The organism is Bartonella callosciuri, from assembly GCF_014203215.1.
GTDB classification, from domain to species: domain Bacteria; phylum Pseudomonadota; class Alphaproteobacteria; order Rhizobiales; family Rhizobiaceae; genus Bartonella; species Bartonella callosciuri.
Genome location: NZ_JACHIM010000001.1, coordinates 57,672 through 115,342, shown reverse-complemented (window position 1 = coordinate 115,342; position 57,671 = coordinate 57,672). Strand labels below are relative to the sequence as shown.

Below are 57,671 nucleotides of genomic sequence, written 5' to 3'. Positions count from 1 at the left end.
CAAATCCATTAATTTTAGCGCTTGCTAATCCAATACCAGAAATTATGCCAGAAGAAGTCTATTCTATACGACCAGATGCTATGATCTGCACAGGGCGCTCTGATTATCCTAATCAGGTCAATAATGTGCTTTGTTTTCCCTATATCTTCCGTGGTGCACTAGATGTCGGTGCTACCGCAATTAATGAAGAAATGAAAATGGCCGCAGTTCATGCGATTGCGGCCCTCGCCCGTGAAGAAACTTCAGATGTCGCAGCACGTGCATACCCCAAAAAACCACCCAGTTTTGGTCCAGAGTATCTTATTCCCTCCCCCTTCGATCCACGCTTAATATTACGCATTGCTCCTGCTGTTGCTAAAGCAGCAATGGAAACTGGTGTGGCAATACGGCCAATTAAAGATATGGAAGCCTATCATGATATCCTTAATCGATTTGTATTTCGTTCTGGATTAACAATGAAACCCGTTTTTGCGGCAGCAAAAACAGCAAAATGTAAACGCGTCATTTATGCCAATGGTGAAGATGAACGCGTACTTAGAGCAGCTCAAATTGTGCTTGAAGAACAAACTGCAATTCCTCTCCTCATTGGCCGTCCACACGTCGTAGAGGCAAGACTAAAGCGCTTTGGTCTAAGAATTCGCCCCGGAATAGATTTTGAACTTATAAATCCAGAAAATGATCCACGTTTTCATGATTATGTTAACTTATTTCTTCATTACACAGGAAGACGTGGTGTTTCACCAGAGGTTGCTAAAACAATCGTGAGAACCTCAACAACAGCGATTGCAGCCCTCGCAGTAATGCGTGGAGAAGCTGATGCAATGATTTGTGGCTTAGAAGGACGTTTTGAGCGTCATCTTGAGTTGATTGAACAAGTGATTGGACTTGATTCAAATGTTCGTCACTTTTCGGCTGTGAGTTTGCTTATTTCTTCACATCGTACTCTTTTTCTCACCGATACTTACGTCAATGAAGATCCTTCTGCAGAAGAAATAGCAGAAATGACATTATTGGCAGCGCAAGAAATTGAAGCATTTGGTATAACTCCCAAAGCGGCGCTATTATCACACTCAAATTTTGGCTCAAAGAATACAGAAAGTGCGCTTAAAATGCGCCGCGCAACCGAAATTCTTGCTGAATTATACCCAAATTTAGAAGCTGATGGGGAAATGCATGGTGATGCAGCACTTTCTAAAGTTTTTCGTGATAGTGTTTTACCTAATTCACGCCTCAAAGGTGAAGCTAATTTACTTGTGTTTCCAACCCTTGATGCAGCTAATATTACACTCAATCTCGTGAAAAATCTAACCAATGCGCTTCATGTCGGACCTATTTTAATCGGAGCCTCACGTCCTGTACATATCCTAACACCTTCAGTAACTTCACGAGGTGTTGTTAATATGACAGCTCTTGCAGTCCTTGCTGCAAATAGGAAAAGATTTGATAATGTAAAGAAATAAACAAATGAACTCAAAATAAAATTTTAAAGTTTTTTCAAGACTTTTAAATACAATATTTCCCTATACTATAAAGATATTTACCCTATAGAAAAGACAGCTATCTTCTAGATTAAGTCTTTCTTTTAAATAAAAAAAAGGCTAGAAGAATAATGTTAAAGTATATTCTGAATTTATCAACTCTATAATAAGGAAGTATGCATTGCCCTCTACGTTTGATAAAGTTGCTGATATTATAGCAGAAATCAGTGAAATTGACCGCAATATAATTACTCCGGAAAGCCATACCATTGATGACTTAGGAATCGATAGCCTTGATTTTCTTGATATTGTTTTCGCTATTGATAAAGCTTTTGGTATTAAAGTTCCACTTGAGCAATGGACTCAAGAAGTTAACGAAGGTACAGTTGCAACTGAAGAATACTTTGTTCTTAAAAACCTTTGTGCAAAAATTGATGAACTCGTTGCTTTAAAACAGCCTAAATAATTATTTCGTCATGTATGATCAATCTGTATTCATCACTGGTATAGGACTCATAAGCTCTTTAGGTGAAGGAATTGATGACCATTGGGATATCCTGAATGATCCCACAGTTACACCAAACCTTGATTGTACAACTTTTTCACCCTACACTGTCCATAAACTAAAGGAAGTTGATTGGAATTTACAAATCCCCAAAAGAAGTGATCAACGACAAATGGGAACATGGCAACGTCTTGGTACCTATGCAGCTGGCCTTGCTCTTGATGATGCAGGCATGAAAAATAATGAACAATTAACATCGACAATGGATATGATCGTTGCAGCAGGTGGAGGAGAACGTGATATTACCGTTGATACACAAATTCTCTCACAAGCGCGTACAGCAACTGATCATACTACCATGTTAAACTTTGTCCTTTCGACTGAACTGCGTCCCACTTTGTTTTTGGCACAGCTCTCAAATCTTTTAGCTGGAAATATTTCAATTGTTCACAAAGTAACTGGATCTTCTCGTACGTTTATGGGAGAAGAAGGCAGTGGGCTTTCTGCACTTCAAATTGCTGCAGCACGTATTCGATCAGGACAGAGTACACATGCATTGGTGGGAAGTTCCTATAATGCACAAGGCTATGATATGTTATTGGCCCATGAACTTGGAGGTCTTTTAACACGAAGTGGGTGGACACCAGTGTGGGATCGTAAAAGTTATCCTGGCGGCGGTATTATAACGGGCTCTGTTGGTATCTTTCTTGTCCTTGAAAGTGAATCACACGCAAAAAAACGCCGTGCGAATGCTTATGCTGAAATTAGCCAAATCATCACGGATCAAACAGACAGAACAAAAATTCCTCTTGAAGAATCAATTGCGACAATGTTGAAAAAAATGAAGGTTGAATCTTCTTTAGTCATTTCCGCTGCTTCAGGCTTTCATGAGATAACAAAAGCAGAACAAAAAGCTCTTGAGGGTGCTGATGTATTTTACCGTGGTATTACAACATTATTTGGTTACATGCGGGAAGCACAATTTCCTTTAGCACTTGCGCTTGCTGCACTTGCTGTAAAAAAAAGACGTAGTTTTCCAGCACTAAGTGCTCATGAAAAATCCTTTTCTAAAGAAATACGTGAAGCGTTTGTGACGGCCATTGGTCTAAAAAGAGCAGAAGGTATAGTTCGCCTAACTGCTGTTTGAGGAGAGTTTCTATAGTGAGATATAATGATCATTTTGGGCGTCCGCTTGTCGCGATAACTGGAACAGGGATTGTAACATCACTGGGACAAGGCAAAAACGAAAATTGGCAAAAATTAACAAGTGGTGTTAGCGGCATCCATAAAATAACACGCTTTCCCATTGAGGGATTAAAGACATGTATTGCTGGAACAGTTGATTTTCTTAAAGAAAGTACGCTTGGTGTTTTAGCTCTCTCTGAAAAACTCGCTGATCTTGCCGCCGAGGAAGCTTTAGAACAAGCAGCTCTTGATAAAACGAACTTTAATGGCCCTTTATTTTTGGCAGCTCCTCCTGTTGAGCTTGAGTGGACAGCGCGTTTTACTCTTGATCAAGAGGAAGCATTCATTGATGAGCCTTCCTATGCGCACCTTCTTAAAGTTTGCAGCCATACTCCCCACGAAGCACTCTTTGAAACCACGCAATTTGGTATAATTGCAGAAAAACTTCAAAAAAAATTTGGAACAAAGGGACTTCCTGTTACCCTTTCAACCGCTTGCGCATCTGGTGCAACAGCGATTCAATTAGGTGTTGAAGCTATTCGTCGGGGAGAGACAAATCGTGCGCTTACGATCGCTACAGATGGTTCAGTTTCAGCCGAATCCCTTATTCGCTTTTCGTTATTATCTGCTCTTTCAACCCATAATGATCCAGCAGAAAAAGCAGCAAAACCCTTTAGCCGTGACCGAGATGGTTTTGTTATGGCAGAAGGATCAGGTGCTCTTGTTCTCGAATCTCTCAAAAGCGCGTTAGATCGTAATGCAACGATTTTAGGAATTTTAGCTGGTTGTGGAGAGACAGCGGATGATTTTCACCGTACGCGTTCAAAACCCGATGCATCGCCAGCAATTGAATCAGTTCGCAAAGCCTTAAATGATGCAAAAATAACGATCAATGACATTGACTATATTAATGCACATGGGACCTCAACACCCGAAAATGAAAAAATGGAATATCTCGCCTTGTCAACAGTCTTCGGTAATATTTTAAAACATATTCCAGTTTCTTCTAATAAATCAATGATTGGCCACACATTAACGGCTGCAGGCGCCATAGAGGCTATTTTTTCGCTTTTAACTATTCAATCAGGGATACTTCCTCCCACAATAAATTATGATGATCCGGATCCTGCTATCCCTTTAGACGTTGTTCCTAACCATAGCCGCAAAGCCTGTGTTAATGCGGTTTTATCAAACTCATTTGGATTTGGCGGTCAAAATACCAGCCTTGTTATTACAGCATATAAAGGATAATCCTTTCAATATTGATAAAACTCGGTCATACTTAACCTAATAGTCATAAACATTTAAGGGGGATGATAATGCGTGCACTGCAATTATTAAATGAGCGCCAGCTTGAAATCACCAATATAGCCCCGCCACTACTCCCTAACCCCGATGAAGTAACAGTGTGTATCAAAGCCGTTGCTCTTAATCATATTGATGTATGGGGCTGGCGTGGCATGGCCTTTGCTAAAAGAAAAATGCCACTTATAATCGGCGCAGAAGCTTCCGGTGAAGTTATTCGATTGGGGACTGATGTTAAAAATTTACAACTTGGACAGATCGTTTCAATTTATGGTGCACACACCTGCGGAGTATGCCAAGCTTGCTGTAAAGGGCGAGATAATCTTTGTAGTCAGGTAAAAGGTGTATACGGTTTTCATCTTGATGGCTTTGCCTGTGAGCTTGTTAATTTGCCAGCACGTCTATTGCTTCCAGCTCCTCCAGAATGTGATGAACTGCAAGCAGCTGTTGCTCCAATTACTTTTGGCACTGTAGAACATATGCTTTTTGATAATGCAAAACTACAAGAAGGTGAAACAATTCTCATACAAGCAGGTGGTTCGGGTATTGGCTCAGCAGCCATTCAGCTCTCAAAACAGAAGGGATGTACAGTTATTACGACCGTAGGTTCAGATGAAAAAGTTGCAAAAGCACAATCCCTTGGTGCAGATCACGTTATAAATTATCGTAAAGAGCGTTTTGAAGGCGTCGTGCGTAAATTAACAAAAAAACAAGGTGTTGATGTTGTTTTTGAGCACGTAGGAGCTGATACATGGAACGGTTCTCTATTGTGTATGAAACGAGGAGCACGCTTGGTAACCTGTGGTTCTACATCTGGTGTTTCAGCATCACTAAATCTTATGCAGTTATTCCAGCAACAACTTAAGATATTCGGTTCTTTTGGCTGTCGTATAGAAAATATGCAAAACGCCATGCAGAAAATGGCACAGGGAATTGTACATCCTGTCATTGATACAATTGTTGGGTTTGATGAAATTGATACAGCTTTAAAACGAATGGAAAGTCGTGATATTTTTGGTAAAATTATTCTTAAAATCGATTAAATTATGATAAAGTTTTATATTAAAAGTTTTATGTATCATATTAAAATAATAGCAAAAAAATCATTTTATTTTTTATGGGGACATCTGCTCATTGGTTTGCTATCTATTTTAAAATATTTTCCTGCCAATCTTGGATTTTCTTTCTTTTCTTGGTTGGCAAAAACATTTGGTCCCCTTGTACACCGTCATCAAATCGCACTTGCTAACCTTAGAGCTGCGTATCCAGAAAAAACAGAAGAAGAACTCCATGCAATTGCCATAGAAATGTGGGAGAATATAGGAAAATTCCTAGCTGAGTATATTTTCCTTGATAAAATTTTTGATTTTGATCCTCATGCAGAGAAACCAGGTCTTATTGAAGTTAAAGGTGCTGAAATATTTGAGCGATTAAAAAATGAAAAAAAACCGCATATTTTTTTCACAGCTCATACCGGGAATTTTGAACTTCTCCCTATATGTGCACAACGTTTTGGTCTTAATATTACAGTGTTATTTAGACCACCCAATAATCCCTATATTGCAAAACGAGTCCTTAAAGCTCGGCAAACCTCTATGGGACATCTCGTTCCATCTAAGGCCGGTGCAGCTTGGGCATTAGCAGCCAGGTTAGCAGAAGGTAAAAATGTTGGCATGCTTATTGATCAAAAGTTTCGTCGAGGTGTTTTGGGAACATTTTTTAATAGACCCCTTAAAACCAATCCCTTAATTATAAAACTTGCGCGACAATATGATTGTGATATTTATCCAGCACGTTGTATTCGCCTCCCTGGAGGACGCCATCATTTAGAATTATATGAACCTGTAAAGCTTCCACTTAATGAAAAAAACGAAATCGATGTAACTGCTTCTATACAAAAATTAAATGATATTGTTGAGAGTTGGGTCCGTGAATATCCGGGACAATGGGCGTGGTTACACAGACGATGGGATAGCTAACTTATCCTCAAATATTTATAAAAGAGGTATAAATGATCGCGTCAAAAGATATTAATGATCTTCTCGCAATTGTTGCAGCATTACGAAACGGTGATAGCGGATGTGTCTGAAATATAAAACAAACATTTGAATCCCTCATACCCTATATTTTTGAAGAAACTTATGAAATTGTCGATACCATTGAACGAAAAAAACGAATGGATCTTTGTGACGAACTCGGAGATCTTCTTTTACAAGTCGCCTATCATGCTACGATAGCGCAAGAAGAAGGCAGCTTTACTTTTGAAGACGTTGTTTACGCAGTTACCGCAAAAATGATTCGTCGCCATCCTCATGTTTTTGGAAATACAGATCAAAAAAAACGTGGTTTTATTGAAGAGGAATGGGAACGTATAAAAAAATAGAACAGGCTAAACAAAAAAAATGTGCGAAGAAGCAGAATTATTAAGTGATTCTGTCACGAGCATTCTTACAAAAGTAAAACAGATTCAGCCAGCAGACCAAGAAGCACTCGCATTACAAAAAGCAGCAGCCAAATTGGGGTTTGATTGGTATGAAAGTCATAAAATTTTTGCAAAAATAGAAGAAGAACTCAATAAGCTTAAAGAAGCAATCAAAGACAACGAAACTTCAGATATAGAAGCAGAGTTTGGCGATCTTTATTTTATCCTACTTTATCTTGCACGCCATCTGAATCTTGATGCACAAAAAGCACTAAAAAAAACCAATACAAAATTTTGAAGTCGTTTTGCCTATATCGAAGAAAGCCTATCCATTCAATCTAAAACACTAGCTGATGCAGCCTTGAATGAAATAGAAGATCTTTGGAATAAGGCTAAAAATAAAAAGGAATAAAAATATCAAGTTCCACCAACCTAAAAATTGAGAGAATCCTCGTCTCAGTAAATACCGGCCCCTCCTAGAAAACTTAATTGGTTTTATAGCTTTCATTTAACTGATTTTGCGAGGCAGGACGAAGCTCTACCGATTCACCGCACCCACATGCTGAAACTTGATTAGGATTTTTAAATACAAAACCGGACCGAAGCGTTGTCTCTTCATAGTCCAGCTGCGTTCCTAATAAAAATAATACTGCATCATGTGCTACAAAAACACGAGCGCCATTCACTTCAACAACATCTGCATCCAATCCCTCTTCCTTTACAAGAGTAATTGTATACTCCATCCCCGCACAGCCGCCTTTCTTAATACCAATAAGAATACCACACGCATCTTTTTCATCCATAATCGCTTTAACACGACTTACTGCAGCTTCCGTCAAATTCATTACTGAAAAACGACTCATCGTTTACTCTTTTCTTGCTCAAAAAATACTTTGAAAGTATTTTATCTAGGCCATTTTATTTATCTGGTATATCAGAAACAAAACAACAAGGCATAAAATGTACTGATTTTTTATCATGGGAATAAAAAACGTATCTGATATTTGGACTGGTGATTGTGCAATCTGAGATTTTTATCCTTACTATCTTCCTAACTTATGAAAAATATATCATTTTTATAAAAATCAAAAATGCAGAAAAAGTTCTTCCATATGACAGCATTTACTACTATTTTTTTAAAAAAAAAGCATTTTAGGGAAGTTTCCCGATGGAACAAACAAAAATCTTAAAAAGGTATCATTTTTTTCTCGCGCCTATTAAACACCAGAAAAAAATGAAAACATTGATAAGCATAAAAATCTTATTTCATGCCTTCACAATTCCCATAAAATAATTGAATAAATATGCATTATAAATAACAGCTATAAAATTAAAAAATTTAATTATTTATTTCAATGAACAAAGAAATATTGACATGCAAAATTTCGTTTTTACGAACGCAAGCACTCTTTTAAAATGCAAGAGCAATTTAGATTTTATTCTGTTTATTTTTCTCTTGCCTTTAAAGAAACAGTCCTTTAGTCATCTTACACAGTTCGGAGCGTAGCGCAGCCTGGTAGCGCACTTGACTGGGGGTCAAGGGGTCGTGGGTTCGAATCCCGCCGCTCCGACCATCTTTTATAAAAAATAGCCCCTTAAACACAATGTAGCTTGTCGTTGGGTTTTGTACAATTTGACTTCAGGTTTTGTAGCAATTTATTTTCTTCAAAGAGTTTTCAAAGACCTTTTAAAGCCTTTTTTCATCTTTAACGTCAAATTCCGACTTTTACGATTTTTTACTCTTTTTTGCAATTTTAGATATCAAAATCCAATTTTACAAACAACGCATTTAATGATAAAATAGTCATAAAAACAAAGGACTACTACCATTCCTTCCTAATCCCACCTCTTCCTATTTATTACAAAACCTTATGTCAACCTACATCCTCTTACACATGTATGAAATTCTTAAAATCTATTCCATTTCCTTTAATGTACAGCGGCTACGATAGAAACACTAGCCCAAATTAGGAATAGAGACAGTTTTTATTGGAGTACTCTTCCTTTCTCCATAGAAAATATAAAAAACGCGAGACATTAGTCTCGCGTCACTTCACTATTTAAAAGAATTGATAATTATTCAGTTTTTTCAGAGTCTAAACTTGCTTTACGCAATTATGATTGGCATCACTTTTTATTGTAGATGATGATGCCTGCACAGCTATTTTTCGTGGTTTTAATTCAGCTGGCATTTCTCTTTCAAGCTGAATATGCAGAAGACCATCGCCAAGTTCTGCTCCAGTAACCTTAACATGATCAGCCAAATGAAAACGCCGTTCAAAAGCACGCGAAGCGATACCTCGATAAAGGAACTCTCGTTCTGCATCATCATTTTCAGGCTTCCTCTCACCCTTAATGATTAGCTGATTGCAATGCGTTTCGATATCGATCTCATCTTGAGAAAAGCCTGCAACAGCCATAGAAATTCTATAAGAATCTTCAGTTAAACGCTCAATGTTATAGGGTGGATAAGAAGAAACATCGTCGGGTTGTGTTCTAGAATCAAACCAGTTAAAAAGCTGATCAAAACCTACTGTTGAACGATAAAATGGTGAAAAATCTACTTGACGCATAATATTGCCCTCCTTTAGAGCGACTATAGTTAATTGACTCACAAAGTTCCCAATTGGCAAACTTAATCTGTGAACCAGCAGTCCCATCATGGCGACTACATTATTTATCTGGTAATCATTTTCTCCTATTTCAACTTTTTTATGCTTGAATTCATAAAAATACATAAAAAATAATATAATCGTTTCTTAACCCTTTTTTATCATTACATAAATATCAGTCCTCTCGTTATCTCATTTTGCACTAAGTTACAAAAATACCCTGTAAAGGATGTCAATTGGAAACACCTCTTTATTTCACAGATTGCGGTTTTACTTCTCAAAATATCTCTAATAGCTATTTTAAAACAGCCATGGATCGTGAAATTCGTTTTGTGATAACATATCCTGAAAGAAAAAAATCCCAGGGAACAATTGTTATCCTCGAAAGTTCTGAAAATGCTTTAGAAGAATATTTTTTACCAATGAACGAAATTTCCAAACGCGGTTTTCATACAGCAATATTTGACTGGTTCGGTCGAGAGAAATCACCATTAAAGACAAAAAAACAGAACAGATACAATTATTTTGATATTAATAATGATATCAATGACTTAAATGAATTTCTTAAAAAAGTTGTATACCCTAATTGTCCAAGACCTTACTATATACTAGCCTATGGCATAGGTGGTTTGATAGCACTTAGCGGACTGGAGGTCATTAATCATCAGTTTAAGAAAATGCTCTGCGTTTCTCCTCTTTTGGCTCCTTTTGGCAATAAAACGAATAGCTTTCAACATAAATTAACACAACTTCTTTCTGATATAGGTCTTGGATTCTTACCAGCTAAAGGTGGAAAAAAACTCAAAAAAACAAAACAAAAAAATATGCAATTGGGGCGTGCTAATAAAGCACCATGCCCCTCTGTCACTGCTCCAACATCTCGATGGATGGCATCAGTGCTTAATACAATTGATTCTATGAAAAAGAATATACTTCATGGACATTTACAAATTCCAACACTTTTTATTCTCGCCAATCAAAACAATATCATGAACAACATTGAAGCACGACAATTATGCCAATACACACATCTTACAAATAGTATCACTATTACAGGTGCTGAACTTGATACAATCATGCATGATGAAGGTTACAAAAAACAATTTTGGGCTGTGTTTGATGCATTTATTTCCAGCAACATGTCCGAAAATAATATTTTTAAAAAAGCATAGAAAAACAAATAAAACAACAATTGAAGCTATTAAGCAACACTATAACTCTTTTACTTATACTAGATATTATCTAGAGAAAACTCCTCTAGAGTAACTTAAGTATGTAAGAAAATTGAGGAGCAGATATGACGAAGGAAAGAAAAATTTTCTGAGAATTTAGAATTTCAACACCTTCTGATAGCGATTCAGAAACCAAATGCCACAACTTCAAAACCTATACTTCTCTTTAACCTTATACAGTTCAAATAGTTTTCATGATAAAAAACATTAGAATAAAAACTTTGAAGCGAAGAACTTTCCTATTTGTTAGCTGAATACAGTCATTTTTCAACGAAGTATCAAGAGCCCCTTGAAGAATCCTTTTTGTAAAAGAAACAGAGAAAACCATCAAATGCCAACTCTATAATCTTTGCACTAATAATAGGCGCCGCCCCATACTTTCTTTGCTTTTGCATAATTATGTAGAACTGTTTTATTGCTTTCCTATGTAGGGCTTACCTCATTTCAAAACAAAAACACACGCATAACCCATTATTGTATAGAGACTCTTATACAAAATGAAAAATTCTTTTACAAAACTTCGTTCACACTATAAAAATTCAAGAAGACCTCTCTTCAATCCTAGAAATTGATCAATTATTTGCAACAAAAGCAAAATGAAATATTCTATAAAGCTAATCTCAATTTGCAAATAACAATGTGATCGGCATACAAATCTTAATACAATACGCTATAGTTTTCCAAATAAAATAATAAATTATATTCCTAGTATATTATCGAAAAGCTTTGTTTTCATGTTATATCATAAAAAATAATAATTCTTATTCATTGAAAAAAACCAAATACTTTAAAAAATAAGCGTATTACGTTTACAACTTACATCCATAAAATCATACGGCAAACAGACAGCTATAAAAGCCCACCTTGCCGCGTATTATCGTCGAAAACAAAATAAACATAACACTTTTCTGATTTTCCATATAGACAATCTCTAAATTGACTATCTTCATGTATCCTTTAATAGAATTCTAACCAAAATAAAGGAAATTAAAAAGAAACAGAAACTGCAAGTAAGGGTACTTAAAATATTCATATACACCACTCCCCTCTTTCAATGTCACATACATTTCAAATTTAACCAACTTACAACCAATCTCTGATATTATTAACCTTTATATTTAAAAAAATATGCAATAATTAACCATTTTGCCATTCATTACAATTATGAGCATTTTATCATATTTCTTATAAATACTCTATATTGTATAATTGATATGGCAAAACTCTAACGAATGGAACCATTGGAACACAGTCATGAAACGAATCCTGCTCGTAGAAGATGATAACGATATGCGTCGCTTTTTAGTAAAAGCTTTAGAACGTGCAGGCTACGAAGTCGCCGATTTCGATAACGGTACTAGCGCATATGAACGTTTACAAGAAGAGCCATTTTCTCTTCTACTTACCGATATTGTGATGCCAGAAATGGATGGAATCGAACTGGCACGACGTGCTACTGAAATTGATCCTGATTTACGAGTTATGTTTATTACAGGCTTTGCAGCAGTTGCACTCAATTCAAATAGCGATGCTCCTCCTGACGCAAAGGTACTTTCTAAACCGTTTCACTTGCGTGAGCTTGTTAATGAGGTTGAAAAAATACTTATAGCTGCTTAAAAGGATATTTTTTCAAATTATTCATATCTATTAAATAGAAAATTAAATTAGGCATTGACGTTTGTCATTCTATATGGTGTATGCAACATCATTGAATGGGTGTGTAGCTCAGCGGGAGAGCACTACGTTGACATCGTAGGGGTCACAGGTTCAATCCCTGTCACACCCACCATTTAACTTTCTATCACGAATAATTTATTGATTTTATATATCTTTTAAAGGTACAAGATACGTAGATGAAAATTAGAGAATAGAACTTTTCAACATGGACTTTATAAAGTGCATCTTTTTTTTGCAAGCTTTCTCTAATAATTTCTTGAATTCTGCTAAGTCCTGTTATCAAGAACACTTCAAAATTCTAGCACATGTACCAACAGTTCTACGACTCAATAAATCAAAAGTCTCATTGTAAAAGTCTTACTACAAGCATTGGCTTCTTTTTCCAAGAGCATCTATTATCTTCTGATCTAATCTATATTATACTATGATTGTTTTTCTTATTCTTGCTGGTACAAGCCTTTTTACCCAAATAGTTACACAAAAACCACAATATAACCTCTTTATAAAAATCGGTTAAAAGAATAAAAAAATTACTATAAAAGTCAGATTTTTTCATCTACGGGAAAAACAAAAATAAGCTCGTTAAAGAAATTTTGGAAACTTATTTCGTGAGGACTGTAATGCAGCAGAAATTAAAAAAATCAGTACATGAATTGAGAAAGTTAGAAACAATACGTACGGGCTAATGCCAGTCCTAGGGTTTTGCAAATGAAATCACTTTTAGCCTAGATCGAAGATAAATGGCATCACTCTATACTAAAACAGCCTATAGAAAACAGCTAGCAATAGAAGCAATCAAAAAGGTTCGGGTAGGCCTAAAAATAAGTTAAAAAAATCAATGAACAGAAAATTCCCGGACTTTTATATAACGCATTGATTCTCCTTAAATATGGTGATCCCGACAGGATTCGAACCTGTGACCCACGGCTTAGAAGGCCGTTGCTCTATCCAACTGAGCTACGGGACCAACTGATTATTTTTTAATCTCAAGCGGCATCCTCAAACTCAATGGGTCCAAGGTTGCAGCCTATCACTGCGAAAATTATCAGAATAAGAAACTGCACGCCGAATCGGCTTATGTGTGCTTTCTACACGACAAAGAATAGCGTTCCTGCGTGCAAAAGCGATTGCTTCTTCTTTCCGATTAAACTGGATTTTTATCTGACTATTTATATCAGATGTTGCCGTATATCTCATAAGAGGCTCAAGCATTTTTGCCTGTAACGGCTCATATTGCAAAATCCAAAAACCGGTATTCCTCCTACCTGACTGCATAGCTGTCTTCGCAGGACTATAAATACGCGCGATCATGATTACTTTCCTTCAGACTACACAACACTTGAATGATAATTTGTCACCACACGTACCCAATTGGGCTATTCTCTTACATCCTATCAAATCTGGTCGGAGCGATAGGATTCGAACCTACGACCCCCTGATCCCAAATCAGGTGCGCTACCAGGCTGCGCTACGCTCCGCCCTTTACATCTATTTGATGCACATTTCCTAAGATTTTCACAACAGAAGTGCAAGAGAAAAACACATTTTTTTTAAATTTTGTTATATTTCTTTACAAGAAAAAACTTTTCTAATTTTTTATGTTAAATAGCACATTCATTGACAGAAATAAAAAAAAAACGATTCCTATAAAAACTTCACCCCACATTAATAAACAATGAGTCTCTCTCTCAACCACCACAATTTTCATATTACCTTGAGAAAACTTTTATGAGTCCAAAAAACATTCCATGGATATCATTTTAGTAGAAAAAATAACCTAAGCATATTCTAAAATCATATAAAACTCTAAACTTCCTCGCTTTACTCAATAAAAATTCAGCTGATAAAGTTTAAATCACGCACTATAGAAAATAAATGAGGATATAATACCTTTTTGATCCTCGTAATCATTCTTATTTTAAAAAATTTTACGCTCTCCTACAATCCCAAAACACAAACTAAAAATGAGTATTTCGCACACAAACCATAAAAGTTCTGTCACAGCAAGAAGAGAGCCTTTCCTCCTTATTGGAATCACTTTAAAATACACGAAGAGTTTGAGCCAGCTATGAAAAGAGCACAATATCATAAATTAAAAAGTCTAAAGCCGTTCAAAATAGTTTATTAAACACCTTAAAAAGAGAAAATTCTGGCATATTCCAAAAAGGATAAATGAAAATACCCTGTTCTGTTTACTGTTAACAAATGTAGCTAAAAGTAGAAAGATTCATAACTATATTGGCGTGCTTGGTTTTTCTTGAAAGCACTCCTGTTAATGTCCAAATGGTGTTGCCATTCTCTTAGAACACTAAAACGATAATAAAACACAAATACCCCTATTGAACAATTTAAATCAGATTAAGAACTTGTATTTACTGAATTTGCCTATTGAGAACTTCGGCAATGACAGCACGTGTTATTTTGCTTTTTCTTTGTAATGCCAACCGATCAACAGAATCAATAACACGCTTCAACGAAAATAAAGAACGCTCACAACGGCTTACAAGATAGTAAACAGTATCCGGATGAACAATAATCTGCCGATCGGAAAAAATTTTAAAAGCAACTGCTGTTAATAATGCATCATCAGGCTGATTAATCACCACCAACATAACCGAATTAAAGCGACTTTTTAAATCATTTAACTTTAAATTCCATGCGGAGGGTACTGTACGTGCAGTTATCAACAAACTAGCTTGACGCGTATCAAGATTTGCTTGCTTAACACTATTAATTAAATGAAAAAGTTCCGTTTCACTAATTTCACCCGCATCAATATCCTCAATCAAAAATGATCTTCCTAAAGAAGCCAAAGCAATAGCCTGATTAACTTCATTACGATCAATGATTAAAGCATCAGCTTTCTGCGCCCATACGCTAGAAAAATGGGTTTTTCCAGATCCTTCTTTTCCAACCAAAACTGCAATAGGGAAAACCCAATTTGGCCAATGGTCAATAAGCTGAAAAGCCATACGGTTGCTTTCCGTCACTACCAAATCATCAAACTGGAAAACCGAATTATAAGCAAAATTTAAAGATAATTGCATTTCACGCTCATTCATTCTAATGGCTCCGAATTCCCACCTCGCGAATACATTTGAGAACTAAGATAAATGTGAAGAGCAAAACGAACCAAAACACCAACAGCCGCAGCAGCAGGAACAGCAACAAGCATACCAGTAAAACCAAAGAGTGAAGAAAAAGCAAAAAGTGCAAACATCAGCCACACCGGATGTAGTCCCACTGACGAACCTACAAGTTTCGGTTGAAGAATGTAGCCTTCAATAAATTGTCCAATTAAAAATATAACCATGACAACAACGATCCAACCCCAATTATTTGGGTAGAACTGGACCCAAGCAACACCAACAGAAAGTATAAAACCACTCATTGTACCAATATAAGGAACAAAGCTGATAAGGCCAATAAACATACCAATTAAAAGACCGAAGTTGAGTTCCGTGATCGTCAGACCAATAGCATAATACCCCCCCAATATTAAACAAACTGTTCCTTGTCCACGAACAAAACCAGCGATAGCTCTATCCATTTCATGAAAAATACTGCGAACAGTTTCAAGATGATCTCTTGGTATCAACGAATCAACTGTTGCCACCATACGTGGCCAATCTAATAACATGTAAAATGCTACCACAGGTGCTACAACTAATAAGCTGACGATATTAACGATAGATTTTCCTGATTTCAAAAGTGAGTTTAAGAGAGATGTAATAACATCAGAGCTTTTTCCCAAAAGTCCCTTAATATTACTCTGTAATTCATTTGGATCACTACCAAAATAGCGCCTTACCCACTCAAAATCATGTTCAACAAAAAAAGATTGAATACGATTAATATAAATGGGCAAACCGTTACTCATAAATTGCTGTATTTGCCAGCTAATAACAGGAATAAAAATGATTAAAGCAGCAACAAAAATAACAACAATAAACAAGGTAATGAAAATAGTGCCGAAAACACGACGAATACCAAATTTTTCAAGCAATTGAACAATGGGATTAAGAAAGTAAGCTAACACAATTCCTGCCACGAAAGGAAGCAAAATGGACCCAAAAACCAACATAAAGAGAATGAAAAAAATCAATGTACCAAGCCAGAAAAAAATTTGTCTTTTCATATAATTAGGTAACGGTATTTGAGTATAAGCTGGCACATAAGTTTTATGACGACCACGCAATCCGTTTTCACGCATTTTCTTTTTCATAAGCTGCAAAGCAGAATGATCGGAATTATCTGATATCTTACCCATAAAATACCCTAAAAAAATCTTCACAAAGATTATAAACTTCTTCTACATGGGTCAAGCAAAGCTTGCATATTTTGTTAAATACTAAATATCAAATCTCTTGCAGAGATAACTCTATCATGGCATTGCATAACATCAAAACCTGATTTTTCATAAGGAAGGTTCTCATGAGTAATCAAGATATCATAAATGATAAAATAAAATATGGTCTTACTTACGCAAAAGCCGGTGTAAACATCGATGCGGGTAATGCCATGGTAGAAAAAATTAAACCCTTCATACGCGCAACAAAACGAACAGGTGCAGATGCAGAAATTGGCGGATTTGGTGGGCTCTTCGATTTAAAAGCTGCAGGGTTCACAGATCCCATTCTCGTAGCAGCCAATGATGGTGTAGGAACAAAATTAAAAGTTGCCATTGAAGTAGGTATCCATGATACTGTGGGGATCGATCTCGTAGCGATGTGCGTTAATGATCTTCTTGTACAAGGTGCTGAACCTCTCTTTTTTCTCGATTATTTTGCAACCGGTAAACTTGATCCTGAACAAGGTGCAGTAATTGTTTCTGGTATTGCAGAAGGTTGTAAACAAGCAGGCGCAGCCCTTATTGGAGGAGAGACTGCAGAAATGCCTGGTATGTATGCAGAAGGAGATTATGATTTAGCAGGTTTTGCTGTAGGAGCGTGTGAACGCAAAGCATTACTCCCTTCAAAAAACCTCACAGAAGGCGATGTTATTTTAGGTCTTAACGCATCTGGAGTTCATTCCAACGGCTTTTCTCTCGTAAGAAGAATCATTCAACAAAGTAGTTTAAAATGGGAAGATCCTGCCCCTTTTAATCCCCAAACCAGCCTTGGTACAGCATTGCTCACACCAACACGCATTTATGTAAAATCACTCCTCCCCATCATGCAAAATTACAAAGGAATCAAAGCTCTTGCCCATATAACAGGTGGAGGATTCTCTGAAAACATTCCACGCGTACTTCCATCTTCTCTCTGCGCTGAAATTAATCTTTCTGCCATTCATGTTCCATCCATCTTTTCATGGCTTGCCAAACAAGGTAGAATAGAAGAAACAGAAATGCTAAGAACATTCAATTGCGGCATTGGCATGATTATTATCGTAGCACAACATGCAGTTGAAAAAATTACGCAAGCACTTGAAGTGCAAGGAGAAACAGTTACACCACTTGGTATTTTATCAAAAGACCAAGATAAAAAAATACTCTATAAAGGTACACTTCGCTTATGAAAAAACAGATTGTTGTTTTTATTTCTGGCAATGGATCCAATATGGTCGCCCTTGCCAACGCTTGTAGACAAAAGGAATACCCTGCAGAAATCCTCGCAGTTATCTGTGATAATCCTCATGCTGCTGGCATCGAAAAAGCACGTAACAATAACTTACCTATTCATGTGGTTGATCGCAAAAGTTACCCAACTAAAGAAGCACATGAAGAATTTATCTTCACCATTTTAACCCAATATCAGCCAGATCTTCTCTGCTTTGCTGGCTATATGCGCCTCATATCACCGCGTTTCGTAAAACTTTATGAAGGGCGAATTTTAAACATCCATCCTTCTCTTTTACCTTCATTTAAAGGTTTAAATACGCATGAAAGAGTTTTACAAGCAGGAGTAAAAATCGCTGGTTGCACTGTTCACCTTGTTACAGAAGACATGGATGCAGGAAAGATTCTCGCTCAAGCAGCAGTTCCAGTCTGTATAAACGATACCGCTGATGACTTAGCACAGAGAGTCCTTAAAGCAGAATATAAACTCTATCCTGAGGCTTTAAGAGCCTTTATTGAAGGAAAAGGACAAATAGTGGATACCCAACAACAGCTTTTTTCCTTTTGAGTACGTTAGCCAGCGATTTCCAATATTGCATCTAAACTTCACTTTTAATTCACTCTTTTGAAATTTATGAAGTTTTTTGACATGATAAGATACAAATGTATAACTTCATGAATATTTTTATGCAAAATGTGCAATATTTTTTCATTTTCTAACGGTAAAGCTCAAAAGCAAGCTTATTTACTCAGTTCACCGAGTTTACGCATCACTCTTTTTATCTTTAAGATACTCTCTATTTTTGCCTAAAAAATCTTTAAAAAACAATTTCTCTTTTGCATAATTTTTATTTTATTACGCAAGTGTTTCTTTAACTGTTAGAGCTAACTGTTTGAGTGTAAATGGTTTAGATAAAAAACTAAAAACAGCGTCTTGTGGAAGATTTTTAGCAAATGCATCTTTTGCGTATCCAGAAACAAAAAGAAATTTAATCTCAGGATAGCTTTTACGTACTTCCTTGAGTAAAGTTGGTCCATCCATTTCTGGCATCACGACATCGGAAACAATAATATCAATAGCCCCCTTATTTTCCTCAAGAATGGTGAGTGCTTCCACTCCACTTGCAGCCTCTAAAACAGTATACCCTCTCATTTGTAACGCTCTCATACCACTCATTCTGACAGCATCTTCATCTTCAACCAATAAAACAATCGCAGATCCTGTTAAATCTGTATTTTTTTCTTGCTCTTCACTTTTTTCAATCTGCGAGGAAATTTCTTCATTATTATGAGAAACATAACGGGGAAGAAAAATATGAAATGTTGCCCCTTCGCTCTCTTTGCTATCACAATAAATATAACCACCTGTCTGTTTGATAATTCCATAAACCATTGATAAACCAAGTCCAGTTCCTTTTCCAACTTCTTTTGTTGTAAAAAATGGTTCAAACATTTTTTCTTGTATAGCAGATGATATACCAGTTCCTGTATCTGAAACAGTCAATTGCACATACTCACCAATTCCAAAACCAACATGATCAAATTCAGCACTTTGTTGTTTTGTAATATTATTTGTTGCAATCGTAATAACACCTCCATCCGGCATGGCATCACGCGCATTAATAACCAAATTCATAATAACACGCTGAAAAGATGCTTGATCAACTTCAACGCTCCATAAATCTCTTCCATGAATAATTTTTAATTGAATATTATTGCCTAAAAGAGGTAAAATAAGATTGCGAATATCTGATAAAAACTCTGTAAAATCAACCTTCTCAGGACGGAGTGTTTGCTTTCTAGAAAAAGCTAATAATTGCTGCACAAGTGCAGCTGCACGATTAGCATTATTTTTAATATTGATAAGGTCAGCATGGGCAGGATCAGAACTGCGATGTGTATTTAAAAGAAGATCGCACGACATCAAAATTGCTGTTAAAACATTATTAAAGTCATGAGCAATACCACCAGCCAATTGCCCAACAGCTTGCATTTTCTGACTTTGCATCATTTTATCTTCAAGTGTTTTTTGTTCTGTTGTTTCTATGATAGAAAGAATGGCGCAATCTTGTAAAAGATCATCACAATAAGATTTCACAGGCATAACATGGAGACGCAAATGACGTTCTTCATTACTTTCTAAAATGGTTTCTATCGAAGCTGTACAATTTTTGTTTGACATAATTTTTTGAAATGTACGCTCTAACTGCATATGATCACGACGAGATATAACATCATAAAGATTAATAGTTTTCCCCTTACATCCCATGAGCGAAGAAAAAACATTATTCATGTGAATCAATTGTCCCCTCTGGTCCACCACAGCTATTGCAAATGGACTCGCATCAAAATACTCAAAGAGTGTATTTTGTAGTTTTAATTGATCATCACTCTCTGCCTTTTGTACTTGCTGTGGAACGATCACAATACGATAAATGGCTTCATCCTCTAAGAGAGAACAAGCACACATAAAACAATTTAATATTTTCTTAGCACCGGTCTGTGAATTTAGATATAACGAAAATCTATAAGGGGAAGAATAACCTGAACTTTGATGTTTATTGTTTTGCAAACAAATATCGCTCCATGTACTATTTTCGCCGATACTATCCAATAATTGATCAAAACTATATTGACCAACGGTAAAATTTGCCAAATCAATTGAAAACCATTCAGCAAAAATCACATTTGCATAAAGAATCGTTCCTTGTGTATTAACGGACAAAAAACCAATAGGAGCTTGATCTAAGTGGTTGATAGCTTCTTGAAGATTCGAGAAAAAAACTTCACGACGTTCCTGTAAATGCGAAATATCGGCAATACGCCAAAACAAAAACTGTTTTCCCCGCTTTGTGATTGGTTGAACAGAGATATTATACCAAACGGTTTTTTTTTGTGTAGAATGAGCAAAAATTGGCTGCTCCACTCTTAATTCTTCTTGTGCTGCAAGATTACTACACGCAGCAACTTTTAAGCGATACAAAAGTGTACCAGCGCCTGGAAGATCAGCAAGAACTACATAACAAGAGGATTCTGGCTTATAGGTAAGGAGTTTTCGATAATTTTGATTAGAATAATAAACAAAACCAGACAAATCAGAAACTATAATTGTATCATCGCTCTTATTAAAGATGCTGATATCAAAATTTTCGTACAACTGCGTTATATTATATCTCAAAACTCCCATTCCACTCAGAATGAGTGCAGTAACCCCTATAATTGCTAAAGCTAAAAAAGAGATCACCCCAGCCTTTTGTAAATGGCTCTGCTGATAAAAAAAATTGAGAATATCTAAAATGAAGAGAAAAGCTATTATAAAAACAACACCAAGAATCATACATCCTCGATATACAGCAGAAGATAATGATCTCTCACTCTTCCCAAAACCTTTATCCATCTCTCTTTGCCTTGATTATGGTTGTTTCTTATGCCACAAATTACCTCCATAATCATTGTTATGGAGTACATGCCAGATAATATTCTCCCGAAAACAATCCTTCAATGTTAAAAAGAGTTTTTCTTATATTACAAATATTATAAGAGAACCTTTTAAGGCTATGTTTACAAACTTATCTCAATAAAAAATAATATTTCCATTTAAAATGGGAGAAATTTTATGTATGTCTGGTTATCAAATAAAATAGGTATATCCGCAGCGAATATAAACACAAGCTTTGTGTTTTGCACAATAACAATCACGGCTATTGCCAAAATTCTTCTATTTTACACCGTTTAAATACAGGAAGATTCAAAATCAACAGAAAAAAATAGCCCTCGCGATTAACTCTCTGTGATGCAATTTCTTATCGATCGGACACGTCATTTTATTATAGTACGCTGTGATGATAAAGAGCGTTTGCTTCTTATTGGCGGATTAACAGATGTTGTTATAGAATTCATATTACCAATACGCCTATTACACAAAAGAGAGAGACTCAGCCAATATTAACAACAAAAACCAACCAAAGCTCAGACTCTACAGAAAAAAGATCCTCTTCCGTAAGTGCAAGAGAGCATACGCAGGACAATAGCCCTACCCCATTTATATGAATCAAAACGTAGAAGGCTCAGCAATCAGTGCAGAAATTGAAGGACGACAAGAGCCATCTTTATTTATCCCTGCTGCAAAAAAATAAAATGCATAATTTCAGCACTGTGTATTTTATTTTGTGCATCATCCCAATCGATTTTAATCGTCACGATAAACTTTTTCTCGCCGTTCGTGGCGTTCCTGTGCTTCCAACGATAAGACTGCAATCGGTCGAGCCTCAAGACGTTTGATACTAATAGGTTCACCAGTTTCCTCACAAAAACCGTAAGTCCCATTATCGATTCGTTCCAAAGCAGCATCTATTTTTGAAATGAGTTTTCTCTGACGATCACGAGCACGTAATTCAATTGTACGATCAGTTTCGCAAGACGCTCTATCAGTCAAATCGGGTTGGCCAACACTCTCTTCCTGCAAGTTTTCTAAAGTCTCACGCGCTTCTCTTAATATATCATTCTTCCAAGAAACCAATTTAGCACGAAAATATGCCTTTTGTCGCTCATTCATAAAAGGCTCATCTTCACTAGGGTGATATTGATCATCAATCTCTTCGCTCATGCCATAAAAACCTCCAATATATGGTATGTGCGGTCTATATATTGTGCAATATCCATGAACACAAGTATAAAATACTTTTTTATATCTGCCTACAGATAGACTTAACACCGTTGTTTAATTAACTGCTTTTATAGCATGTGCTTCTCTTGGCATAACGACTAACCCGATCTCCTCCATATCTCTGTCTCCGATTATTGCTACAAACCTATAAAAGAGGAAATATAGATATTCAGTGTCATGTGGAATAACCTTACTCAACGATTGAGTTAAACCACAAACCTATTAACAAAAATTGCTTTAAATATGCCCAAAAATAAAAATCCTTACAAAGGTAAAGTGTGATATTTACGACTTAAATACATCAAAGCGTCTTTTTCTTTATTATGATTGATCGCAACAACTTCACCAATCAAAATATAATGGGTTGCATGTTCATGCCAACAAATCAAACGACAATCAAAAGACGCTAATGCACCCAACAAATAAGGTGCACCAGTTTGTAAAGCCCCCCATTCTGCTCTATCAAAACGTTCATTTTGTGTAAAATCACCACGCTTAGAAAAAATATCTGCCAATGAACGATGTTTTCCTGACAAACTATTAACACAAAAGTTCCCATTCTGCATAAAAAGCTGATTCTTAGGATTATGCCGCATGAGGCAAACAAGAAGTGTTGGGGGATCATCAGATAAAGAACAACACGCTGAAACTGTCACCCCACGTCTTCCCCGAATTCCATTTGTCGTCACAATATGTACAGCTCCTGCAAAATGACTCATAGCGTCGCGATATTCTTGTGAAGAAACAGGACTATTATATTGAAGTTTAGGCATTAAATATGTTGTATGATTTGGCATATTTTTTCACTTGTACAGCTTTAAAATTTTAAATGATCTTTCCACGAAATATTTATCACACATATTTTTTCTTTTACGTCATAACACAAAAGATATTTTAATATACAGAACTACAGAATAGAAACAGTCTCTAAAGGAGATTTTATGCCCCATTCTCACCTCATTTCACCTTCACTTTTGGCTTCTGATTTTTCCAAACTTGGTCAAGAAGTATCAGATGTTATTGATGCCGGTGCAGATTGGCTCCATCTTGATATCATGGATGGCCATTTCGTTCCTAATATCACTTTTGGCCCTGATATCGTCAAGGCACTCCGCCCATTAACCAAAGCAATATTTGACGTTCATTTGATGATCACACCGGCAGATCCTTATCTTGAAGCTTTTGCAAAAGCGGGTTCAGATATTATAACCATTCACGCTGAGGCAAGTCCTCATCTTCATCGTTCAATACAAATAATCAAAGCAATGGGAAAAAAGGCAGGAATTGCAATCAATCCGAGCACGCCAGAACATGTACTTGAGTATTTACTTGATCAATTAGACCTTATTCTGATCATGACCGTTAATCCTGGCTTTGGTGGACAAAGTTTCATTCCAGAAATGAAACATAAAATCAAACGTGTTAAAAGCATGATTGCCAACAGACCTATTGATCTTGAAGTTGATGGTGGTATCACAGTTAATACAATCGGGATAGCTGCAAAAGCTGGTGCAAATGTCTTTGTCGCGGGTTCTGCAATTTATAAAAATGGAAACAAAGAACTTTACAAAACACGCATTAACGCATTGCGCCAAGCTGCAATTCTCTCACAATAAGGAAAAATCATGATAGAACGTTATTCCCGCCCTGAAATGGTAACAATTTGGTCAGCAAAAACGAAATACCGTATTTGGTTTGAAATTGAAGCATATGCCTGTGATGCCCTAGCTGAACTGGGAATTATTCCAAAAGAAGCAGCAAAAATCATTTGGGAAAAAGGAAAATCAGCCAAATTTGATGTCGATCGCATTCATGAAATTGAGGCAATCACCAAACATGATGTTATCGCATTTCTAACCCACTTAGGTGAATTTATTGGACCAGAAGCACGCTTTGTCCATCAAGGTATGACATCATCAGATGTTCTAGACACAACATTTAATATTCAATTGATGCGCGCCAGTGATATTTTGCTAAAAGACATAGACCAACTTCTTAAAGCATTACAAAAACGTGCTTTTGAACATAAAGAAACTATCACGATTGGACGCAGTCATGGCATTCATGCTGAACCAACAACATTTGGAGTCAAGTTTGCTCTTGCCTATGCTGAATTTTCCCGTTGTCGCCAACGCCTTCTTGCAGCACGTGAAGAAATTTCTACTTGCGCTATTTCAGGAGCCGTAGGAACTTTTGCAAACATTGACCCACGCGTTGAAGAATATGTAGCAAAAGCATTGGGTATGCGTGCCGAACCCGTTTCCACCCAAGTTATACCACGTGATCGTCATGCTATGTTTTTTGCAACACTTGGGGTTATTGCCTCATCTATTGAAAGATTAGCCGTAGAAATACGCCATCTACAACGAACAGAAGTTCTTGAAGCAGAAGAATATTTCTCACCTGGGCAAAAAGGTTCATCCGCTATGCCTCATAAACGTAATCCAGTTTTAACAGAAAATTTAACGGGATTAGCGCGTATGGTGCGTGCCTTTGCAATACCTGCCATGGAAAATGTTGCACTTTGGCATGAACGTGATATTTCTCATTCATCTGTTGAGCGCTTTATTGGTCCTGATGCAACCATCACACTTGATTTTGCCCTTGCTCGACTCACATCCGTTATTGAAAATTTAATTGTCTATCCAGAAAATATGCAAAAAAATCTCAATAAATTTCGCGGGCTTGTTCATTCGCAACGCGTACTTTTAGCACTTACACAAGCCGGAATGAGTCGTGAAGATTCTTATCGGATTGTACAACGAAATGCGATGAAGGTCTGGGAACAAGGAAAGGATTTTTTAGAAGAATTGCTCAACGACAAAGATGTTACAAAAGTCTTAAGTGAAGCAGAACTTCGCGAAAAATTTGATCTCTCTTACCACACCAAACATGTCAACACGATTTTTAAACGCGTTTTTGGGAAGAGATAAAAAGAGGCAGAGATATTGTCCTCTACTTCTGACGCAAAACTTGTTGTAATGAAAGAAATAATTCATGAAAGCAAATCAACTCGATATTCTTATTGTTCCTGGCTATAAAGGATCTGGTCCTGACCATTGGCAAACAAGATGGGAAAAAAAATTGTCTACAGCCCGCCGCGTTCAACAAACCCATTGGTCAAAGCCTGTTTTTGAAGAATGGGTTGATAAAGTTAAAGCCGCCATTGCACAGGCTCAAAAACCCATTGTGATTATTGCCCACTCATTAGGAGTCCCCACAGCTATTCATGCAACGCTCCAAAACGCAGAAAAAGTTTGTGGCGCTTTTTTTGTTGCGCCTCCAGATGTAACCAATGAAAAAATACGCCCCAAACATTTAATGACATTTGGTCCTTATCACTGTAAAAAACTATCTTTCCCTTCTGTCGTCATAGCTAGCCGAAACGATGCGTTTTGTCACTTCTCAGTAGCGGAAAATCTTGCCAATGCTTGGGGAGCACTCTTTGTTGATGCAGGGCAATCTGGACACATTAATGCAGAGTCTGGGCATGGACCTTGGCCTGAAGGTCTAATGGTTCTCTCACATTTTCTTGCAAAAATTTAATTTGAGGGAGATAATTTCCTCACTTTATTATCCAACCGCAATAGGGAATTTTGTCAAATGCTCAGTAGCGGGGAATTTTGTCAATGACTGGCAAGTACTTTGTTCCTAACATTGAGAATGTCTGACCATACCAATGTAGAGTCTGGGTATAGACCTTAGTTTGAAGGGCGAATGGTTCTCTTGCATTTTCTTGCAAAAATTTGCTCCAATAAGGATATTCTTCTTCACTCTACCTCCATTCCCTCCCTTTGCAAAACCACAATGCTAAAAATCATAAGAAGTTTTATACCAGTCATTGAGAATTTTTACCAATTAGGATAGTATTATTCATCAATATTATTTAAAACCTCTCAAATTAATAGAGAATCATAATGAATCGTCGTAACCGTATTTATGAGGGCAAGGCCAAAATTCTATATGAGGGACCTGAGCCAGGGACCTATATTCAATTTTTTAAAGATGATGCAACTGCCTTTAACGCAAAAAAGCATGAAATCATCGACGGGAAAGGGGTTTTAAATAACCGTATTTCAGAGCATATTTTCAGCCATCTTAGCCGTTTGGGTATCCCAACACATTTTATAAAGCGTATAAATATGCGCGAACAACTCATTAAAGCCGTTGAGATTATTCCATTGGAAGTTGTTGTTCGTAACGTTGCCGCTGGTTCTCTTTCTAAGCGTTTGGGGTTAGAAGAAGGAACTGCCCTTCCCCAGTCTATCATTGAGTTTTATTATAAAAATGATTCTCTTGACGACCCAATGGTGACTGAAGAACATATTACAGCCTTTGGATGGGCTGTTCCCCAAGAAATAGAAGATATTATGCAACTTTCAATTCGTATTAATGATTTTCTTTCTGGGCTTTTTGCAGGTGTTAATATTCAACTTATTGACTTTAAAATGGAGTTTGGTCGCTTATGGGAAGATGAAACGATGCGCATCGTTCTTGCTGATGAAATCTCGCCTGATTCTGCCCGACTATGGGATATGCAAACACGAGAAAAAATGGATAAAGATCGTTTTCGACGCGATATGGGAGGACTTATTAATGCTTATCAAGAGGTTGCAAAACGTCTTGGTATCATCAATGAAAATGAACCTCCACGACCAAGTGGTCCAGTTTTAGTAAAATAAAAACGAACTAGGTGACATTATATCACCTTCCTTTATATTAGTGAGTACACCTCTTCAAAGAAGAGGGATTCTATTAACAGGAAAGAAAAAATGAAAGCACGCGTTACAGTTACTTTAAAAAACAGCGTTCTTGACCCACAAGGAGAAGCAATTGTTGGTGCTTTAAAGAGTTTAGCTTTCAAAGGCATTCACTCCATTCGCCAAGGAAAAGTTTTTGATATTGTGCTCGATGATCCGTCTGCTGAAAACGCAAAGGAGAAACTTGGAAAAATGTGCGAAGAATTACTCGCAAATACTGTGATTGAAGATTACACAATAGAACTTCTTTAAGTGGAACTTCCATGAAAACTGCCATCATTCAATTACCCGGACTAAATCGCGATCGAGATATGGTTGCAGCACTACATCACATAACAGGAGTTGAACCAATTAAAATTTGGCAAACAGAAACGACAATCCCAAATGATATAGATGTTATTGTCATTCCTGGTGGTTTTTCTTATGGTGACTACTTAAGATGTGGTGCGATTGGCGCACGAACACCTGTCTTACAAGCCGTTCGTGAGAAAGCACAAAAAGGTGTTACAGTAATGGGCATATGCAATGGATTTCAAATTTTGTTGGAAACTGGTTTGTTACCCGGTACTTTAATGCGTAACACTTCATTAAAATTTGTTTGTCGTGAAATAAAACTTGAAGTGACGAACGCCAACACAAAATTTTCTCGGTATTATTCTAAAGGACAAATTATTCATTGCCCTGTTGCACATCACGATGGAAATTACTTTGTTGATAATGAAACATTAAAACAAATGGAAGATAATGAGCAAATTGTTTTTCGCTACGCAGAAAATACAAACCCTAATGGTTCGATAAATGATATTGCTGGTATCATCAATAAAGCTGGTAATGTTCTTGGTATGATGCCTCATCCTGAAAATTTCATTGAACCAGCACATGGCGGTACCGATGGTCGTTTACTTTTCCAAAGTACTCTAGAATTGATGAATAGTTGATAACAAAGAAGGGATTGTGTTGTCTAACTGTTTTAATAAAGTCAAAAATCTGCATCATCCTTCACGCAGTAAATTTAAACACTTTAAGGGTATAATGGGTATTATTTCTCTAAACAAAAAAAGATTTATTCAAAAACCATCTCTGGTTTTTGAATTTACTAGGCAAATAGCTAGATTTCATGTGATAGTTGATAGTTTATGAAGTGCTGCGTTATCAAACAATGCAGTACTTATGATCTAAGCTGCTAGATTTAAAACAATAAAAATGCTAAATCTCGATTAATTTTACGGATAAAGTACTTATGAAGCCTTGCAATAATGTCGCCATTACACCAGAATTAATTACACAACATGGCCTAAAAAATGATGAATATCAACATATCTTAACCTTAATTGGGAGAGAACCGACATTTACTGAGCTAGGAATTTTTTCTGCAATGTGGAACGAACATTGTTCTTATAAATCATCAAAAAAGTGGCTAAAAACTCTCCCAACAGAAGGAAAATGTGTCATTCAAGGGCCTGGTGAAAATGCCGGTGTTGTTGATATCGGTAAAGGTCAATGTATCGTTTTTAAAATGGAAAGTCATAATCATCCCTCCTACATTGAGCCTTATCAGGGTGCGGCAACAGGTGTCGGAGGTATTTTGCGTGATATCTTTACAATGGGTGCTCGTCCTGTTGCAGCCATGAATGCATTGCGATTTGGATCTCCTGACCATCCTCGAACACGCCATCTTGTTGCCGGTGTCGTTTCTGGAATTGGTGGCTATAGTAATTCTTTTGGCGTCCCAACTGTTGGTGGAGAAGTAAATTTTGATGAGTGTTATAATGGCAATATCCTTGTTAACGCTTTTGTCGCTGGTATTGCAAAGACAGACTCTCTTTTTTATTCTAAAGCACACGGAGTAGGACTTCCTGTTGTTTATCTTGGAGCAAAAACAGGACGTGATGGTGTCGGTGGAGCAACAATGGCTTCTGCTGAATTTGACGATTCAATCAGTGAAAAACGCCCTACCGTTCAAGTAGGTGATCCTTTTACGGAAAAATGCCTTCTTGAAGCTTGCTTAGAACTCATGGAGCTACGAGCTGTCGTTGCTATTCAAGATATGGGGGCTGCAGGTTTAACATCTTCCGCCGTCGAAATGGGTGCAAAAGGAGATTTGGGAATAAAGCTTAATCTTGATCAAGTTCCCGTTCGTGAAGAAAACATGACAGCCTATGAAATGATGCTTTCTGAAAGTCAAGAGCGCATGCTTATGATACTTAAACCAGAGCTGGAAAAACAAGCAGCAGCAATTTTTCATAAATGGGGGCTTCATTTTTCCATTATCGGCGAAACAACCGATGATTTACGTTTCCGTGTGTTCCATCAAGGAGAAGAAGTCGTCAATCTGCCCATCAAAGAACTCGGTAATGAAGCGCCTGTTTATGATCGTCCTTGGAGTGAACCTCCCCAAAAACCTGTTCTTAAAATAGAAGAGGTTGAGAGGGTCGAAAATCTTGGTGAGGCACTCCTTACATTATTGCGTTCTGCTGAGCATAGTTCACGGCGATGGGTTTATGAACAATATGATACACTTATCCAAGGAAATACCCTTGTTGGTCCAGGAGGTGATGCAGGAGTCATCCGTGTAAGCAATAATGATAAACGTGCCCTTTCCTTTTCTTCCGATGTGACACCTCGCTATTGTGGAGCTGATCCTTATGAAGGAGGAAAACAAGCCGTTGCAGAATGTTGGCGAAATATCAGCACGACAGGCGCAATGCCGCTAGCAGCTACAGATAATCTCAATTTTGGTAATCCAGAAAAACCTGAAATTATGGGACAATTCGTGTCCGCCATTAAAGGCATAGGTGAAGCTTGTAGAGCCCTCGACTTCCCTATCGTTTCAGGTAATGTCTCTCTTTATAATGAAACAAACGGAGAAGCAATTCTCCCTACCCCCACAATCGCTGGTGTCGGTCTTCTCAACGATTGGTCTAAAATGGTAACAATCAGTGGGATGCAAAATGGAGATAGGATTGTTTTGATTGGAGCTCACGGTTCACATTTAGGGCAATCAATCTATGCACGTAACATTTTGAATATTAGTGCAGGTGCCCCCCCCCACGTGGATTTGCAACTTGAAAAAAAGCATGGAGAATTTGTTCGAAATGTCATTCATCATGGTTTTATTCATGCTGCTCATGATCTTTCTGACGGAGGATTAGCCATTGCACTTGCTGAAATGGTCATTAAAGCAAAGAGAGGAATTAAAGCCAAATTAAGCAATACATTACCACACCATGCAGAGCTTTTTGGAGAAGACCAAGCGCGTTATCTCTTAGCCGTAAAACCTCATGCCCTCAACAATCTTAAAGAACTTGCACAACTAAACGCGATTTCTTTAACAGAACTTGGTATTGTTGAAGGCAACTCGCTCGATATAGATGGGATACTAACACTTTCACTCGACAAACTCATACAAGCCTATGAAAGCTGGTTTCCACAATTTATGGGTGAGGAATAAAGCGTTATTCGTTTCTCTTGATTTGTGCTAATCTTGGAAAAATAAATAAAGAAAGAAAGATAATCATGGCAATGAGTGCCCACGCAATTAAAACGCTTATTCGCAAAGGGATTCCCAATGCAACCGTGAAAATTCGTGATCTTGCTGGCGATGGCGAGCATTACGCTGCAGAAGTTACTTCTGAAAGTTTTCGCGGTAAAAGCCGTATCCAACAACATAAAATGGTCTATGATGCTCTTAAAGGCAATATGGGAAACGACCTTCATGCATTAATGTTGCAAACGAATATTCCAAAATAGTTTTAAAATTTCTTCTTGCATTCATTCATCCAATACGATTAGAAAATAGCGTACGTGTAAACACATACTTGCAAACTCTTTAATATCGAGGAATAAAAATGACCGCTATTCATGATTTTATTGAAAACGAAATTAAAAAAAATGATATCGTTTTATTCATGAAAGGAATACCCGAAGCTCCACAATGTGGATTTTCAGGACAGGTTGTTCAAATCCTTAACTATTTAGGATTAAATTATAAAGGAATTAATATCCTAACTTCTAATGAATTGCGTCAAGGAATTAAAGACTATTCAAATTGGCCAACAATTCCGCAACTCTATATCAAAGGTGAGTTTATTGGTGGCTGTGATATTGTAAAAGAGATGTTTCAAAATAATGAACTACAAGAACTGTTAAAGGAAAAAAACATTCTCTGCAGTAAATTATAGAACCTCTTTATTTTCTTCAGAACTTTAGAGAGCTGTGTTCAGTCGAAATTTTTACTTTAAGGAGGAGGGCTGTATGTTATATTCAATCGACGAACAAACGCATAGTAACACGATTAGAGAAAAAATTGGTTATAAAGAGTTTGTCATTCTCATGGGTGCGCTTATGGCTATCAATTCCATAGCCATTGATATTATGCTACCGGCGATGCCTGACATTTTGAATAGCTTACGTGCTATCAATAAGAATGATCAGCATTATATCATTTCTAGTTATCTTATTAGTTATGGAATCACACAAATATTTTTTGGTCCAATAAGTGATCGTTACGGACGACGTAAAATTATTCTCATTGGTCTTGCTTTTTATTCATTTCCAGCGATTATTTGTGCCTTTGTATCCAATTTTTCTTTATTACTTATTTTACGTATCTTACAAGGTATAGGAGGTGCCGCTATGCGCGTACTCACAGTTTCTATTGTACGTGATGTCTATAACGGTCGAAAAATGGCAGAAGTTATGTCTATTGTTATGATGATTTTTCTTATTGCACCGATGATTGGCCCAGCGACGGGACAGAGTATTTTACTTCTCGGACACTGGCAATTTATTTTTGTATTTATGGCAATTATTGGTTTTGGATTGATGATTTGGATTCAACTACGATTGCCTGAAACGCTTTATACGCAACGTTCTCTTTCTTTTTCTTCAATCAAACATAATTTATGGATTGTCATAACCAACCGTATAACACTCTGTTATACACTAGCCTCCTCTATTGTTTTAGGCTGCATTTTTACTGCCATTAATACATCACAGCAAACCTATGAAGGAATCTATCGTCTAGGGTTTTGGTTTCCTGTTGCTTTTGCAATCGGAGCCGCATTTCAAGTTGTATCATCTTTCTTTAATTCTCAGCTTGTCGGACGCCTTGGGATGCGACGTATTGCTCACAGCATGCTTTTGCTCTTTTGTGCTACTTCATGCATCTGGTTTATTGGATCAATCTCGACAGGTGGTTCGATTTCTTTCCCTCTTTATATGATTCTATACTGTATACTAATGTTTACATGTGGTGGCATGATGGCTAATTTTAATACAATTGCTCTCGAATCCGTAGGAGAAATTGCCGGAACAGCATCTTCAGTATCTGGTTTTCTCCAAACATCTATTGCTACAGCCCTTAGTTTTTTTATTGCCCAACAATTTAATGAAACAACAATTCCTAATTCAGCAGGATTTTTCTTTCTTAGTCTCATTGCTATACTTCTTGTCTTATGGGCTGAGCATGGACGTCTTTTTATACAGCATAATAAACCTGCATAAATGCTGCTATAAAAAGCTTAAAAATATCCTTGACAGAACTGTAATGAAATAAAACTCTACAGTTCTTCTTCTTAATACTTTTATAATCTAAGAATTCAATGTGCTCTATAATTTAATTGGTAAATTTTCCTGATCTTGGGAAGCCTTTCGGAACTAAACGTCCACCCCCAGCGCGCGTTCCCATCCACTCAATGAGATTATCAGCTTGACGATTAAAGCAGCGTTCAGCTGTATCTTGCCAACTTAAGCCTTCTGATAAATTAAAGGTTTTGGCATCAACAACACCACCTTCTTTGTAACGTTGTAAACGAACTCCTTTACCGCGGCTCATTTCCGGTATTTGTCCAATGGAAAAAATAAGCATTTTGCGATTTTCTCCAACAATTGCAACATGATCGCCTTTTACTGGAACACAAAGCTTTACTTTATCAGGAAACTTCACATTCATAACTTGCTTACCTTTTCTTGTATTAGCAATCACATCTGTTGCAGAAACAATAAAGCCATTTCCATGAGATGAAACTAAGAGAAGTTTTTCCTGTGCATTATGGACAAAAGCTGTAAGTACATCTTGTTCATCCTCCATATCAACTAAAATCCGAATTGGTTCACCATGTCCCCGTCCTCCAGGCAAACTATTTGCAGCAATAGCAAAAAACTTTCCGCCAGTACTTATCATGACAATCTTATCTGTCGTGAATGCTGGAAATGCTAACTTCAACCTGTCCCCTTCTTTGAAAGAAAGCGTGTCGTAATCATTCAAATGTCCTTTCAAAGCGCGCATCCAGCCCTTTTCAGAAATAACAATCGTAACCGGTTCTTTTTCAATCATTGCCTGATGAATATCATCAATATCATGTCTTGGTACTTCTTCAAATGTCGTACGCCTTTTCCCTAACAGAGTATCAGGACCAAAAATTTTACGAACTTTTATGATTTCCTTTGAAATTAGTTTCCATTGCTTTGTACGAGAAGCTAACAAATTTTGCAGTTTTTCTTTTTCAGCCTTCAAGCTTTCAAACTCCTTACGAATTTCAAATTCCTCAAGCTTACGTAAAGAACGCAAACGCATATTAAGAATAGCTTCAGCTTGATTTTCTGTTAATTCAAAACGGTCAATTAACTCCTTTTTCGGTTCATCCTCTTCACGAATAATCTGGATCACCTCATCAAGATTTAAATATGCAATAAGATATCCCTGAAGGGTTTCTAATCGGCAATCAATTTGGTTAAGCCGATAATGAGAGCGGCGAACAAGCACTTCTTGACGATGTTCAAGCCATTGCTGTAAACTTTCGCGCAGAGAAAGAACATTTGGTCTTTTTCCCAAAGATAAAACATTAAGATTAAGAGGAAATCTTACTTCAAAATCAGTCAATTTAAAAAGAGACTCCATAAGGAGCTCGGCATCAATGGTACGATTTTTAGGAATAAGTACAATGCGGATATCTTCTGCCGATTCATCACGGATATCTTCAAGCATTGGCAATCGCCGAGCAAGTAGTAATTCCACTGTCTTTTCAATAAGGCGTGACTTTTGAACTTGATAGGGAATTTCGGTAACAACAATTATATAAGAACCACGGCTACCGGATTCCTGGTGCCAACGCGAACGCAACCGAAAGGACCCACGCCCAACACGATAAGATTCCTTAATACTCTTTTTAGGCTCAACTAAAATACCACCTGTTGGAAAATCAGGCCCAAGTACAAATTGATTTAATTCCTCATCATTCGCATCAGGGTGTGCAATCAAATGAAGTGCCGCCTCACAGAGTTCAGAAACATTATGCGGTGGAATAGATGTCGCCATACCAACAGCAATCCCTGATGAACCATTTGCTAAAAGATTAGGAAAAGCTCCCGGTAAAACAATAGGCTCTTCCTCTTCCTCATTATAAGTTAAACGAAAATCAATGGCATTTTCATTAATCCCCTCAAGCAACAACGCCGCCACTTCCGTCATACGTGCTTCTGTATACCGCATAGCAGCAGCATTATCACCATCAATATTACCAAAATTGCCTTGCCCATCAACCAATGGATAACGAACAGAAAAACTCTGAGCCAAGCGCACTAATGCATCATAAATAGAAGCATCACCATGGGGATGAAACTTTCCCATGACATCACCGACAATTCGTGCACATTTCGCATAAGACTGCCCTGGATTAAGTTTGAGCAAACGCATCGCATGAACAATACGCCGATGTACAGGTTTCAAGCCATCACGCACATCAGGCAATGCACGGTGTGTAATAGTAGAAAGGGCATAAGCCAAATAACGTTCTTGTAAAGCAGAACGTAATTCTATTGGCTTAATCTGTTCTTTATCAAAAGGTAAAATCATTTTATCAGACATAGTATTAGGATAACAATTCTCAAAATACTGAGCAATTATTTCATAAAATTTCTTCAGTGTAATCTTTTATAATTCAAATATTTTTATTTAAAATCGATTATATAAAAATAAATAATTTGATTAAAACATGAACAGAAAATTATATCAATTTGAAAAATTTATACCTAAACTCTAAACTTGATCTGAACCCTATAAAAAATACTTAATGCATTAAGTGAAAACCTTTTTCTGAAAATTTAACGAAAAATGAGCTCTCTAATCTTATAGTTATTTAAAGAGAGCATCTTACACAACAAACGATATCTAGTTTTATACGATGAGCTTAACAAAACTTCTCAGAATAAGGCAATGTCTAATAACACTGCATTATTTTTAGTAAACATAAGATAGCTAATTCTTTTCTATAGCATTAAAAAACTGAAATGAAGCCATATATCTAAGCTTTTTTATGAACAAATACACTACTAATATAACCCAGAGGCATTAAAACTTCACTGTAGAGAGAAAAAGGCAACAACCAAAAAGTTTATTAACTCCTTTTGCTAGCAGGAGAAATTTGTATTCCTAAATCACGCAATTGTGCAGAAGGAACATCAGATGGAGCACGCATCAAAAGATCAAGCGCTTGCTGATTCATAGGAAATAAAGCAACCTCACGTAAATTTTTAACGCCTTGCAAAAGCATAACAATACGGTCAACTCCTGCTGCCATACCACCATGTGGTGGAGCTCCGTAATGAAATGCACGATAAAGAGCAGCAAAACGGTCTTCTACCACTTCTTTAGAAAGACCAACAAGATTAAAAACTTTAAGCATCATTTCTGGTGAATGGTTACGGATTCCACCCGATGCAATCTCATAACCATTACAAACAAGATCATACTGATAAGCCTTAAGAGTAAGAAGATCTTGACACTCAAGAGCATTTTCTCCACCCTGCGGCATAGAAAAAGGATTATGTGCAAAATCAAGTTTTTTTTCATCTTCATTCCATTCAAAAAATGGAAAATCAATAATCCACGCTAAAGAGAAACATTCCCGATCAACAAGATCTAAGTCTTCCCCTACCCGTGTGCGTGCAGCACCTGCAAAAGATGCAATTTTTTTTGGATCTCCCGCTACGAAAAAACAAGCATCCCCATTTTCAAGGCCGAGCTGCGCACGGAGTGCTTCAGTTCTCTGTTCGCCAATATTTTTGGCAATAGGGCCAGCTCCTCCGAGCTTTCCTTGTTCTTCACGCCAGAAAATATAACCAAGCCCTGGCTGTCCCTCACCTTGTGCCCACCCATTCATACGATCACAAAAAGCACGACTTCCCCCCGTTTTAGCCGGAATAGCCCACACTTGTGCATTTTTATCATTCGCTAAAATTTGAGCGAAAACTTTAAAGCCAGAATCATAAAAATATTGAGAAACATCTTCCATAATAATCGGATTACGCAAATCAGGTTTATCAGAACCATATTTCCGCATTGCCTCATCATAAGGAATACGTGGAAAGCTTTGTGTAACAGGCTTTCCATTTGCAAATTCTTGAAAAAGAGAACGTATAATAGGTTCCATTGTTGCAAAAACATCTTCCTGTTCAACAAAACTCATTTCAACGTCTAACTGATAAAATTCACCTGGAAGACGATCTGCCCGTGGATCTTCATCTCTAAAACATGGAGCAATTTGAAAATAACGATCAAAACCTGACATCATCAACAACTGTTTGTACTGCTGAGGAGCTTGCGGCAATGCATAAAATTTTCCCTGATGAATACGACTTGGAACTAAAAAATCGCGCGCTCCTTCCGGTGATGAGGCTGTCAAAAGCGGTGTCGTAAACTCCGTAAAGCCATTCTCTTGCATAGACCGTCTAATAGCAGAAATAATTTCGGTACGACGCATGATATTTTTGTGCATCGTTTCTCGACGCAAATCAAGGAAACGATACTTTAATCGAATATCTTCTGGATAATCAGGTTCGCCAAAAACGGGTAAAGGAAGTTCATCAGACTTTGAAAGGATTTCCACCTCTTTTGCAAAAATTTCAATCTCACCTGTTGGAAGAGCTGTATTAATAACGTCATCAAAGCGTGCACACACTTCCCCATCTACACGAATAACCCATTCAGAACGCACATTTTCAATAATTTTAAAAGCTGGCGAAACAGGATCAGCAACAATCTGTGTGATTCCAAAATGATCGCGTAAGTCTACAAAAAGGATTCCACCATGATCACGAACACGATGAACCCATCCTGAAAGACGAACTTGTTTTCCTACATCACATTTACGAAGGGCAGCACAATTATGACTGCGATAACGATGCATAGTTTTTGCCTTTGATTATAATATTTCACCTGCGCTACAAACGCTTTTTAACAACCATTTGTCAAGATGTGAGGATAAAGACTTTTAAAAAAAGTCAATAAAAGACAAATTTAATTTATCTTGCTATAAGAGAATAATGATGAATCTTATTACAAAAACAAAAGATCTTGAAATTGCACTCGCCACTCTACGTACCTCAGATTTTATAACAATTGATACTGAATTTATCCGCGAGACAACTTTTTGGCCGCAACTGTGTCTCATTCAGCTTGCATCACCAGACACGACAGCTCTCATTGATCCAATAGCAGAAGATATTGATTTGCAACCATTTTTTGATCTCATGGTAGATAAAAAAGTTGTTAAAGTTTTTCATGCTGCACGCCAAGACATCGAAACAATCTATCATCTTGGAGGGATCATTCCCTTCCCTCTTTTTGACACGCAAATAGCAGGATCGATTTGCGGATTTGGTGATTCTATTTCCTATGACCAAATTGTACAACGTTGCACAGGCCATCAACTTGATAAATCATCTCGCTTTACAGACTGGAGCTGCCGTCCTCTTTCCGAAAAACAGCTGCTCTATGCACTCTCCGATGTAACCTATCTAAGAGATGTTTACCTTTTATTAAAAAAACAGCTAGAAAAAAATAAACGCGCCCACTGGATGGAGGACGAAATAGCAATTCTTTTATCACCTAAAACCTATGATATGCCAGAAGATGAAGCATGGAAAAAAGTGAAAGGCAAAGTTAAAAAACCGCGTGAATTTGCCATATTACAAAAAATAGCAGCTTGGCGTGAACGCAAAGCACGGAAATATAATATCCCACGTCGTCATATCATGAAAGATGAATCCCTTATTGAAATTGCAACGCAACAGCCAAAAGATGAATCTGCCTTAAAACGTCTACGCAGTCTGAATAAAAACTGGGATAAATTCTCAATTGCGCAAACATTAATCAAAGCTATCCACGAAGGCTTAGAAGTTGACCTTGCTACTTTACCAACCCTTCCTAAACATAATCCACCTAATGAAACACTGACCGCCGTTATTGATCTTCTCAAAGTATTATTAAAACTCGTTGCGAACGAAAACAGCATTGCACCTAAAATTATTGCAACTTCTAATGATTTAGAAAAAATCGCAAGTGGGTGTATAAAAAAAAATATTCCTGCAATGAATGGTTGGCGCTATGAAATATTTGGGAAAAAAGCTGAACAAATGCTAAAAGGTCAAATAGGATTTTATTTTGACAATGGAAAAATAATAATCAAACAGCTTTAATTTACAAAAAAGTTTTAACTATGTGCATTCGAAATTGTTGCAATAAAAATTTTCTGGAGGAGATGAGCTGCTTCATTAAATGGAAAGATTCGTGGAAAACCGAAAGAGAAAAATTTTGCGACCTCATCTTATTGGGAATGTTATTGGGAATGGTTTCATTCCAGAAAAATTATTATGCTGTCCATTTTCCTGCATTACCTGGAATATGCTTATAACCAACACAAACATCATATAATTTTAAAAGTGTAATATTTTATCCACGCTTGTTTAAAACGAAGATTAAATTTTAGCAACGCCAATCAAATATCAAACTTGTATATCAAGAGAAATCCAAAAAACAGCAAGTTTTCAATTCACAATACAAATAGAAAAATTTTCCTATAATAATAGCCTGTCCCGTTTACAAAAATAGCAGCTTACTGTAACACAACCACGAAGAGAGCGTGTCTCACATCAACAAGTCTTAAAAATCTTGCTTCGAGAAGTCAGCCATCGTTCTACAAATCTTCTCGCCATCATTCAAAGCATTGCCAACCAAACGGCACGCTATATAATAGTATACAAGATAAATACCTTATCGAGATCGTAAATCAACAATCAAAAAATGAATCTGCATAAAAACGAAAATACGGAGCGGCATATGCATATCACAATATATGCATTAAGTTCCTAAAACTTGTTCAAAAAAATTAAAAAATTTCAAAAGAAAGAGGTAATTTTACTATTTTCGATAATTTCCTCAACCGAGTAAGAGGACGTTCTCCTAATAAATTAGCGTAACGGTTTGGAATGTACAATACAACATGATCTGTTTTTTTATACCATGATAAATGGGGCAGAATTCCAGCAGTAGAAGCGCTAAAAAGATGAGCAATACGCATAATTTCACCGAGAATGCGTGCTTTTTTAATGATACTTTTTGTTGCTAGTTGAAAAATGGGAAGAGATTCTTCATCAATTAACGCACTTGTATTGCGAAAAAAAACAGCGAGCGCAGCATAAGCGCGCCCCTTATGAGAAATTCCCGGATAAGATCCCAGCGCTATCTGATTAGCGGCTTCATTACCTCTATAATCTCGATGTATGCGCCAACCAATATCTGCAAGGAGACAGGCAGCTTTGCGATAACGGCATTCATTTTCAGTTTCTGAAATTCCAAAAACGTCAAAAGCATTAGTCGTGAAATCAATGAGTTCTTCTGCCTGCTTTGGTGAACGTGCCCGTAAAACAGCCATTTCAGTGCATGCTGCGATGAGAGGATCTGAAAGACGAATCTCTTGCGGCAATCGTGAATGAAGAAAACCTTCACGGACTCCAGCGCCAGAAAAGATTATTTTTTCAAAGCCCATACACTGAATAAGTTCGATAAGGACAATCGCTCCATAAGACAAAAGCTGACGACGATTTTTTGAAACAGCAGAAATCCCTTTTATATTATCAATCCTGCCACTCGCTACACTACGTAAAAAACCTTCCATCTCAATTGCCTCAACCTCATAACCGTGCATAACAGGGAGCCGATAGTCTTTAGTTGCCATATGAAGTTTTGCTAAATTACGCCATGTCCCTCCTACTGCATAAAAACAATGTGCCACGCCTTTACGAAAGACAGTTAATTTATCAAACTGCTCTCGTGCAATTTTTGCAGCAACAGTAATATCGTTATTGGACAGATACTGTAGCCGTAAACTGCCTAACGGTAGAGTTATTCCCTTGCCTACATCAGAATTATTAATATCAATAAGCTCGAGACTTCCACCACCAAGATCTCCCGAAATACCCTTTGGTTGATAAAAAGTAGAAATAACCCCATAAGCTGAATAAAGAGCCTCGTCACTTCCTGAAAGAAGATATATTTTATTTTGCAAGATATTTTCAGCATTTTGAATAAACGCCAACCCGTTTTTCGCTTCCCGTGCTGCTGCTGTTGCTAGAGTATAGACTTCATCTGCTCCAATCTGTTGACAAAGCACACGAAATCGTTTCAGTGTTTGCAACGCCATTTTTATCGATTTTTCTTCTAAAAATCCAGTTTTTGCAACACCTTGCCCCAAACCGCAGAGAACTTTTTCATTAAATAAAACTGTCGGTGAACGAACAAGCCCTTCATAAATAACAAGCCGAACAGAATTCGAGCCAATATCGATAACAGCGACAGGCTTACGCCCTTTCAGCCGACCTTGAGCGTCTATATATGTCATTGGATTTTAGTCTTTATGCAGTTCGGCTTGCTGCCGATGCAACGCAACCAACCGAGAAGCAGAAGACTGAAAAGATTCTTCCCACCCCGCAAAACCTTCATTGGCCATAAAATACTCCTGCGCATTAAACGGATTTTCACCTCTTTGCGGTTTTATACGCCTTGACGTTCCATTCCCTAGTATATCAAAACTTTGTTGGTTATCAATAATATTGGCCAGCATAATTTGTAAAAGAATCTGCTTACGAACCGTTTTATTAAAAATTGGAACCAATATTTCAATACGATGATCTAAATTACGAGGCATCAGATCAGCTGATCCCAAATAAACAAGTGCGTTCTCACTCGGCAAATCTTTACCATTACCAAAACAAAAAATACGGCTATGTTCAAGAAAACGCCCTACAATTGATTTTGCACGAATATTATCCGAAATGCCTGGAATACCAGGACGCAAACAACATATACCACGCACCACCAGATCAACCTGCACACCCATTTGACTGGCACGATATAAAGTATCAATAATTTCAGAATCAACCAACGCATTGACCTTCATCCAAATAGCAGCAAACTGCCCTTGTTGGGCATTGATAATTTCTCCTTCAATATGCTTAAGAATACGACTCCGCAATGTTAAGGGTGAGAAAGCAATCTTCATTGCTTTATTTGGGCGTCTAGATTGAGCGATATAATTGAACAATAATGCAACATCATGAACAATATCATCATCAGTAGTAAAAAAAGAAAGATCAGTATAGACTTTAGCATTAATGGGATGATAATTCCCAGTTCCAAGATGAATATAAGAACGATGGCTTTTTCCTTCACGCCTCACGACAAGTGACATTTTAGCATGTGTTTTTAACGCAATAAAACCAAAAACAACTTGAACACCCGCATGCTCAAGATCACGCGCCCAACGAATATTAGCTTCCTCATCAAAACGTGCTTTAAGTTCTACCAAAGCAGTCACCGATTTCCCTTGTTTGGCAGCCTCAATCAAAGCGCTGACAATTGGGCTATCATTCGATGTGCGATAAAGAGTTTGTTTAATTTCCACAACATCAGGATCACTAGCAGCTTGACGTAAAAATTGTACAACAACATCAAACGATTCATAAGGATGATGAATCACAAGATCATTTTCACGAATAGCCGCAAAACAATCACCATTATGTTCACGAATACATTTAGGAAAACGAGGATGATAAGGAATGAATTTTAGATCATTACGCGGAATAGAAACAATCTCGGAGAGCGTGTTAAGCGCCAAAAATCCATCAAGAATACTGATACAATTACCAGGAACTGCAAGGCCATTCATAACAAATTGACGCAAATTCTTTGGTATTTTTGTGTCAAATTCAATTCGAATAACCTGCCCACGACGACGTCTTTTAAGCGCAGTTTCAAAAAAATGAACAAGATCTTCCGCTTCTTCTTCTACTTCAATATCACTATCACGAATGACCCTAAATGTACCAATTCCATCAACTTTAAAATCAGGAAATATATACTCTATAAAATGGCTAATAACATCTTCAGACGCAATAAAACGAAAACTTTTATCCTTCTGAGGAAGAAGAATAAAACGTTTCAAAGCAGTTGGAACAGGCAAAAACACTATGGTGGAGTCTTGATCAGCGCACCGAGACAATTGGAAAGCAAGTGAAAGACATAAATTAGGAATAAATGGAAAAGAGTCAGTAGAATCAACAGATGAAGGTTTAAGAATAGGAAAAATCGCATCAAGAAAATATTTTTCGAGCCATAATTTTTCAACTTCTGAAAGCTCACTGGGACGAATAATTTCAATATCATTCTGTTTCAGTTCATGACATAAAGTACTTAATTCTCGTAATTGATTAGCTTGCAAATGCGAAATCTCAGCTAATACATAATCAAGTTGCTCCTGCGGTGTAAGCCCATCTGCACTACAGGCTGTATCTCCACCACGAATTTGAGAAGCGAGCCCAGCAACACGAACCATAAAAAATTCATCAAGGTTTGCTGCAGAAATCGAAAGAAATTGTAACCGTTCTAATAAAGGATGCTTCGGATTACTAGCCTCCGTCAATACACGAGTATTAAATTGTAACCATGAAAATTCTCGATTAATAAACCGCATCGGATTTTTCATTGTTATATCCGACATAAAAGTCTGATCTACCACCCTTTGTTTCATATACTCTAGCTAATCTTCCTTTATACTTTTTAAGATCCTTATGGATAAATATCTCATAGAATACTTTCCAATATATTATTGTGATAATAACATATAAATAACCAATTTTTCTGATGTTAGTTACATTTAATATTTCAAAACACTTAGAATTATTCCTATTGCGCAAATTACTAGAAATACGGCAATGGATCGGTATAACATAAAGACAGTTAACTTGTCTTAAAAAGTACCTTGCATTATTATAAGCTTTATTACAAATTAACGCATATGAAATAAAGGATTTCAAATCATCTCTGATTAGGCAATTTATCCGGAGCTTATACGCCATGGCTAACCACAACGTTCCTCATTTCCAAAATGACCTTGGATATAAAATAATCGAAATTGGTGTAAAAGAGTTTATGTGTGCGGGTGCTACACAACCATTCGATCATCCCCATATTTTTATTAATATGGGATCAGCTGATGAAAAAATTTGTCCTTATTGTTCAACACTTTATCGTTATATTCCTTCGCTATCACCTAATCAAACAAATCCTGCAGGATGTTTATATCATCCCAAATAGTGCGTTCTCTGCTTTTTCAATATAAAGTAGCCTATGGATCAATCACCAATCATCGTTGGAGGAGGTATTGCTGGTTTAAGCACAGCTTTGGCATTGGCCCATAAAGGAATTGCAAGTACCATTATCGAAAAATGTACACAACTTGACGCCGTAGGCGCTGGTATACAGCTCACTCCAAATGCAACCCGTATTCTTGCGCATTGGGGCATTCTTAGCAAGCTTACTGAAGTGGGGATAATACCACATTTTTTTGAGTTAAGAGATGGAATGTCTTTAAAAACACGATTGCGTACTGATCTTATCAATTTATCGGAAAAAACCTGGAAAGCTCCTTATATTACAATTCATCGCGCAAACTTACAAAAAATTTTACATAATGCTGTTATTGAAAATCCTCTTATCAAATATCAAACAGGTGAATCTGTTGTATCATCTACCCAAATAGTATCTCACAGTATTCATATAAAAACAATAAAAATCAATTTACCAACTGAAACCCAACATTCTCAGCTTTATTCAACACCACTCCTTATCGGATGCGATGGAGTTTGGTCGACATTACGAAAACAAGCACCTTTTTATGAAAGGGCAAATTTTAGTGGTTTTATTGCTTGGCGTGCAACAACAGAATTTGAAAATCTTCCTAAAAGTTTTCATTCTTTATTGCAAAATATGAAGACAATTACTGCCTGGATGGGACCCAAAAATCATCTTATTGTCTATCCCATTCAATCATCAACAAAAGTTTTTAATTTTGTGGCCATTACGCGTGGAAAAAATTCAAAAAAAGGATGGGCACATGAAGGAAATAAAGAAAATTTGAAATCTCTTTTCAAAGACTGGAATTTGCAAATCTTACAGATTTTTGATCATATTGATGAATGGACTTATTGGCCACTCTTTCAAATGCAACAAAATCGTTTTTTAGGTTTAGAACGACAAGTATTTGTTGGTGATTGTGCACATGCAGCCCTCCCCTTTGCAGCACAAGGTGCTGCTATGGCAATAGAAGATGCTGCCACATTAGCAGAAGCACTCTCTACTAAAGACCTTTCACTGACAAACGCCCTTTGGCTTTACGAAAAAATACGAAAGCCTCGCATTGCAGCGGTAAAAAAACGTGGAAACTTTAACAGGATTACCTATCATGCAACTGGTCCCATAGCAATTGCACGCAATTTCATCATGAAAATTCGTACACCAGAGAGTATCATGTCTGACCTTAATTGGCTTTATATGTATGATGCTATGAATCTCATAAAAAATCTATGATAAAAACTTACAAAGTTCTCCCAATGGCTTTGCATACATAAAGAACATTTTCTTGCGCTGATAACATTATGAATCCGTCATAATTTACCATAAATAAAAATAAGAACTTTTAGAATCGGCAGTCCAATTCAAAGTGAAATTTTAAGCCACTGATAAAGCGAAATGTAATTCAAAACAAGCAGTCGTCTTACAACTTTTGATTTAAGTCAACTCCACATTGACAACACCTTGAATCGATTTCATAGCGCTTGCCACACGCGAACTAACTTTGTATCGGTTTGGCAGCGCAATTTCAACTTCCCGCAATCCATCCTCTTGAATAAGAATAAGCCCTACTTCTCCATTCCCACCAAGATCTAAATTTTGCTCAATTTGTGGAAGCATATCAACTGTTTTTATAAAAATGCGCATCATTTTATGATACTGTGATACCTCCTTTTCCAAGGATTGAACCGTCTCAAGCCGCAAACTAATACCTTCTGAGCGATTTTCTGCACTCACTGTAATAATAAAAGATTTTCCAGGTTCTAGCACCTCCTCATAATCAGAAAGCATATCGGAAAAAAGAACTGTCTCATACTGTCCACTCGTATCAGAAAAATGAATAATCCCCATTTTCTTACCAGACTTTGTTTTACGGACTTGTTTTGCCACGATAGTTCCAGCGAGCCTAGCAGCAGTTGCCCCTCCTTTGACAGCGTTAGCAAAATTAACCCAAGTCTGTACGCGTTTTTTAGCAAGAATAGCATGATACTCATCCAAAGGATGCGCAGAAAAGTAAAAACCTATTGCTTGAAATTCTCGATAAAGTTTTTCATCCGCTAACCAAGGAGATGCTTGCGATAAAATCAAAGGCTCTCTTAACCCACCTGTCATCCCAAATATATCGATCTGTCCGCTAGAATTGTTATCGAGAATACGAAGTGCACGTGCATGGAGAGTTCCAAGGCTTGCCAATAAAATCTCACGTGCAATCTTGAAACAATCAAAAGCGCCAGCACAAACCAAACTTTCCATCGCACGCTTATTAACAATACGGGGATCAATGCGCTCACAAAAATCTTCCAGATCCTTAAAAAGTTTATCTCCACGACAAGCAACAATATGATCAACAACTGCTTCCCCTACACCTTTAATAGCAGCAAGAGAATAATAAATACAGTTATCACCAACTTCAAAAACACGATGGGATGTTTGCACACAAGGTGCAATAACTTGAATACCCAACCTTAATGCTTCACGCCGAAAATCATTCAACTTATCCGTATTTGTCATATCATACGTCATTGAAGCGGCTAAAAATTCAACTGGATGATGTGCTTTCATATAAGCCGTTTGATAGGAAACAAGTGCATAAGCAGCGGCATGCGACTTATTAAAACCGTAATCTGCAAATTTTGCCAAAAGATCAAAAATAATATCAGCCTGATCCTTATCAACTCCGCCAGCGACAGCTCCATTCACAAAGCGCGTACGCTGTTTTTGCATTTCTTTATGAATTTTTTTACCCATAGCACGACGTAATAAATCCGCTTCCCCAAGCGAATAACCAGCAAGCACCTGAGCAATCTGCATTACCTGCTCCTGATAGACAATAACGCCTTGTGTTTCTTTAATCAGATGGTCTATTTTAGGATGGATAGAAGTAATTTCCTCTTCGCCATGTTTGCGTGCATTATAGGTTGGAATATTCTCCATCGGACCAGGACGATAAAGCGCGACAAGAGCAATAATATCTTCAATACGGTCTGGCTTCATTCCAATGAGTGCCTTACGCATACCAGAGCTTTCAACTTGAAATACACCAACCGTTTCGCCACGTGCCATCATAGCATAGGTCGCTTCATCATTAAGAGGAATATTTGACAAATCTATTTTGATACCCTTTCGTGCGACAAAATCCACCGCCATTTTCAAAACAGTAAGTGTTTTTAATCCAAGAAAATCAAATTTTACCAGCCCCGCCTGTTCAACATACTTCATGTTAAATTGTGTAACAGGCATATCGGAGCGCGAATCACGATACATCGGGACAAGCTCTGAAAGTGGCCGGTCACCGATAACAATCCCTGCAGCATGGGTTGATGCATGCCGATAAAGGCCCTCCAATTGAAGCGCTATATCTAATGTGCGTCCAATGACGGGATTCTTTTTCTTTTCTTCCGCAAATTTAGGTTCATCTTTAATAGCATCAGCCAATTCAACCTGATTCCCAGGTGTAGCAGGAACTAGTTTCGTAAGATAATCCACCTGACGATAAGGGACTTCTAAAACACGCCCAACATCACGCAACACCGCCCGTGCTTGTAATTTACCAAACGTAATAATTTGAGCAACTTGATCGCGTCCATATTTTTTTTGCACATAATGAATAACTTCTTCGCGCCGCTCTTGACAAAAGTCAATATCAAAATCCGGCATAGAAACACGATCTGGATTGAGAAACCGTTCAAAGAGAAGGGAAAAACGCAATGGATCAACATCGGTAATAGTCAACGCATAAGCAACGAGTGAACCCGCACCAGAGCCCCGCCCTGGACCAACAGGGATATCATGGGTTTTCGCCCATTTTATAAAATCTGAAACGATAAGAAAATAGCCAGAAAATTGCATACGCGTAATAATGGAAACTTCATAATCAAGTCGTTGCTCATAATCTGCAACGGTATATCCTTCAGCCAATCCAATTATCTCAAGCCGCATTTTTAAACCAGCCTTAGCTTGATTTAACAATTCCCTATCTTCGGCTTCTAAAATACAATTTGAATCAACAGATTGCTCTATAAAACGAGGCAAAATTGGTTTTCGAATTGGTGTCGCAGTATGACAACGCAACGCAATTTCAACACTATTTTCGAGAGCTTCTGGAAGATCAGAAAAAAGTGCAACCATTTCATCTTGCGACTTTAAATAATGATCTGGTGTCACACGTTTACGCTCTGGATTAGAGACAATCTGCCCTTCTGCAACTGCCATCAGTGCATCATGTGCTTCATATCCTTCCCTATTCAGAAAAAAAGCTTCATTAGTTGCCACAAGAGGAACTTTATGTTCATATGCTAATTCAATAAGCGCAACTTCTATTTTTTGATCAAAAGAGCCATGCCGCTGTAATTCCACATAAAGACGATCATCAAAAATTTTTTTTAAATAAATTAAACGTTCAACAGCATGTTCTTTTTTTCCTTCCGCTAAAGAAGAATTAATAGGTCCTCCATTACCACCAGTTAAAGCGATTATTCCTTCACTGTGCGACAATAACCAACCCACTTTAATATGAGGAGGATCAGTATCACACTTATCAAGATAAGCACGGCTAACAAGACGAACCAAATGAGCATAACCGATATCGCTAGCAGCCAACAAAACAAGAGAACAAAAATCAGAAGGTTGGCACCATTTAGAAAAATGCGGATTATCATTTTCATCACTAAAATCAACCGTGATCTGACAACCGATAATAGGTTGTATCCCATGAGAGAAACAATATTGCGAAAACTCCAGAGCACCAAATAAATTATTTGTATCCGTAATAGCAACTGCTGGTGCATGATCTGAAGTCGCGTGTTGAATAATCTGTGGGATTTTCAAAGCCCCTTCAAGCAATGAATAAGCTGAATGTACTCTTAAGTGAATAAAGCGAGGAAAGGAATTTTTACCATCTCGTGTTTTGCTTTTATCTTCTGACACTCTCAAAATTTCCTATCACAAAATAAATACCTATCGCACTTACATCTATCTCATAGTAAGAGATGGTATTTTAGTCCATTATGCTATAAATTTATAACTTTAACACTCTCGTATACACAGGAGACATCCCAGCTTTATTGATATTCTACATTAAAGTGTCATGAAAAAAATACCTATAGTGATAAAAAAACTCACACAAATAAAAGCGAACATACCATAGTGCTATTAGTTCTCTTTCCGGTACTGTTCTTATTTTATTCCACTTTCAATTTTTTGCTCTATATAAAATTTAAAATTAAAATAAAACAACTTTTCCTCATAGACTCTCGTGATTTATTTGCAAAAAGCTCTTCAAAGTACTAGAAAAAATGAAAAGAGCCGGCTAAAAATTTTCTTATGCGTCCCAGCCTTATTAATCCTCTTTTTGCTTCTATTCGCACCCTTCCGGGAGTAAGCTCCAAAATATGTGCTTTACTTACAAAAGTCTTAAATATTAATCCGACACAACGTGAATCCACACTCATTGATCTTCTCCAATTAATGCCCCATTCAGTCATAGACCGCAGAACACGTCCCAGCATTGCTTTTGCACGAGAAGGAGTCACCGTCACTCTCGAAATTATCATTGATCAGCATCAACCGCCCCCCCCTGGACGTAAGCGATTGCCCTACCGTGTTATCGCGCGTGATCAAACAGGAAAAATAAATTTGGTCTTTTTTCATGCTCAACCTTCTTGGTTAAAAAATCAATTACCGGAAGGGAAAAAAGTCATCGTATCAGGTAAAGTGGAGCGATTTAACGAACAACTCTCAATGGTACATCCCGATTACATTGTAACAAACGAGCAATCAAATCAGATGCCATTAATCGAACCTGTCTATCCCTCTACTGCTGGATTATCAGCAAAAATGTTAAGGCGCACTATGCAAAACGCTCTCGACTCTATTCCTCTCTTACCAGAGTGGATAGAAGAAAGCGTCAAAAAGCAACAAAACTTTTCTTCTTTTCCTATTGCTTTACGCCGCATTCATGCCCCCATCGATCCCGATGATTTAACTTTAGAAAGTACAGCACGCAAACGTCTTGCCTATGATGAACTTCTTGCTAGCCAATTAGCTCTTGGACTTGTGCGCTTAAAAACTAAATCTCTTGTCGGTGCTTCTCGACCTCCAAACGGCACTTATACTGGAAAATTACTGAAAGCTTTACCCTTCCAACTTACCAATGGACAAAAAGAAGCAATAAAAGATATTGCAAAGGATCTCGCTTCACCAAAACCGATGTTAAGACTTCTTCAAGGCGACGTAGGAGCAGGAAAAACCGTTGTTGCACTGATGGCAAGTGCGCAGATTGCTGAAAATGCAGGACAATCTGCATTAATGGCACCAACAGAAATTCTTGCTAGGCAACATTTTGCTACAATTGCGCCTCTTGCTGAAAAGATTGGATTAAAAACAACTCTTTTAACTGGACGAGAAAAAGGAAAAGTGCGCACAAAAATCTTGAACGATATCTTATCAGGCCAAGCTTCTATTATCATAGGGACCCATGCTCTTATACAAAATAACGTTACTTATAATAATCTTGCTTTAACCATTATCGATGAACAACACCGCTTTGGTGTGCATCAACGTCTTGCTCTTACCGCAAAAGGTCATACCCCTGATATGCTGGTGATGACTGCCACCCCTATTCCACGCACACTGGTTCTAACAGCTTTTGGTGATATGGATGTCTCTCAAATTACAGAAAAACCAATTGGACGACAACCAATCACAACAGCAACAGTTCCCTTGAAACGTATTCATGAACTTATAGAACGAATTGCACTTGCACTAGAAAAAGGAGAAAAACTTTATTGGATTTGTCCTTTAGTGGAAGAATCTACAACTCTTGAGCTCACTTCAATTGAAAGCCGCTTTGCCCTTCTCTGTGAACGATTTGGAAAACGTGTTGGTATGATCCATGGGAAGATGTCTACGGATGAAAAAGAAGCAGCCATGGCATCTTTTAAATGTGGAAATATAGGTATTTTAGTTGCAACTACAGTTATTGAAGTGGGAGTGGATGTTCCTGATGCCTCAATCATCGTTATCGAACATGCGGAACATTTTGGCCTTTCACAACTGCACCAATTACGGGGACGTGTCGGACGAGGAGAAAAAAAATCTTCCTGCATTCTGCTATACAAAGATCCACTAACAAAGATGGCTGCAACACGCCTTAATATTATACGTAATACAGAAGATGGTTTTAAAATTGCTGAAGAAGACTGGCGTTTACGAGGAGAAGGAGAACTTTTAGGAACACGACAATCCGGCACCCCTGAGTTCCATATAGCAAACCTTGCAGTTCACAGCGATCTTTTATCAATGGCAAGAAAGCATGCACGTTTATTTTTACAACATGATCCTACTCTTTCCTCAGAACAAGGACAAGCTTTACGTTTGCTCCTTTATCTTTTCAGACGCGACGATGCTACGCGTTTACTCCGAGCAGGCTAACAGTAAAAAGCAATCCTTATAAAAAAGTGAAAGCTTTGCATATCTGTTATAAATGTTTTTTATGATTTGCACCCTTAATTATTCCCTAAAAAAGACATAAAACCATCTTTACTCAACAGTGACTGATTTTGCCAAATTACGAGGTTGATCAACATCTGTTCCCAATAAAACAGCTGTATGGTAAGCGATTAATTGAATAGGTAAAGCATAAATGATAGGTGCAATAAATTCTGGAATATCCGGCAAAATAATAGTCGACGGAATATCAAGATGCATTGCTTTTTCACCTCTTTTATCCGTTATCAAAATAATATGCCCCTTGCGTGCCGCTACTTCTTGCATATTAGAAAAAGTCTTTTCAAACCACCTATCATAAGGTGCGACAACAATAATCGGCATTGTCTCATCAACCAACGCAATCGGACCATGCTTTAACTCACCTGCCGCATAACCTTCAGCGTGAATATAAGAAAGCTCTTTCAATTTGAGTGCTCCTTCCAAAGCAATTGGATAAGAAGTACCACGCCCAAGATAAAGAGCCCCTTTTACGTTCATCAAATCACGACAAATAGTCTCAATTTTATCCTCTAATTTCAAAACCTCATTTAAAATTCGCGGCACTTCTGTCAATTGTCGCACGAACTGTTGCTCCTGCTTTTCTGAGAGATAACCACGTTGCTTAGCGGCACCAAGCGCCATTGAAGCAAGTGTCACCAATTGACAGGTAAAAGCTTTTGTTGAAGCAACACCAATTTCTGGACCAGCTAATGTTTGTAAAACAAAATCAGCCTCCCTCGCCATTGTCGATTGCTCAACATTCACAACTGTCACCGTTCTCACACCACGTTCTCGACAATAACGTAAAGATGCCAATGTATCAGCTGTTTCACCAGATTGAGAAACAAATATTGGCAACACATCAGGTGTTATAGGGGGTTCACGATAACGAAATTCTGAAGCCACATCATTATCAACACTTAAACCCGCCAAGTTCTCAAACCAATAGCGTGCAACTAAAGTTGAATAATAAGCGGTTCCACAGCTTGCAAAGAGCAATCGGTTAATATTTTTCCAATCAATCAAATCTTCAAATAAGCGAACTGTATAATTTCCAAGATCAAGATAATGTGCCAAATTATGCGAGATAACGTCAGGTTGTTCAAACATTTCCTTGTGCATAAAATGGCGATGATGTCCTTTAGAAACCAAGAAATTTCCATCAAACAATGTTGTAATAGGACGTTCTACTGGCTGATTATCTCCATTATAAATTGTTACTCCTTCACGCGTGAGAACAGCCAAATCACCATCTTCCATATAACTGATACGATCTGTAAATGAAGCTAAAGCAATTGCATCCGACCCTACAAAAAACTCATCCTTTCCATACCCAACCACCAAAGGTGGACCAGAACGAACAGCAATTATAAGGTTATCTTCACCTTCAAAAATAAGAGCAAGAGCAAAAGCACCCTGCAATCTTTTCCAACTCGTGCGTGTCGCTTCTTGCGGAGAAAAACCACTTTTTAGTGCGCGCGTAATTAAATGAGCAATAACCTCCGTATCGGTCTCTGTTTCAAAAACATAACCGTCCTCAATGAGTTCCTTTCGCAATTCTAAAAAATTTTCGATAATACCATTATGAACAACTGCAATCCGTTCAGTTAAATGAGGATGTGCATTCCGCTCTACAGCAATTCCATGTGTAGCCCAGCGCGTATGACCAATCCCCAGCTTACCTTCCAAAGGTGCTATCTTTAATTTTTCTTCTAAATGAATAAGCTTCCCTTCAGCGCGAATACGATGAAGGCGCCCCTCATGGACTGTCGCTAAACCAGATGAATCATATCCTCTATATTCAAGGCGCTTTAAACCATCAACCAAATAGGATGCAACAGGTCTATTTCCAAGAATTCCAATAATTCCACACATTAAAAGCTCCAATTTACATCCAAGATTTATAATGATCCGGTAAAATAATCCAACTGTCCTTATTAAAACCTTTAAAGATCATATACACTGCATATGGTATGGTAATACTTAAGAACAAGTCTTTACACAATTATCAGATTCTTATAAAGTTGAGAGATAAACTGAAAAAGATTACTTTTTTTGTTTATTTGTCGACAAACATGCACGCAATTTTTCTGCACGATCCTCTTTTATTACCTGTCGTGCTCGTCCAAAAGCTATACTATTTATAGGTACATTTTCAGTAATAACACTTCCTGAAGCCACATAAGAACTTCTTCCAATAATCAATGGAGCAATAAGAGCTGAATTAGAACCAATAAAGGCATTATCACCAATCACTGTTTTATATTTATGAAATCCATCATAATTACAAGTAATAGTACCAGCTCCAATATTGGTATATGCACCAATTTCTGCATCGCCAATATAACTTAAATGATTAATTTTAGTAGCTTCTCCTACTTTTGCTTGCTTAATTTCACAAAAATTTCCAACCTTTACTGATCGCGCTAACTCTGTTCCAGGACGCAACCGTGCATAGGGCCCAATCCGTGCATCCATACCAACCAAAGTGCCCTCTAGATAACTAAATGCATGAATAACTGCGCCAGATTTTACTTTTACCCCCGGTCCAAAATAAACATTTGGCTCAATCAACACACCTGGTTCAATCTCTGTATCATAAGAAAAATAAACAGTTTCTGGTTTAAGTATTGTAACACCAGACAACATTAAATCGCACGCTTTACGCTTTTGCCATAAAGAATCAGCTTCAAAAAGCTCAAAACAGTTATTAATTCCTACAATATTATCAAAAGGCACTTCAACAACACGAACATCTAATCCTTCATGCGCCGCAATAGAAGCAACATCTGTTAAGTAATATTCTTGCTTTGAATTGTTTTTACCAATCTTATCTAAAAGAGAAAGCGCATGCTTTCCATTCATAGCAAGTATTCCACCATTACAAAAAGAAATCTTCTTTTCTTCTTCATTCGTATCTTTTTCTTCTACAATCGCAATAAGCTTACCATTTTTCTCAAGAAGACGCCCATAACCTGTTGGATCTGGGGCATGAAAACCAGCAACGACAACATCTGCTCCAACAGCAAGCTGCGCACGAACTTGTAGCAATGTATCTTTCTCAATCAAAGGAGTATCACCAAAAACAATAAGAACATCATCCATCCCTTTTTGCAAAGCTAAGCGAGCAGAAAGCGCAGCATGAGCTGTTCCTAAACGTTCTTTTTGTTCAAAAATCATCGCATCTTTTACAAATGAGTGAACAACTTCCGTGACATCTTTAGCGCCAAATCCTACAACCACTGCTAACTGTGAAGTACCTGCCAATTCTATTTGTCTTATGACGTGGCATATAAGCGGCAATCCAGCAATTTTATGAAGGGCCTTAGGAAGAGACGATTTCATGCGCGTCCCTTCACCTCCTGCAAGAATAATAGAAAGACAATTTCTAACCATAAAAGCACACAAAATTAACGAGAAAATCCAAAGAAACTCATAATATCATGCCAACGAATACCTTCAACATTACTCAACAAAGGGCAATATTCCAAAAGCCAAAATGAAAAGTCATGCATAGAGCCTGTTAAAAACAAAATACCTGTAATAATCAGAAAAATACCAATAATTTTTTCAACTTTTCCCAAATGAATACGAAAAGCTCCTAAAAATCTCATAAAACTGCTCGAAAATAGAGCTGCTAACATAAAAGGCACAGCAAGACCTAACGCGTAAATCCCTAAAAGAACAGCTCCCTCACCCACAGTTTCTTTTGTTCCAGCAAGTGTTAGAACAGGTCCCAAAATCGGACCAATACACGGTGTCCAACCAAACGCAAAAGCTAAACCAATAACGTAAGCCCCTAAAGGACCAGCTGGCATTCTATGCGTTGAAAAACGCGCTTCACGAAATAAAAAAGCAATCTTGAAAAGACCTAAAAAATTTAAACCGAAAACAATAATGATAACTCCAGCAGCAAATGCAAACCAATCACGATAATAACTGATAAATTCACCAATTGTGCTTGCACTAGCACCTAACGCAACAAAAACAGTTGTAAAACCAAGCACAAAAGCAATAACAGAAGATAAAAGTGCCCACCGTATAAACACTTTCCTATTAGTCTTTTCTGAGCGAAAATCATCAATACCGATACCTGCCATATAACACAAATAAGGAGGAACCAATGGTAAAACACACGGCGATAAAAAAGATAATGCACCGGCAAAAAAAACACTCACTGTTGAAACTTCTATAATCAAAACTCTCTACCTCTCCCTCATTGCAACCTATGCTATGAATACTATTAATCCATTTCTTTATCAATTTATTGTATATTTTGTGTATCTGCTATCACACTTACATCTTCATCATGGCCAGAAACAACAGAAAAAACTTTTTGATAAATTTTGTCTTGATTTTTAGCAATCGCAATATACTCACCCTCAGCTAAAACGAGTGAAACATAAGCACCAACTGTTTCGTATACGATATCACCAGAATCATTGGTAATAGACCAACTTGTATCTGCAAGTGCTTCTCCTCCTTCTTGCCGTACCAACTTTAAGACGATTTGCGCGGCCTGATGTTCAAGAGTTACTTCTGTGATTTTGCCTGCATCGACTTGGATATCCGAACGAACACTCGCATTAACGGAACCATAATGGGAAGCAACATGATAGTTACCAGCTTTCAAACGCACAATTGAATGAGGTTTAATATTTGACAAAATTACGCCGGTATCATCATTTCCTTTCTCATCTTCATAGATAGTGAAATGCAATTCCTTTTCATTGACTGGACCATTTAACAGTGTAGCATTTAAAATAACACCACCAGCATCAAGAGTAAATTTTTTAACAACATTCTGCCCACTTTCTAAATTCACATGGTGCACTGCACTTGCCTGACCAAAGGAGACATGAACAAGATAACTTCCCGGATCTAAGTCAAAACGCGCACTCCCCCCTTCATGAATTGCAATGAGTGGTAATTTATTATCAATCCCTAAAATGGGTGCATAAATTCGCCAGATGAGTCCTCTAACGATATTTTCATCGTTGTTTTTTAACTGAGCATGCAAAATAAGTTGGGATTGAGAAACGAAATTTTCTTTTTCATGATCTTGGGATTTTAAAATAAAACTTTTCGGTTGTTTTTGTTGATAATCCTGCTTTGCCCCTTCTTCAGAAAAGACACAATTACTCCAAATCAGTAAGGTAAGCGTCACGCATAACCTTAAATAGTGGCGCAATATTTTTATAAAAATACCCATTTTTGTATTTTTGACCAAAGTGATAATTTTTTCAAGAAGCAATATCATAAAGTCATCATTCTAAATTGAAAAACTCACACCGCAACCACATGATGATATAGCATTGGGATTATGAATTTGAAAAGACTGTCCCATAAGATCATCAACAAAATCAATTTCAGCCCCTTCCATGAAAGGAAGAGAGAGAGAATCAATAAAGACAATTGCCCCATCTTTCTTAAGAACAAGGTCACCTTCACACGCTTCCGAAACCAAGTCATATTTATAAGAAAAACCTGAACACCCACCACCTTCAACGGAAATACGTAATCCTATTTTATCAGGTTCACTCAAAAGTATCTGTGTAATCCGCTTAGCAGCAACATTCGAAATATTCACACTCATTCTATATATCCTTGCATTAAACTATCCAGAAAGAGTATCCCCCCAAAAAAGAAAAGTTTGAGTATAAACCAACCTTAATTTAGAATGATAACGGACAGCTTACAATGAATATAAGCAATATCAATATAAATTACCAGTCTCGAGCGGTCTATAGCACCAACCCGCAAACAAGTCGTGGTAGATTATTCCATGAAACTATGAATACCACAAGAACACCTTTTCAACGAGATAGAGATAGGATTATTCATTCTAATGCATTTCGACGCCTTAAACACAAAACACAAGTCTTTATTGCTGATGAAAGCGATCATTATCGCACTAGGCTGACACATTCGATAGAAGTTTCTCAAATTGCACGAACATTAGCCCGTGCACTATGTCTTGATGAAGATCTAGCTGAAGCCATTGCCCTTGTTCACGATTTTGGGCACACACCCTTTGGTCACGCAGGCGAAGATGCTCTCAATGAAGCAATGGCACCTTATGGCGGCTTTGACCATAACGCACAAGCGTTACGCATTGTTACAAAGTTGGAACAGCGCTATGCAAATTTTGATGGACTTAACCTTACTTGGGAAACACTCGAAGGACTTGTGAAACATAACGGTCCTCTTTTAGGTCCTTATTCTAATGGTAAAGATGTTCCTATCGATATTCTAAAATACAATACAAAGCAAGATCTTGAGCTTGACTGCTTTGCTGGACTAGAAGCACAAT

General features: G+C 37.3%; 43 protein-coding genes, 4 tRNA genes and 4 pseudogenes (2 of these 51 cut by a window edge). 31 read left to right on the top strand and 20 right to left on the bottom strand.

Annotated features, from left to right (window positions below):
• The 7 genes and pseudogenes from HNQ69_RS00525 to mazG all read left to right on the top strand — a co-directional run.
• A protein-coding gene (locus HNQ69_RS00525) for an NADP-dependent malic enzyme (RefSeq protein WP_183228168.1) crosses the window boundary here: on the top strand, positions 1–1,460 show its 3' portion. It extends 865 nt beyond the left edge of the window; 1,460 of the gene's 2,325 nt are visible here — the last part of the coding sequence; the start codon falls outside the window, past its left edge; the stop codon is at positions 1,458–1,460.
• 199 nt (positions 1,461–1,659) lie between these two features.
• Positions 1,660–1,944: an acyl carrier protein gene (locus HNQ69_RS00520; RefSeq protein WP_183228167.1), complete on the top strand. Its 285-nt coding sequence runs from the start codon at positions 1,660–1,662 to the stop codon at positions 1,942–1,944.
• A 10-nt stretch (positions 1,945–1,954) separates the two neighbouring features.
• Positions 1,955–3,130 (top strand): beta-ketoacyl-ACP synthase, encoded by a 1,176-nt coding sequence (locus HNQ69_RS00515; protein ID WP_183228166.1) that lies wholly within the window; start codon positions 1,955–1,957, stop codon positions 3,128–3,130.
• A 14-nt stretch (positions 3,131–3,144) separates the two neighbouring features.
• Positions 3,145–4,419 carry a beta-ketoacyl-ACP synthase gene (locus HNQ69_RS00510; RefSeq protein ID WP_183228165.1) on the top strand — a complete coding sequence of 425 codons (1,275 nt, stop codon included), beginning with the start codon at positions 3,145–3,147 and terminating at the stop codon, positions 4,417–4,419.
• Positions 4,420–4,487: 68 nt separating this feature from the next.
• On the top strand, positions 4,488–5,516 hold the full coding sequence (locus HNQ69_RS00505) for a zinc-binding dehydrogenase (protein ID WP_183228164.1): 1,029 nt from the start codon (positions 4,488–4,490) through the stop codon (positions 5,514–5,516).
• Positions 5,517–5,522: 6 nt separating this feature from the next.
• On the top strand, positions 5,523–6,452 hold the full coding sequence (locus HNQ69_RS00500; RefSeq protein ID WP_183228407.1) for a lipid A biosynthesis lauroyl acyltransferase: 930 nt from the start codon (positions 5,523–5,525) through the stop codon (positions 6,450–6,452).
• A gap of 32 nt (positions 6,453–6,484) precedes the next feature.
• Positions 6,485–7,307, top strand: a pseudogene (gene mazG / locus HNQ69_RS00495) (nucleoside triphosphate pyrophosphohydrolase).
• A 73-nt stretch (positions 7,308–7,380) separates the two neighbouring features.
• Here mazG and HNQ69_RS00490 read toward each other — a convergent pair.
• Positions 7,381–7,758 carry an iron-sulfur cluster assembly accessory protein gene (locus HNQ69_RS00490; protein WP_183228163.1) on the bottom strand — a complete coding sequence of 126 codons (378 nt, stop codon included), beginning with the start codon at positions 7,756–7,758 and terminating at the stop codon, positions 7,381–7,383.
• A 634-nt stretch (positions 7,759–8,392) separates the two neighbouring features.
• Between HNQ69_RS00490 and HNQ69_RS00485 the strand changes: the two genes are divergently transcribed.
• Positions 8,393–8,469 (top strand) — tRNA-Pro (locus tag HNQ69_RS00485).
• Positions 8,470–8,991: 522 nt separating this feature from the next.
• Here HNQ69_RS00485 and HNQ69_RS00480 read toward each other — a convergent pair.
• Positions 8,992–9,468 carry an Hsp20 family protein gene (locus HNQ69_RS00480; RefSeq protein ID WP_183228162.1) on the bottom strand — a complete coding sequence of 159 codons (477 nt, stop codon included), beginning with the start codon at positions 9,466–9,468 and terminating at the stop codon, positions 8,992–8,994.
• Positions 9,469–9,743: 275 nt separating this feature from the next.
• On the opposite strand from HNQ69_RS00480, the gene HNQ69_RS00475 reads away from it, so the two are divergent.
• From HNQ69_RS00475 to HNQ69_RS08285, 4 genes and pseudogenes are all read left to right on the top strand, one after another.
• Positions 9,744–10,679, top strand: a complete 936-nt coding sequence (locus HNQ69_RS00475) for a serine aminopeptidase domain-containing protein (RefSeq protein WP_183228161.1) — start codon at positions 9,744–9,746, stop codon at positions 10,677–10,679.
• 1,314 nt (positions 10,680–11,993) lie between these two features.
• Positions 11,994–12,356 (top strand): cell cycle two-component system response regulator CpdR, encoded by a 363-nt coding sequence (cpdR, locus tag HNQ69_RS00470; protein ID WP_183228160.1) that lies wholly within the window; start codon positions 11,994–11,996, stop codon positions 12,354–12,356.
• Between the two features lie 97 nt (positions 12,357–12,453).
• Positions 12,454–12,528, top strand: a tRNA-Val gene (locus tag HNQ69_RS00465).
• Between the two features lie 430 nt (positions 12,529–12,958).
• Positions 12,959–13,246 (top strand): annotated as a pseudogene (locus tag HNQ69_RS08285) (tyrosine-type recombinase/integrase); the annotation flags it as partial.
• 60 nt (positions 13,247–13,306) lie between these two features.
• On the opposite strand, the gene HNQ69_RS00460 reads toward HNQ69_RS08285, so the two are convergent.
• The 5 genes from HNQ69_RS00460 to HNQ69_RS00440 form a co-directional block, all read right to left on the bottom strand.
• Positions 13,307–13,383, bottom strand: a tRNA-Arg gene (locus HNQ69_RS00460).
• Between the two features lie 38 nt (positions 13,384–13,421).
• On the bottom strand, positions 13,422–13,727 hold the full coding sequence (locus tag HNQ69_RS00455; RefSeq protein WP_183228159.1) for an ETC complex I subunit: 306 nt from the start codon (positions 13,725–13,727) through the stop codon (positions 13,422–13,424).
• Positions 13,728–13,817: 90 nt separating this feature from the next.
• Positions 13,818–13,894 (bottom strand) — tRNA-Pro (locus HNQ69_RS00450).
• A gap of 894 nt (positions 13,895–14,788) precedes the next feature.
• Complete coding sequence (hdaA, locus tag HNQ69_RS00445) at positions 14,789–15,478, bottom strand: DnaA regulatory inactivator HdaA (protein WP_183228158.1); 690 nt, start codon at positions 15,476–15,478, stop codon at positions 14,789–14,791.
• The gene (locus HNQ69_RS00440; protein WP_183228157.1) at positions 15,475–16,686 is read right to left on the bottom strand and encodes an AI-2E family transporter; all 1,212 of its coding nucleotides are present in this window, start codon (positions 16,684–16,686) and stop codon (positions 15,475–15,477) included. Before HNQ69_RS00440 ends, hdaA begins: the two co-directional genes overlap by 4 nt.
• Positions 16,687–16,850: 164 nt before the next feature.
• Here HNQ69_RS00440 and purM point away from each other — a divergent pair, with 164 nt between their 5' ends.
• Both purM and purN read left to right on the top strand, forming a co-directional pair.
• Positions 16,851–17,936: a phosphoribosylformylglycinamidine cyclo-ligase gene (purM, locus tag HNQ69_RS00435; protein WP_183228156.1), complete on the top strand. Its 1,086-nt coding sequence runs from the start codon at positions 16,851–16,853 to the stop codon at positions 17,934–17,936.
• Complete coding sequence (purN, locus tag HNQ69_RS00430) at positions 17,933–18,544, top strand: phosphoribosylglycinamide formyltransferase (protein WP_183228155.1); 612 nt, start codon at positions 17,933–17,935, stop codon at positions 18,542–18,544. Before purM ends, purN begins: the two co-directional genes overlap by 4 nt.
• Before the next feature lie 288 nt (positions 18,545–18,832).
• Here the strand turns inward: purN and HNQ69_RS00425 are convergent, their stop codons facing one another.
• Positions 18,833–21,373, bottom strand: a complete 2,541-nt coding sequence (locus tag HNQ69_RS00425) for a response regulator (protein ID WP_183228154.1) — start codon at positions 21,371–21,373, stop codon at positions 18,833–18,835.
• 219 nt (positions 21,374–21,592) lie between these two features.
• Here HNQ69_RS00425 and HNQ69_RS07695 point away from each other — a divergent pair.
• Positions 21,593–22,112, top strand: a pseudogene (locus HNQ69_RS07695) (flagellar biosynthetic protein FliO).
• 53 nt (positions 22,113–22,165) lie between these two features.
• On the opposite strand, the gene dksA reads toward HNQ69_RS07695, so the two are convergent.
• Both dksA and HNQ69_RS00415 read right to left on the bottom strand, forming a co-directional pair.
• A complete protein-coding gene (gene dksA, locus HNQ69_RS00420; RefSeq protein ID WP_183228153.1) occupies positions 22,166–22,582 on the bottom strand; it encodes an RNA polymerase-binding protein DksA in 417 nt (138 codons plus the stop codon).
• 323 nt (positions 22,583–22,905) lie between these two features.
• Positions 22,906–23,439 (bottom strand): flavin reductase, encoded by a 534-nt coding sequence (locus HNQ69_RS00415; protein ID WP_183228152.1) that lies wholly within the window; start codon positions 23,437–23,439, stop codon positions 22,906–22,908.
• Positions 23,440–23,583: 144 nt separating this feature from the next.
• Here HNQ69_RS00415 and rpe point away from each other — a divergent pair, with 144 nt between their 5' ends.
• The 10 genes from rpe to HNQ69_RS00365 all read left to right on the top strand — a co-directional run bounded on the left by rpe (position 23,584) and on the right by HNQ69_RS00365 (position 32,907).
• Entirely contained in the window at positions 23,584–24,258 is a 675-nt protein-coding gene (rpe, locus tag HNQ69_RS00410) for a ribulose-phosphate 3-epimerase (protein WP_183228151.1), read from the top strand.
• 9 nt (positions 24,259–24,267) lie between these two features.
• Positions 24,268–25,575 carry an adenylosuccinate lyase gene (gene purB / locus HNQ69_RS00405; protein ID WP_183228150.1) on the top strand — a complete coding sequence of 436 codons (1,308 nt, stop codon included), beginning with the start codon at positions 24,268–24,270 and terminating at the stop codon, positions 25,573–25,575.
• Between the two features lie 64 nt (positions 25,576–25,639).
• A complete protein-coding gene (locus HNQ69_RS00400) occupies positions 25,640–26,188 on the top strand; it encodes an RBBP9/YdeN family alpha/beta hydrolase (RefSeq protein WP_183228149.1) in 549 nt (182 codons plus the stop codon).
• 371 nt (positions 26,189–26,559) lie between these two features.
• Entirely contained in the window at positions 26,560–27,324 is a 765-nt protein-coding gene (gene purC / locus HNQ69_RS00395; RefSeq protein ID WP_183228148.1) for a phosphoribosylaminoimidazolesuccinocarboxamide synthase, read from the top strand.
• 90 nt (positions 27,325–27,414) lie between these two features.
• A complete protein-coding gene (gene purS, locus HNQ69_RS00390) occupies positions 27,415–27,654 on the top strand; it encodes a phosphoribosylformylglycinamidine synthase subunit PurS (protein WP_183228147.1) in 240 nt (79 codons plus the stop codon).
• A gap of 11 nt (positions 27,655–27,665) precedes the next feature.
• Positions 27,666–28,340, top strand: a complete 675-nt coding sequence (gene purQ, locus HNQ69_RS00385; RefSeq protein ID WP_183228146.1) for a phosphoribosylformylglycinamidine synthase subunit PurQ — start codon at positions 27,666–27,668, stop codon at positions 28,338–28,340.
• Between the two features lie 302 nt (positions 28,341–28,642).
• Entirely contained in the window at positions 28,643–30,853 is a 2,211-nt protein-coding gene (purL, locus tag HNQ69_RS00380; RefSeq protein WP_183228145.1) for a phosphoribosylformylglycinamidine synthase subunit PurL, read from the top strand.
• A 65-nt stretch (positions 30,854–30,918) separates the two neighbouring features.
• Positions 30,919–31,152 (top strand): BolA/IbaG family iron-sulfur metabolism protein, encoded by a 234-nt coding sequence (locus HNQ69_RS00375; protein WP_183228144.1) that lies wholly within the window; start codon positions 30,919–30,921, stop codon positions 31,150–31,152.
• A 98-nt stretch (positions 31,153–31,250) separates the two neighbouring features.
• Positions 31,251–31,583: a Grx4 family monothiol glutaredoxin gene (grxD, locus tag HNQ69_RS00370; protein ID WP_183228143.1), complete on the top strand. Its 333-nt coding sequence runs from the start codon at positions 31,251–31,253 to the stop codon at positions 31,581–31,583.
• A 73-nt stretch (positions 31,584–31,656) separates the two neighbouring features.
• A complete protein-coding gene (locus HNQ69_RS00365) occupies positions 31,657–32,907 on the top strand; it encodes a multidrug effflux MFS transporter (protein ID WP_183228142.1) in 1,251 nt (416 codons plus the stop codon).
• A 112-nt stretch (positions 32,908–33,019) separates the two neighbouring features.
• On the opposite strand, the gene parC is transcribed toward HNQ69_RS00365, so the two are convergent.
• Together parC and aspS are read right to left on the bottom strand one after the other, a co-directional pair.
• Positions 33,020–35,269, bottom strand: a complete 2,250-nt coding sequence (gene parC, locus HNQ69_RS00360; RefSeq protein WP_183228141.1) for a DNA topoisomerase IV subunit A — start codon at positions 35,267–35,269, stop codon at positions 33,020–33,022.
• Positions 35,270–35,798: 529 nt separating this feature from the next.
• A complete protein-coding gene (gene aspS, locus HNQ69_RS00355; protein WP_183228140.1) occupies positions 35,799–37,589 on the bottom strand; it encodes an aspartate--tRNA ligase in 1,791 nt (596 codons plus the stop codon).
• A gap of 136 nt (positions 37,590–37,725) precedes the next feature.
• Between aspS and rnd the strand changes: the two genes are divergently transcribed.
• Positions 37,726–38,880 carry a ribonuclease D gene (rnd, locus tag HNQ69_RS00350; protein ID WP_183228139.1) on the top strand — a complete coding sequence of 385 codons (1,155 nt, stop codon included), beginning with the start codon at positions 37,726–37,728 and terminating at the stop codon, positions 38,878–38,880.
• Between the two features lie 454 nt (positions 38,881–39,334).
• Positions 39,335–39,430: pseudogene (locus HNQ69_RS00345) on the top strand (HWE histidine kinase domain-containing protein); the annotation flags it as partial.
• Between the two features lie 139 nt (positions 39,431–39,569).
• On the opposite strand, the gene HNQ69_RS00340 reads toward HNQ69_RS00345, so the two are convergent.
• The gene (locus tag HNQ69_RS00340; RefSeq protein WP_183228138.1) at positions 39,570–41,081 is read right to left on the bottom strand and encodes a Ppx/GppA family phosphatase; all 1,512 of its coding nucleotides are present in this window, start codon (positions 41,079–41,081) and stop codon (positions 39,570–39,572) included.
• A 6-nt stretch (positions 41,082–41,087) separates the two neighbouring features.
• Positions 41,088–43,268 carry an RNA degradosome polyphosphate kinase gene (locus tag HNQ69_RS00335; protein ID WP_183228137.1) on the bottom strand — a complete coding sequence of 727 codons (2,181 nt, stop codon included), beginning with the start codon at positions 43,266–43,268 and terminating at the stop codon, positions 41,088–41,090.
• 326 nt (positions 43,269–43,594) lie between these two features.
• Between HNQ69_RS00335 and HNQ69_RS00330 the strand changes: the two genes are divergently transcribed.
• Both HNQ69_RS00330 and HNQ69_RS00325 read left to right on the top strand, forming a co-directional pair.
• Entirely contained in the window at positions 43,595–43,834 is a 240-nt protein-coding gene (locus tag HNQ69_RS00330) for a zinc-finger domain-containing protein (RefSeq protein WP_183228136.1), read from the top strand.
• 33 nt (positions 43,835–43,867) lie between these two features.
• On the top strand, positions 43,868–45,106 hold the full coding sequence (locus tag HNQ69_RS00325; protein ID WP_183228135.1) for an FAD-binding protein: 1,239 nt from the start codon (positions 43,868–43,870) through the stop codon (positions 45,104–45,106).
• Positions 45,107–45,307: 201 nt separating this feature from the next.
• On the opposite strand, the gene dnaE is transcribed toward HNQ69_RS00325, so the two are convergent.
• Complete coding sequence (dnaE, locus tag HNQ69_RS00320; RefSeq protein ID WP_183228134.1) at positions 45,308–48,796, bottom strand: DNA polymerase III subunit alpha; 3,489 nt, start codon at positions 48,794–48,796, stop codon at positions 45,308–45,310.
• Positions 48,797–49,192: 396 nt separating this feature from the next.
• Here dnaE and recG point away from each other — a divergent pair, with 396 nt between their 5' ends.
• Entirely contained in the window at positions 49,193–51,301 is a 2,109-nt protein-coding gene (gene recG, locus HNQ69_RS00315) for an ATP-dependent DNA helicase RecG (RefSeq protein WP_183228133.1), read from the top strand.
• 108 nt (positions 51,302–51,409) lie between these two features.
• Here recG and glmS read toward each other — a convergent pair whose 3' ends face one another.
• From glmS to HNQ69_RS00290, 5 genes are all read right to left on the bottom strand, one after another.
• Complete coding sequence (gene glmS, locus HNQ69_RS00310; protein ID WP_183228132.1) at positions 51,410–53,233, bottom strand: glutamine--fructose-6-phosphate transaminase (isomerizing); 1,824 nt, start codon at positions 53,231–53,233, stop codon at positions 51,410–51,412.
• A gap of 171 nt (positions 53,234–53,404) precedes the next feature.
• Positions 53,405–54,754 carry a bifunctional UDP-N-acetylglucosamine diphosphorylase/glucosamine-1-phosphate N-acetyltransferase GlmU gene (gene glmU / locus HNQ69_RS00305; RefSeq protein WP_183228131.1) on the bottom strand — a complete coding sequence of 450 codons (1,350 nt, stop codon included), beginning with the start codon at positions 54,752–54,754 and terminating at the stop codon, positions 53,405–53,407.
• A gap of 14 nt (positions 54,755–54,768) precedes the next feature.
• Complete coding sequence (locus HNQ69_RS00300; RefSeq protein ID WP_183228130.1) at positions 54,769–55,557, bottom strand: cytochrome c biogenesis CcdA family protein; 789 nt, start codon at positions 55,555–55,557, stop codon at positions 54,769–54,771.
• A 65-nt stretch (positions 55,558–55,622) separates the two neighbouring features.
• On the bottom strand, positions 55,623–56,618 hold the full coding sequence (locus HNQ69_RS00295) for a carboxypeptidase regulatory-like domain-containing protein (RefSeq protein WP_183228129.1): 996 nt from the start codon (positions 56,616–56,618) through the stop codon (positions 55,623–55,625).
• Between the two features lie 12 nt (positions 56,619–56,630).
• Positions 56,631–56,954, bottom strand: a complete 324-nt coding sequence (locus HNQ69_RS00290) for a HesB/IscA family protein (RefSeq protein WP_183228128.1) — start codon at positions 56,952–56,954, stop codon at positions 56,631–56,633.
• Between the two features lie 104 nt (positions 56,955–57,058).
• On the opposite strand from HNQ69_RS00290, the gene HNQ69_RS00285 reads away from it, so the two are divergent.
• Positions 57,059–57,671, top strand: partial view of a deoxyguanosinetriphosphate triphosphohydrolase gene (locus HNQ69_RS00285; RefSeq protein ID WP_183228127.1) — the 5' portion only. It continues 590 nt past the right edge of the window; only the first 613 of its 1,203 coding nucleotides appear in the window; the start codon lies at positions 57,059–57,061; the stop codon falls past the right edge of the window.

Bases quoted from the DNA above. Each gene is read 5' to 3' on its own strand.
- HNQ69_RS00515 (WP_183228166.1), top strand. From the start codon at position 1,955: ATGTATGATCAATCTGTATTCATCACTGGTATAGGACTCATAAGCTCT.
- HNQ69_RS00505 (WP_183228164.1), top strand. From the start codon at position 4,488: ATGCGTGCACTGCAATTATTAAATGAGCGCCAGCTTGAAATCACCAAT.
- HNQ69_RS00490 (WP_183228163.1), bottom strand. From the start codon at position 7,758: ATGAGTCGTTTTTCAGTAATGAATTTGACGGAAGCTGCAGTAAGTCGT.
- HNQ69_RS00480 (WP_183228162.1), bottom strand. From the start codon at position 9,468: ATGCGTCAAGTAGATTTTTCACCATTTTATCGTTCAACAGTAGGTTTT.
- cpdR (WP_183228160.1), top strand. From the start codon at position 11,994: ATGAAACGAATCCTGCTCGTAGAAGATGATAACGATATGCGTCGCTTT.
- HNQ69_RS00455 (WP_183228159.1), bottom strand. From the start codon at position 13,727: ATGATCGCGCGTATTTATAGTCCTGCGAAGACAGCTATGCAGTCAGGT.
- hdaA (WP_183228158.1), bottom strand. From the start codon at position 15,478: ATGAATGAGCGTGAAATGCAATTATCTTTAAATTTTGCTTATAATTCG.
- HNQ69_RS00440 (WP_183228157.1), bottom strand. From the start codon at position 16,686: ATGGGTAAGATATCAGATAATTCCGATCATTCTGCTTTGCAGCTTATG.
- purM (WP_183228156.1), top strand. From the start codon at position 16,851: ATGAGTAATCAAGATATCATAAATGATAAAATAAAATATGGTCTTACT.
- purN (WP_183228155.1), top strand. From the start codon at position 17,933: ATGAAAAAACAGATTGTTGTTTTTATTTCTGGCAATGGATCCAATATG.
- HNQ69_RS00425 (WP_183228154.1), bottom strand. From the start codon at position 21,373: ATGGATAAAGGTTTTGGGAAGAGTGAGAGATCATTATCTTCTGCTGTA.
- dksA (WP_183228153.1), bottom strand. From the start codon at position 22,582: ATGAGCGAAGAGATTGATGATCAATATCACCCTAGTGAAGATGAGCCT.
- HNQ69_RS00415 (WP_183228152.1), bottom strand. From the start codon at position 23,439: ATGCCAAATCATACAACATATTTAATGCCTAAACTTCAATATAATAGT.
- rpe (WP_183228151.1), top strand. From the start codon at position 23,584: ATGCCCCATTCTCACCTCATTTCACCTTCACTTTTGGCTTCTGATTTT.
- purB (WP_183228150.1), top strand. From the start codon at position 24,268: ATGATAGAACGTTATTCCCGCCCTGAAATGGTAACAATTTGGTCAGCA.
- HNQ69_RS00400 (WP_183228149.1), top strand. From the start codon at position 25,640: ATGAAAGCAAATCAACTCGATATTCTTATTGTTCCTGGCTATAAAGGA.
- purC (WP_183228148.1), top strand. From the start codon at position 26,560: ATGAATCGTCGTAACCGTATTTATGAGGGCAAGGCCAAAATTCTATAT.
- purS (WP_183228147.1), top strand. From the start codon at position 27,415: ATGAAAGCACGCGTTACAGTTACTTTAAAAAACAGCGTTCTTGACCCA.
- purQ (WP_183228146.1), top strand. From the start codon at position 27,666: ATGAAAACTGCCATCATTCAATTACCCGGACTAAATCGCGATCGAGAT.
- purL (WP_183228145.1), top strand. From the start codon at position 28,643: ATGAAGCCTTGCAATAATGTCGCCATTACACCAGAATTAATTACACAA.
- HNQ69_RS00375 (WP_183228144.1), top strand. From the start codon at position 30,919: ATGGCAATGAGTGCCCACGCAATTAAAACGCTTATTCGCAAAGGGATT.
- grxD (WP_183228143.1), top strand. From the start codon at position 31,251: ATGACCGCTATTCATGATTTTATTGAAAACGAAATTAAAAAAAATGAT.
- HNQ69_RS00365 (WP_183228142.1), top strand. From the start codon at position 31,657: ATGTTATATTCAATCGACGAACAAACGCATAGTAACACGATTAGAGAA.
- parC (WP_183228141.1), bottom strand. From the start codon at position 35,269: ATGTCTGATAAAATGATTTTACCTTTTGATAAAGAACAGATTAAGCCA.
- aspS (WP_183228140.1), bottom strand. From the start codon at position 37,589: ATGCATCGTTATCGCAGTCATAATTGTGCTGCCCTTCGTAAATGTGAT.
- rnd (WP_183228139.1), top strand. From the start codon at position 37,726: ATGATGAATCTTATTACAAAAACAAAAGATCTTGAAATTGCACTCGCC.
- HNQ69_RS00340 (WP_183228138.1), bottom strand. From the start codon at position 41,081: ATGACATATATAGACGCTCAAGGTCGGCTGAAAGGGCGTAAGCCTGTC.
- HNQ69_RS00335 (WP_183228137.1), bottom strand. From the start codon at position 43,268: ATGAAACAAAGGGTGGTAGATCAGACTTTTATGTCGGATATAACAATG.
- HNQ69_RS00330 (WP_183228136.1), top strand. From the start codon at position 43,595: ATGGCTAACCACAACGTTCCTCATTTCCAAAATGACCTTGGATATAAA.
- HNQ69_RS00325 (WP_183228135.1), top strand. From the start codon at position 43,868: ATGGATCAATCACCAATCATCGTTGGAGGAGGTATTGCTGGTTTAAGC.
- recG (WP_183228133.1), top strand. From the start codon at position 49,193: ATGCGTCCCAGCCTTATTAATCCTCTTTTTGCTTCTATTCGCACCCTT.
- glmS (WP_183228132.1), bottom strand. From the start codon at position 53,233: ATGTGTGGAATTATTGGAATTCTTGGAAATAGACCTGTTGCATCCTAT.
- glmU (WP_183228131.1), bottom strand. From the start codon at position 54,754: ATGGTTAGAAATTGTCTTTCTATTATTCTTGCAGGAGGTGAAGGGACG.
- HNQ69_RS00295 (WP_183228129.1), bottom strand. From the start codon at position 56,618: ATGATATTGCTTCTTGAAAAAATTATCACTTTGGTCAAAAATACAAAA.
- HNQ69_RS00290 (WP_183228128.1), bottom strand. From the start codon at position 56,954: ATGAGTGTGAATATTTCGAATGTTGCTGCTAAGCGGATTACACAGATA.